The organism is Micromonospora globbae (assembly GCF_003610785.1).
Lineage (GTDB): Bacteria > Actinomycetota > Actinomycetes > Mycobacteriales > Micromonosporaceae > Micromonospora > Micromonospora globbae.
In genome coordinates this window covers 1-57,671 of the sequence record NZ_RAQQ01000010.1, presented here as the reverse complement: position 1 = coordinate 57,671, position 57,671 = coordinate 1, and the positions used below count along the sequence as shown (strand labels likewise).

Annotated in this window: 47 protein-coding genes (1 of these 47 running past the window's edge); 28 read left to right on the top strand and 19 right to left on the bottom strand. The window is 75.0% G+C overall.

Annotation, left to right across the window (positions count from 1 at the left end):
- On the top strand, positions 1-95 hold the 3' portion of the coding sequence (locus tag D7I43_RS15345; protein ID WP_120329186.1) for a S8 family serine peptidase. It extends 4,318 nt beyond the left edge of the window; 95 of the gene's 4,413 nt are visible here — the last part of the coding sequence; the start codon falls outside the window, past its left edge; it ends in the stop codon at positions 93-95.
- A 124-nt stretch (positions 96-219) separates the two neighbouring features.
- Here the strand turns inward: D7I43_RS15345 and D7I43_RS15340 are convergent, their stop codons facing one another.
- Entirely contained in the window at positions 220-861 is a 642-nt protein-coding gene (locus tag D7I43_RS15340; RefSeq protein WP_192902167.1) for a winged helix-turn-helix domain-containing protein, read from the bottom strand.
- 702 nt (positions 862-1,563) lie between these two features.
- On the opposite strand from D7I43_RS15340, the gene D7I43_RS15330 reads away from it, so the two are divergent.
- Positions 1,564-2,175, top strand: a complete 612-nt coding sequence (locus D7I43_RS15330) for a dihydrofolate reductase family protein (protein ID WP_120329185.1) — start codon at positions 1,564-1,566, stop codon at positions 2,173-2,175.
- 59 nt (positions 2,176-2,234) lie between these two features.
- Here the strand turns inward: D7I43_RS15330 and D7I43_RS15325 are convergent, their stop codons facing one another.
- Complete coding sequence (locus D7I43_RS15325; protein ID WP_120329184.1) at positions 2,235-4,100, bottom strand: serine hydrolase domain-containing protein; 1,866 nt, start codon at positions 4,098-4,100, stop codon at positions 2,235-2,237.
- A gap of 8 nt (positions 4,101-4,108) precedes the next feature.
- The gene (locus D7I43_RS15320; RefSeq protein WP_120329183.1) at positions 4,109-5,917 is read right to left on the bottom strand and encodes a glycoside hydrolase family 3 protein; all 1,809 of its coding nucleotides are present in this window, start codon (positions 5,915-5,917) and stop codon (positions 4,109-4,111) included.
- Between the two features lie 193 nt (positions 5,918-6,110).
- Between D7I43_RS15320 and aceB the strand changes: the two genes are divergently transcribed.
- The 4 genes from aceB to D7I43_RS15300 are packed head-to-tail and all read left to right on the top strand — an operon-like array spanning position 6,111 to position 11,890.
- The gene (gene aceB, locus D7I43_RS15315) at positions 6,111-7,694 is read left to right on the top strand and encodes a malate synthase A (RefSeq protein WP_120329182.1); all 1,584 of its coding nucleotides are present in this window, start codon (positions 6,111-6,113) and stop codon (positions 7,692-7,694) included.
- A 41-nt stretch (positions 7,695-7,735) separates the two neighbouring features.
- Positions 7,736-9,202, top strand: a complete 1,467-nt coding sequence (locus D7I43_RS15310) for an FAD-linked oxidase C-terminal domain-containing protein (RefSeq protein ID WP_120329181.1) — start codon at positions 7,736-7,738, stop codon at positions 9,200-9,202.
- On the top strand, positions 9,202-10,515 hold the full coding sequence (locus tag D7I43_RS15305) for an FAD-binding oxidoreductase (RefSeq protein WP_120329180.1): 1,314 nt from the start codon (positions 9,202-9,204) through the stop codon (positions 10,513-10,515). The genes D7I43_RS15310 and D7I43_RS15305 overlap by 1 nt, the downstream gene beginning before the upstream one ends.
- A 1-nt stretch (position 10,516) precedes the next feature.
- On the top strand, positions 10,517-11,890 hold the full coding sequence (locus D7I43_RS15300) for a (Fe-S)-binding protein (protein WP_192902166.1): 1,374 nt from the start codon (positions 10,517-10,519) through the stop codon (positions 11,888-11,890).
- Positions 11,891-11,951: 61 nt separating this feature from the next.
- Here D7I43_RS15300 and D7I43_RS15295 read toward each other — a convergent pair whose 3' ends face one another.
- The 3 genes from D7I43_RS15295 to D7I43_RS15285 form a co-directional block, all read right to left on the bottom strand.
- Positions 11,952-13,460, bottom strand: a complete 1,509-nt coding sequence (locus D7I43_RS15295; protein WP_120329179.1) for an Nramp family divalent metal transporter — start codon at positions 13,458-13,460, stop codon at positions 11,952-11,954.
- 133 nt (positions 13,461-13,593) lie between these two features.
- Positions 13,594-14,139 carry an AAA family ATPase gene (locus D7I43_RS15290; RefSeq protein WP_120329178.1) on the bottom strand — a complete coding sequence of 182 codons (546 nt, stop codon included), beginning with the start codon at positions 14,137-14,139 and terminating at the stop codon, positions 13,594-13,596.
- Between the two features lie 41 nt (positions 14,140-14,180).
- Positions 14,181-15,110 (bottom strand): diacylglycerol/lipid kinase family protein, encoded by a 930-nt coding sequence (locus D7I43_RS15285; RefSeq protein WP_120329177.1) that lies wholly within the window; start codon positions 15,108-15,110, stop codon positions 14,181-14,183.
- A 228-nt stretch (positions 15,111-15,338) separates the two neighbouring features.
- Between D7I43_RS15285 and D7I43_RS15280 the strand changes: the two genes are divergently transcribed.
- The 9 genes from D7I43_RS15280 to hpnH all read left to right on the top strand — a co-directional run bounded on the left by D7I43_RS15280 (position 15,339) and on the right by hpnH (position 26,939).
- A complete protein-coding gene (locus D7I43_RS15280) occupies positions 15,339-16,205 on the top strand; it encodes an NAD(P)-dependent oxidoreductase (RefSeq protein ID WP_120329176.1) in 867 nt (288 codons plus the stop codon).
- Between the two features lie 266 nt (positions 16,206-16,471).
- A complete protein-coding gene (locus D7I43_RS15275) occupies positions 16,472-18,286 on the top strand; it encodes a 1-deoxy-D-xylulose-5-phosphate synthase (RefSeq protein ID WP_120329175.1) in 1,815 nt (604 codons plus the stop codon).
- A 43-nt stretch (positions 18,287-18,329) separates the two neighbouring features.
- Complete coding sequence (gene hpnC / locus D7I43_RS15270) at positions 18,330-19,187, top strand: squalene synthase HpnC (RefSeq protein ID WP_120329174.1); 858 nt, start codon at positions 18,330-18,332, stop codon at positions 19,185-19,187.
- Positions 19,184-20,059, top strand: coding sequence for a presqualene diphosphate synthase HpnD (hpnD, locus tag D7I43_RS15265; RefSeq protein ID WP_120329173.1), 876 nt, complete (start codon positions 19,184-19,186; stop codon positions 20,057-20,059). The genes hpnC and hpnD overlap by 4 nt, the downstream gene beginning before the upstream one ends.
- On the top strand, positions 20,056-21,432 hold the full coding sequence (gene hpnE / locus D7I43_RS15260; RefSeq protein WP_240032970.1) for a hydroxysqualene dehydroxylase HpnE: 1,377 nt from the start codon (positions 20,056-20,058) through the stop codon (positions 21,430-21,432). Before hpnD ends, hpnE begins: the two co-directional genes overlap by 4 nt.
- On the top strand, positions 21,429-22,436 hold the full coding sequence (locus D7I43_RS15255; RefSeq protein ID WP_120329172.1) for a polyprenyl synthetase family protein: 1,008 nt from the start codon (positions 21,429-21,431) through the stop codon (positions 22,434-22,436). The genes hpnE and D7I43_RS15255 overlap by 4 nt, the downstream gene beginning before the upstream one ends.
- The gene (gene shc / locus D7I43_RS15250; protein ID WP_120329171.1) at positions 22,436-24,379 is read left to right on the top strand and encodes a squalene--hopene cyclase; all 1,944 of its coding nucleotides are present in this window, start codon (positions 22,436-22,438) and stop codon (positions 24,377-24,379) included. Before D7I43_RS15255 ends, shc begins: the two co-directional genes overlap by 1 nt.
- Positions 24,380-24,426: 47 nt before the next feature.
- Positions 24,427-25,938 (top strand): 4-hydroxy-3-methylbut-2-enyl diphosphate reductase, encoded by a 1,512-nt coding sequence (gene ispH, locus D7I43_RS34370; protein WP_120329327.1) that lies wholly within the window; start codon positions 24,427-24,429, stop codon positions 25,936-25,938.
- Positions 25,939-25,940: 2 nt separating this feature from the next.
- Positions 25,941-26,939 carry an adenosyl-hopene transferase HpnH gene (gene hpnH, locus D7I43_RS15240; protein ID WP_240032991.1) on the top strand — a complete coding sequence of 333 codons (999 nt, stop codon included), beginning with the start codon at positions 25,941-25,943 and terminating at the stop codon, positions 26,937-26,939.
- Positions 26,940-26,964: 25 nt separating this feature from the next.
- Here the strand turns inward: hpnH and D7I43_RS15235 are convergent, their stop codons facing one another.
- Both D7I43_RS15235 and D7I43_RS15230 read right to left on the bottom strand, forming a co-directional pair.
- On the bottom strand, positions 26,965-27,714 hold the full coding sequence (locus tag D7I43_RS15235; RefSeq protein ID WP_120329169.1) for an SDR family NAD(P)-dependent oxidoreductase: 750 nt from the start codon (positions 27,712-27,714) through the stop codon (positions 26,965-26,967).
- Positions 27,705-30,512, bottom strand: a complete 2,808-nt coding sequence (locus D7I43_RS15230; protein WP_120329168.1) for a wax ester/triacylglycerol synthase domain-containing protein — start codon at positions 30,510-30,512, stop codon at positions 27,705-27,707. Before D7I43_RS15230 ends, D7I43_RS15235 begins: the two co-directional genes overlap by 10 nt.
- A gap of 101 nt (positions 30,513-30,613) precedes the next feature.
- Between D7I43_RS15230 and D7I43_RS15225 the strand changes: the two genes are divergently transcribed.
- The 4 genes from D7I43_RS15225 (at position 30,614) to D7I43_RS15210 (ending at position 33,624) form a co-directional block, all read left to right on the top strand.
- Positions 30,614-31,474 carry a hypothetical protein gene (locus D7I43_RS15225; protein WP_120329167.1) on the top strand — a complete coding sequence of 287 codons (861 nt, stop codon included), beginning with the start codon at positions 30,614-30,616 and terminating at the stop codon, positions 31,472-31,474.
- 283 nt (positions 31,475-31,757) lie between these two features.
- A complete protein-coding gene (locus D7I43_RS15220) occupies positions 31,758-32,636 on the top strand; it encodes a DMT family transporter (RefSeq protein ID WP_120329166.1) in 879 nt (292 codons plus the stop codon).
- Between the two features lie 38 nt (positions 32,637-32,674).
- Positions 32,675-33,112 (top strand): alpha-ketoglutarate-dependent dioxygenase AlkB, encoded by a 438-nt coding sequence (locus D7I43_RS15215; RefSeq protein ID WP_120329165.1) that lies wholly within the window; start codon positions 32,675-32,677, stop codon positions 33,110-33,112.
- On the top strand, positions 33,109-33,624 hold the full coding sequence (locus D7I43_RS15210; protein ID WP_120329164.1) for a molybdenum cofactor biosysynthesis protein: 516 nt from the start codon (positions 33,109-33,111) through the stop codon (positions 33,622-33,624). Before D7I43_RS15215 ends, D7I43_RS15210 begins: the two co-directional genes overlap by 4 nt.
- Here the strand turns inward: D7I43_RS15210 and D7I43_RS15205 are convergent.
- Positions 33,612-34,964 (bottom strand): glycosyl hydrolase family 18 protein, encoded by a 1,353-nt coding sequence (locus D7I43_RS15205; protein WP_120329163.1) that lies wholly within the window; start codon positions 34,962-34,964, stop codon positions 33,612-33,614. The genes D7I43_RS15210 and D7I43_RS15205 overlap by 13 nt on opposite strands.
- Positions 34,965-35,097: 133 nt before the next feature.
- Between D7I43_RS15205 and D7I43_RS15200 the strand changes: the two genes are divergently transcribed.
- A complete protein-coding gene (locus tag D7I43_RS15200; protein WP_120329162.1) occupies positions 35,098-35,751 on the top strand; it encodes a DUF6624 domain-containing protein in 654 nt (217 codons plus the stop codon).
- A 192-nt stretch (positions 35,752-35,943) separates the two neighbouring features.
- Positions 35,944-36,246 carry a GNAT family N-acetyltransferase gene (locus D7I43_RS15195; RefSeq protein ID WP_120329326.1) on the top strand — a complete coding sequence of 101 codons (303 nt, stop codon included), beginning with the start codon at positions 35,944-35,946 and terminating at the stop codon, positions 36,244-36,246.
- Here the strand turns inward: D7I43_RS15195 and D7I43_RS33610 are convergent.
- The gene (locus D7I43_RS33610) at positions 36,239-36,883 is read right to left on the bottom strand and encodes an ABATE domain-containing protein (protein ID WP_158610100.1); all 645 of its coding nucleotides are present in this window, start codon (positions 36,881-36,883) and stop codon (positions 36,239-36,241) included. The genes D7I43_RS15195 and D7I43_RS33610 overlap by 8 nt on opposite strands.
- A gap of 86 nt (positions 36,884-36,969) precedes the next feature.
- On the opposite strand from D7I43_RS33610, the gene D7I43_RS15185 reads away from it, so the two are divergent.
- Positions 36,970-37,545: a hypothetical protein gene (locus D7I43_RS15185; RefSeq protein ID WP_147427252.1), complete on the top strand. Its 576-nt coding sequence runs from the start codon at positions 36,970-36,972 to the stop codon at positions 37,543-37,545.
- Between the two features lie 75 nt (positions 37,546-37,620).
- A complete protein-coding gene (locus tag D7I43_RS15180; protein ID WP_120329159.1) occupies positions 37,621-38,397 on the top strand; it encodes an aminoglycoside adenylyltransferase domain-containing protein in 777 nt (258 codons plus the stop codon).
- A 66-nt stretch (positions 38,398-38,463) separates the two neighbouring features.
- Here the strand turns inward: D7I43_RS15180 and D7I43_RS15175 are convergent, their stop codons facing one another.
- The gene (locus D7I43_RS15175; RefSeq protein WP_120329158.1) at positions 38,464-40,872 is read right to left on the bottom strand and encodes a beta-galactosidase; all 2,409 of its coding nucleotides are present in this window, start codon (positions 40,870-40,872) and stop codon (positions 38,464-38,466) included.
- Between the two features lie 119 nt (positions 40,873-40,991).
- On the opposite strand from D7I43_RS15175, the gene D7I43_RS15170 reads away from it, so the two are divergent.
- The 5 genes from D7I43_RS15170 to D7I43_RS15150 all read left to right on the top strand — a co-directional run bounded on the left by D7I43_RS15170 (position 40,992) and on the right by D7I43_RS15150 (position 47,586).
- Complete coding sequence (locus tag D7I43_RS15170) at positions 40,992-42,023, top strand: LacI family DNA-binding transcriptional regulator (protein WP_120329157.1); 1,032 nt, start codon at positions 40,992-40,994, stop codon at positions 42,021-42,023.
- Complete coding sequence (locus tag D7I43_RS15165; RefSeq protein WP_120329156.1) at positions 42,020-43,693, top strand: ABC transporter substrate-binding protein; 1,674 nt, start codon at positions 42,020-42,022, stop codon at positions 43,691-43,693. The genes D7I43_RS15170 and D7I43_RS15165 overlap by 4 nt, the downstream gene beginning before the upstream one ends.
- Positions 43,694-43,756: 63 nt before the next feature.
- A complete protein-coding gene (locus D7I43_RS15160; protein ID WP_120329155.1) occupies positions 43,757-44,752 on the top strand; it encodes an ABC transporter permease in 996 nt (331 codons plus the stop codon).
- Positions 44,753-44,783: 31 nt separating this feature from the next.
- A complete protein-coding gene (locus tag D7I43_RS15155; protein WP_120329154.1) occupies positions 44,784-45,713 on the top strand; it encodes an ABC transporter permease in 930 nt (309 codons plus the stop codon).
- Position 45,714: 1 nt separating this feature from the next.
- The gene (locus D7I43_RS15150) at positions 45,715-47,586 is read left to right on the top strand and encodes an ABC transporter ATP-binding protein (RefSeq protein WP_120329153.1); all 1,872 of its coding nucleotides are present in this window, start codon (positions 45,715-45,717) and stop codon (positions 47,584-47,586) included.
- Positions 47,587-47,715: 129 nt separating this feature from the next.
- On the opposite strand, the gene D7I43_RS15145 is transcribed toward D7I43_RS15150, so the two are convergent.
- From D7I43_RS15145 to D7I43_RS15110, 8 genes are all read right to left on the bottom strand, one after another.
- Positions 47,716-49,248: an alpha-amylase family glycosyl hydrolase gene (locus D7I43_RS15145; protein ID WP_120329152.1), complete on the bottom strand. Its 1,533-nt coding sequence runs from the start codon at positions 49,246-49,248 to the stop codon at positions 47,716-47,718.
- The gene (locus D7I43_RS15140; protein ID WP_120329151.1) at positions 49,245-51,065 is read right to left on the bottom strand and encodes a GH39 family glycosyl hydrolase; all 1,821 of its coding nucleotides are present in this window, start codon (positions 51,063-51,065) and stop codon (positions 49,245-49,247) included. Before D7I43_RS15140 ends, D7I43_RS15145 begins: the two co-directional genes overlap by 4 nt.
- 4 nt (positions 51,066-51,069) lie before the next feature.
- Positions 51,070-52,926: a GH39 family glycosyl hydrolase gene (locus D7I43_RS15135; RefSeq protein WP_120329150.1), complete on the bottom strand. Its 1,857-nt coding sequence runs from the start codon at positions 52,924-52,926 to the stop codon at positions 51,070-51,072.
- 190 nt (positions 52,927-53,116) lie between these two features.
- Complete coding sequence (gene dinB / locus D7I43_RS15130; protein WP_120329325.1) at positions 53,117-54,304, bottom strand: DNA polymerase IV; 1,188 nt, start codon at positions 54,302-54,304, stop codon at positions 53,117-53,119.
- Between the two features lie 70 nt (positions 54,305-54,374).
- On the bottom strand, positions 54,375-54,794 hold the full coding sequence (locus D7I43_RS15125; protein WP_120329149.1) for a hypothetical protein: 420 nt from the start codon (positions 54,792-54,794) through the stop codon (positions 54,375-54,377).
- Positions 54,795-54,833: 39 nt separating this feature from the next.
- Positions 54,834-55,355: a GNAT family N-acetyltransferase gene (locus D7I43_RS15120; RefSeq protein WP_120329148.1), complete on the bottom strand. Its 522-nt coding sequence runs from the start codon at positions 55,353-55,355 to the stop codon at positions 54,834-54,836.
- A 60-nt stretch (positions 55,356-55,415) separates the two neighbouring features.
- Positions 55,416-56,990, bottom strand: coding sequence for an FMN-binding glutamate synthase family protein (locus D7I43_RS15115; RefSeq protein WP_120329147.1), 1,575 nt, complete (start codon positions 56,988-56,990; stop codon positions 55,416-55,418).
- A 49-nt stretch (positions 56,991-57,039) separates the two neighbouring features.
- Positions 57,040-57,453, bottom strand: coding sequence for a VOC family protein (locus D7I43_RS15110; RefSeq protein ID WP_120329146.1), 414 nt, complete (start codon positions 57,451-57,453; stop codon positions 57,040-57,042).
- Between the last annotated feature and the right edge of the window lie 218 nt (positions 57,454-57,671).

The following is a 57,671-nucleotide window of genomic DNA, read 5'->3' as shown; positions in this document are numbered from 1 at the left end:
CCAAGGACGGCTGGAAGCCCCAGACCCGTCAGACGAGGATCAACACCACCACGCCCACGGTGGAGGACTTCGCGTTGTCCCCCATCAAGTGCTGACGCCTGAGCGCTGAGGCACGCAGTTCGGCCCGCCTGGTCGCACCAGGCGGGCCGAACCGCGTCCGGGGCGGCTTCCCGGGCGCCGCGGGCGGCGGTGCGGCCGGCCGCACCGCCGCCCGCGGGGTCAGACCGACGCGAGGCGGAAGCCGACCCCGCGTACCGCGTCGATGGTCGCCGAGGCGTCCAACGTGGCGAGCTTGCGTCGCACCCGGCGCACCACCGAGTGGATGTCGGAGCCGCGCCCGAGGTGCTTGTTGCCCCAGACCTTCAGGTGCAGCCGCTCGTAGGTCCACACCCGACCGGGTGCGCCCACGAGGCACAGGAGAAGGTCGTGCTCCAGGCGGGTCAGTCGGATCTCGCGGTCGAGCCAGCGCACCACGCGACGGTCCGAGTCGACGATCAGGGCGGGCGGGTCGGCCGGCGCCGCGCCGGCCCGCCCGCCGGCGGTCGCGGCGCGTTCGGCACTGCCGGTCAGGGCGCGTGCGGCGCCGGCGGTCACGGCGCGTTCGGCGCCGATCGTGACGGTGTGTTCGGCGCTGCCGGTCACGGCCCGTGCGGCGCCGACGGTGACGGCGTGAGCCGCCGGTTCCGTGGTCGTCGCCACGGCGGCCGGTGACGGCACCACGCCGAGGATCTCGCGCGCCTGTTCGACGCTCGAGACGATGAGGAACGCCTCCGTCCCTCCGAGCAGTTGGGCGAGCTGCCGGCGCGCGGCCGGCGAGGACGCGATGCCGATGACCATGGATGCGACCGGGATCCCCCTCATTCCCCACCTCTTCCGGTTCCCCACTGATACCGGGATGGTTTTGCTGTGACGCGGATCAATCTGGCGGCTGACCTTAGTCGGGCTTGATCTCGGTTCGGTCAACAATATTTGCACGTAGGCAGATATAAATGTTTCGGGCTTCGGCGTCCAGTGGATTCCTGGCACTTTCATGGTGACTTGACCGACTTGAGCGCCGTCGTGTTCCGGACGGGTGGCCAGATCATGTCACCGCTGCAGCCGCCGGAAACCTGCGGAAAAGCACGCCGTTCCGGCTTCCGTCCGGCTCGCCGTGACCTCCGGACGCCGACCCCGAGGGCGGCAACACGTTTCGTCGGACATGTGACGGGAGGAGTTCGTCACACGCGTGAAATGAATCCTGAATGAGTCGGATGAGCGGCCGCCTCAGGCCAATTTGCCGAACATTTTTCGAGGACGGTCGGCGCAGTTACCCTACGGGTCGGTAGGAAATTGAGCGCGGACTCTCGGTAGCGACGGAGACCGATATTTGTCCCACATTGGACGAGGTGTCCCGATGGCCCTTCGTCGGGCGGGACGGGGACCACGGCGCGGGCACCGGGCGACGCGGGCGCGGCGGGCGTCGGCGGAGCCTCTTCTCCTCTAGGCTCGGCCCGGGCCGGTGCGGGTCGCTCCGGCTCGTCGGTCGGGCCGCGACCGGATGACGGCGACAGGGGGAGAGGCTTCATGAAGAAGATCCGGGCGGGGCTGTTCATCTCGCTCGACGGTGTCGTCGAGGCTCCGGACCAGTGGCACTTCCCGTACTTCAACGACGAGATGGGCGCCGCCGTGGGCAGTCAGCTCGACGGCGCCGACACGCTGCTGCTCGGCCGCCGGACGTACGACAGCTTCGCGGGCGCGTGGCCGGATCGGGAGACGGCCGGCGACGAGGACGCGGGCTTCGCGAAGACGCTCGGCGACCTGCGGAAGATCGTCGTGTCGCACCAGCCGCTCCAGTTCACCTGGCGCAACTCCGAACAGCTGCGCGGCGACCTCGTGGAGGCGGTCACCGCGCTGAAGCACGAGCCCGGTGACGGGCTCATCGGCATGAGCGGGTCGGTGTCGATCGTCCGGCAGTTGCTGTCCGCCGGGCTGCTGGACGAGCTGCACCTGCTCGTGCACCCGATCGCCGTGCGGTCGGGCATGCGCCTGTTCGAGGAGGGCGGGCCGTCGATCCCGCTCCGCCTGCTGACCTCGCAGACCTTCTCGACGGGCGTGCTCAACCTCGTCTACGCCCCGACCACCCCGGCCGGCGACGCCGGCTACGAGGAGGCCCGGACGCACCTGCCGCAGACCTGAGGCCGCGCGCCGGACCGGCGGGCGGGCGCCCTGCCCGTCCGCCGGCCCGACGGAGCCGGTCAGGTGCGCGCGGGCGACCAGCCGTCGGCGCGAAGCCGGGCGGAATCGGCGCCCTCACCGCTGAACAGCAGTCCGTCGCGGTCGGCCACGACGATCCCGTCGACGTAGACACCGCGTCCCTGGCTCGACACGTCGGTGACGCTGCGCCACCGCAGATGGGTGGCCCCGTCCGGCAGGTCGGCCGTGACCTGCCACCACACCCGGCCGCCGTAGCCGGTGACCGTGCCGTCGCTGCGCCACCGCTGGCCGGCGTGGCGCAGCACCATCGGTACGGGCGCCCACGTCGCGCCGCCGTCGGTGGAGACCTCGACCCGTGCGCTGTCGTACCGCGGCTCGGTGTCGTACCAGAGCAGGAAGCTCGCCGTGCCGCCCCGCGCCGGCCGGCGCAGCGGCGCGGTGAGCGTGGCCGTGGCGGAGTCGCGCTGGTCGGCGCGCCACGCCTCGCGGGTGTGGGGCCGCACGGGCATCGCCTCGGCGAGGTCGCGTGCCACGGCGCGCCGCGCCACGTTGTTGCTGCCCCAGCCGCGGTCCGGGTGCACCCGGTTGCTGAGCAGGATCACGAAGGAGTGGGAGAGCGGGTCGACCACCAGGGACGTCCCCGTGAAGCCGGTGTGCCCGAACGCGACGGGGGAGGAGAGACCCATCATGTACCAGTGCTTGTTCAGCTCGAAGCCGAGGCCGCGGTCGCTCTCCGGGTAGGCCTGCTCCAGCGGCGCGTTGTAGTTGACCAGCATCGCCCGCACCGTCTCCGGCCGCAGGATGCGCCTGCCGCGGTACTCGCCGCCGTTGAGCAGCGACTGGCAGAGCACGGCCAGGTCGGCCGCCGTGGAGAAGACTCCCGCGTGGCCGGCGACGCCCCCGAGCGACCAGGCGTTCTCGTCGTGCACCTCGCCCCAGACCATGCCGCGCCCGGCGTACGGCTGGTACTCGGTGGCGGCGATGCGGGCGCGCCGCTCGGGGCCGGGGTTGTAGCCGGTGTCGGTCATGCCGAGCGGGCCGGTGACGCCGTCGCGGACCAGGTCGGCCAGGGACCGGCCGGTGATCCGCTCGACGAGCACGCCCAGCGCGATCAGGCCGAGGTCGGAGTAGACGTACCGGGTGCCCGGCGGGGCGGTGACCGGTGTGGCGAGCGCCGCCGCGAACCGTCGCTCCGGCGTCGGGTAGGCGCTCCACAGCGGTGTGAACGCCGGTAGGCCGGAGGTGTGGGTGAGCAGCATGCGTACGGTCACCGCCTCCTTGCCTCCGGCGGCGAACTCGGGGACGTAGCGGGCGACCGGGGCGTCCAGGTCCACCCGTCCCCGTTCGACCTGTTGCAGGACCACGATCGTGGTGAACAGCTTCGACACCGACGCCAGGTCGACGATCGTGTCCGGCCGCATCGGGATCTGCTGGTCGGCGGGGAGCTCCACGCCGACCAGTTCCGGCGGCGGCCCCACCTCGCGGTACCGCACGGCGGTGCCCACGGCGGCGTGCTGCACGACGACGCCGTCCTTGGCCGCCAGCACGACGGCGCCCGCGTACGTCGGGTGCCCGGGGTGGTCCGGCGTCGGTTCGAGGTACGCGGCGAGGTCCGCGGGCATGCGCGCCACCTGCTCGGGAAGCAGACCGACCTGGCGGGCGCTGCCGCGCCGGAGCGTGTCGTGCCGGAAGCGGATGTCGGCGGGGGTCACGTCCGGCGCGCCCCACCGGGTGGCCTGTGCGGCCGGCGCGGCGTCGAGGGACGGTCCGGCGGTGGGCGGCGTGGCGGCCGGGTCGGGCGGTGCGGCGGTGGCGCCGGCCGGCGCCGCGGCCACCGCGACGGCCACGGCCAGGCCGATCGTGAGCGCCCGCACTGGTCCGGGCACGGGGGTGTTCCGGTGCGGCATGGTGCCTCCTACCAGGTCAGGCCGTGGCCGTACGGGTACGGCACGCCGCCGTCGGCGGCTGGGATCGCCACGGGCAGGCGCCCGCGCGGCGAGAGCTCCCCGTGCAGCGCGCGCACCAGGGTGTCCATGGCCGCCCGGGTGTACGAGTAGGTGGCCAGGTACGTCCGCACCCCCGGCAGGTGGGCGATGTCGTACGGATCCCGCACCGCCACCACGACGACGGGCCGCCCGGTGGCCAGCAGCGCGGCCACGAGGCGCTGCTGGCTGCCCCGCGGATCGGTCACCGTGGTGTCCCACGCCTTGTTCACGAGCACGACGGTGAGGTCGTGCCCGGCCGCCTCGGCGGCCGTCGCGGCGATGACCGCGTCGGACGGCAGGGTGGCGGGCCGGGCGGTGGCGCGGGCGCCGCGGGCGGTGAACCCCTGCGTGACGGTCTCGATCGGGGCGAAGGCGGCGGTGTTCCAGCCGGTGACGAGCACCGACCGGTCGGCGGGCCGCAGGGGCAGCAGCCCGTCGTCGTTCCGGACCGCGGTGAGCGTGCCGTCGGTGACCCGCGTGACGGCCCGCAGGTGCTCCGGCGCGCCGACCGTCCGCACGGCCGCGTCCACGTCGACCAGTGGCGAGCGGGTCAGGCCCTGCCGGTACTTCAGGGTGAGGATGCGCCGGACCGACTCGTCGATGCGCCGCTCGGACAGCTCCCCGGTGGCCACGGCGCGCAGCACCGCGTCCCGCGCGAGGCGCAGGTCCGGCGGCATCAGGAGCTGGTCGGCGCCGGCCTTCAGTGCCAGCACGGGAACCCGCTCGTCGCCGTACCTCTGTCGTACGGCGGCCATGTTCAGCGCGTCGGTGACGATGACGCCCCGGAAGCCGAGTTCGCCCCGCAGCACGCCGGTGAGGATCCTCGGTGACAGGGTCGCCGGGTCGCCGGACGGGTCGAGGGCGGGCACGACGATGTGGGCCGTCATGATCGACTCGACGCCGGCGCGGATCGCCCGCCGGAACGGCGGCGCGTCGATCCGCTCCCACTCCTGCCGGGTGTGGTTGATGACCGGCAGGTCGGTGTGGCTGTCGTTGTCGGTGTCCCCGTGGCCGGGGAAGTGCTTCGCGACGGCTGTCACGCCGGCGCCGTCCTGGAAGCCGTCGACCTGGGCGGCGGTGAGGTCGGCCACGAGGGCGGGGTCGGAGCCGAACGACCGTACGCCGATCACCGGGTTGGCCGGGTCGACGTTGACGTCCGCGATCGGCGCGTACGGCTGGCGGATGCCGACGGCGCGCAGCTCACGGCCGGTGATCTCCGCGGCGGTGCGCGCGGCCCGGGGTGAGCGGCCCGCGCCCAGGGCCATCGCGCCGGGGAACTGGGCGGCGGGCGGGGGCATCCGCAGCACCACGCCCTGCTCCTGGTCGGTGGAGATCAGCAGGGGCACCCGGCCCTTGCGCCCGTCGCCCAGCGCCGCGCGTTGCAGTCCGTTGGAGAGGGTGGCGATCTGCCGGGGGCTGTCCAGGTTGTGCGACCAGGAGAAGTAGCAGACGCCACCGAGGTGGTACTCCTCGACCACCTCGGCGGGGGTCTCGACCCCGAACGCGGCCCGGTTGGCGGCGCGGTCGGCGGCGCTGGGCTCGGTGGCGTCGGCGCCGTAGACGTACGTGGCGAAGAGCTGCCCGACCTTCTGTTCGAGGCTCATGTGCCGCAGCGTCGAGGTGACCCAGCCGTGCTCGCCGGCGGGCGCGGGCGGCGCGGACGCCCGTACCGGCAGCGGCGCGAGGGTGGCACTCAGGACGGCGACCAGGACGGATGCGATGGCGAGACGGGCCTTCATAGACGACTGCCTCTCAGTCCGGATGGCTGAAACTTAGCTACACGTCTATGAATCGTCAAGAAGGTTTGCTACATCGCCCCCGCGCGGTCACCCGGCCGCGGCCCCTCGCGGATCACCGCCGGTGCCACTAGAGTCGACGGCAGCAATTCCCGTGGATCGATCCGGGTCACCCCACCACGGTGAGGAGCGCGGCATGCAGCTGCCCGAAGGCGTCGAGGTCGTCGGCCCCCGGCACGACCGCTACGAGGAGATCCTCACCCCGCCGGCGCTGGCGTTCGTGGCGGAGCTGCACCGCGCCTTCGACGCCCGCCGCCGCGACCTGCTCGCCGCCCGTGCCGCCCGCGTCGCCGCGCTGGCGGCCGGCGGATCGCTGGACTTCCTCCCGCACACCCGGCATGTCCGGGACGGCGACTGGCGGGTGGCGCCGCCCGCCCCCGGGCTCGTGGACCGGCGCGTGGAGATCACCGGGCCGACCGACGCCAAGATGACCGTCAACGCGCTCAACTCCGGCGCGAAGGTGTGGCTCGCCGACCTCGAGGACGCCAACACGCCCCGGTGGGAGAACGTCATCGGCGGCCAGCTCAACCTGCGCGACGCCGTCGACCGCACGCTCACCCACACCGCGCTCGACGGCCGGCGCTACACGCTGCACGACGGCGACCTGGCCACGATCGTGGTCCGGCCGCGCGGCTGGCACCTCACCGAGAAGCACATCCTCGTCGACGGCGAACGCACCTCGGGCAGCCTCGTCGACTTCGCCCTCTACCTCTTCCACTGCGCGCGGCGTCAGCTCGACCGCGGCCACGGCCCCTACTTCTACCTGCCGAAGATGGAGAGCCACCTCGAGGCGCGGCTCTGGAACGACGTGTTCCTGTCCGCCCAGGACCACCTCGGCCTACCGCGCGGCACGATCCGCGCCACGGTGCTCATCGAGACCTACCCGGCGGCGTTCGAGATGGACGAGATCCTCTACGAGCTGCGCGAGCACGCCGTCGGGCTCAACGCCGGCCGGTGGGACTACATGTTCAGCGTCATCAAGACGTTCCGCACCCGGGGGCGCGACTTCCTCCTGCCCGACCGCAACGCGGTGACGATGACCGCGCCGTTCATGCGCGCGTACACCGAACTGCTGGTGCGGACCTGCCACCGGCGGGGCGCGCACGCCATCGGCGGCATGGCCGCGTTCATCCCGAGCCGCCGCGACCCGCAGGTCAACGAGACGGCGCTCGCGAAGGTCCGCGAGGACAAGACCCGCGAGGCGGGCGACGGGTTCGACGGCTCCTGGGTGGCCCACCCCGACCTCGTGCCGGTCTGCCGCGAGGTCTTCGACGCCGTCCTCGGCGACCGGCCCCACCAGATCGACCGGACCCGGGAGGACGTGCACGTCACGGCCGCCCAGCTGCTCGACGTCCGGGCCACGCCGGGCCGGCGCACCGAGGCGGGGCTGCGCAACGCCGTGAGCGTCGGCATCCAGTACCTGACGAGCTGGCTGCGGGGCACGGGCGCGGTGGCCATCTTCCACCTCATGGAGGACGCCGCCACGGCCGAGATCTCCCGCTCCCAGGTGTGGCAGTGGCTGCACAACGGCGTCGCGCTCGACGACACCGGCGCGACGGTCGACCGGGCCCTGGTGGAGCGCCTCGCCGACGAGGAGCTGGCGAAGCTCCCCGGCGACCCGGCCGACCACGCCGCGGCGCGGGCGCTGTTCCTGGAGGTCGCCGTGGCGGACGACTTCGTCGACTTCCTCACCCTGCCCGCGTACGAACGGATGCCCTGACAGCCGACACCTGACACCTGCGGCCCGCACGGGAGGCGGCGATGACCACGACGGACGTCAGCACCCTCGCCGCGACCCTGCGGGCCGTGCTCGGTGACCACCAGGTGATCACCGACCGGCAGGAGCTGCGCACCTACGAGTGCGACGGGCTCGCCCAGTACCGGGTGGTCCCCGCCCTCGTGGCGCTGCCCCGCACCGCCGCCGAGTGCGCGGCGACGGTCCGGGCCTGCGTCGACGCCGGCGTGCCGTTCGTGGCCCGCGGCTCGGGCACCGGCCTGTCCGGCGGCGCGCTCCCGCACGCCGACGGGGTGCTGATCGTGACGTCCCAGATGCGGGCGATCCGCGAGATCGCCCCCGCCGACGAGCGGGCCGTGGTGGAGCCGGGAGTCATCAACCTCCACGTGAGCCGCGCCGCGGCCCCCTACGGCTACCACTACGCGCCGGACCCGTCGAGTCAGCAGGTCTGCTCGATCGGCGGCAACGTCGCCGAGAACTCCGGCGGCGCACACTGCCTGAAGTACGGCTTCACCACCAACCACGTCACCGGGCTGGAGGTGGTCACACCGGACGGTGACCTGGTGCGCCTCGGCGGCCGCGCGCCCGACGCACCCGGCTACGACCTGCTGGGCGCCTTCGTCGGCTCCGAGGGGACGCTCGGCATCACCACGGAGGTCACCGTGCGGCTCACCCGCTCACCGGAGTCGGTGCGGACGCTGCTGGCCGGCTTCACCGGCACCGACCAGGCCGGCGCGGCGACCTCGGCGATCATCGCGGCCGGCGTGGTCCCCGCGGCCATCGAGATGATGGACGCGCTCGCCATCGAGGCCGCCGAGGCGGCCGTGCGGTGCGGGTACCCGGCCGGCGCCGGCGCCGTGCTGATCGTCGAGCTGGACGGCCCCGCCGCCGAGGTCGACGCCCAGTTCGCCGACGTGGAGCGGCTCTGCCGCGACAACGGCGCCACCGAGATCCGCGTCGCCGCCGACGACGCCGAGCGGGCCCTCATCTGGAAGGGCCGCAAGTCCGCCTTCGCGGCGGTCGGCCGGATCAGCCCGGACTACATCGTCCAGGACGGGGTCATCCCGCGTACGGCGCTGCCCGAGGTGCTGCGCCGCATCGCGGAGATCTCGGCGCGCCACGGGGTGCGGGTCGCCAACGTGTTCCACGCCGGCGACGGCAACCTGCACCCGCTCGTCCTCTTCGACGACGCCGTGCCCGGCCAGGCCGAGCGGGCCGAGGAGGTCTCCGCCGCGATCCTCGACATCTGCCTGGCGCAGGGCGGTTCCATCACGGGCGAGCACGGCGTCGGCATGGACAAGGTGAGCTTCATGCCCCGCATGTACACCGACGACGACCTCGACACCATGCAGCTGCTGCGGTGCGCCTTCGACCCGCGCGGGCTCGCCAACCCGGGCAAGGTATTCCCGACGCCCCGGCTCTGCGGGGAGGTTCCCGGCCGGCGCAGAGGCGTCCACCCGGTGCAGGAGGCCGGCCTCGCGGAGGTGTTCTGATGGCCGGGGACGTCCTCGCCGCCCTCCGCGCGGCGGCCGGCGAGGCGACCGGCCCGGCCGACGACGGAGCCCGTCCGGCCGGTCCGGACGGACCCGACGCCGCGGTGGTCCGGCCCGCCGGGGACGAGGACGTGGTGGCGGGCGTCCGTCCCCGGTACGTGGCCGCGCCCGGCTCCATGGCGGAGGCCGCCGCGCTGGTGCGGGTCGCCGCGGCCCGGGGCCTCGCCGTGGTGGTGCGCGGTGCCGGCACCAGACAGGACTGGGCGAACCCGCCACGCCGTCTGGACCTGCTGCTGGACACCCGCCGGCTCGCCGGCGTCGTGGAGCACGCGGCCGGTGACCTCATCGTCGTCGTCCGGGCCGGCACCCCGGTGGCGGAACTCCAGGCGGCGCTGGCCACCGCCGGCCAGCACCTCGCGCTCGACACGCCGCTGCCGCCGGGCGCGGCGTCCACCGTGGGCGGCGTCGTGGCCACGAACACGAGCGGACCCCGCCGGATGCGGTACGGCACTGTCCGGGACCTGCTGATCGGGATCACCGTCGTCCGGCCCGACGGTGTGGTGGCCCGCGCCGGCGGCAAGGTCGTGAAGAACGTGGCCGGTTACGACCTCGGGAAGCTGTTCACCGGCGCGTACGGCACCCTGGGGCTGGTGGCCGAGTGCGCGTTCCGGCTGCACCCGCTGCCCGCCGCGCGGGCCTTCCTGACCCGCCGGGCCGGCGACGCCGCCGAGGCGGGGCGCCTCGCCGCCGCCGTCCTCGCCGCCCAGGTGGTGCCGAGCGCGCTGGAGGTCGACGCGGCGCCCGACGGCCGTACGGAGGTGGCCGTGCTGCTGGAGGGCACGCCCCGGGGGGTGAAGGAGCGGGCCGCGGCGACGCGTGCGCTGCTCGGCGGGGCCACCGTCGCCGACGAGCCGCCGCCCTGGTGGTCGTCCTACCCGTGGCGCCCCGGCGACGTCGGGCTCACGCTCACGGCCGCCCTGTCCGGCGTTCCCCGGCTGCTCGCGGCCGCCGCCGAGGCGCGGCGCCGGCACGGGGTGGCGCTGGCCGTCCGCGGCTCGGCCGGCGCCGGGGTCCTGCACGCCGGCCTGCCCAGCGCCACCCCGCCCGACGTGGTGGCCCGGACCGTGGCGGAGTTGCGGGTCGTCGCCGGGTCGGCCGGTGGGCACGCCGTGGTGCTCACCGCGCCGCCGCAGGTGCGGGAGCGGGTCGACCTGTGGGGCCCCGTCGACGGCCTGCACCTGATGCGCCGGGTCAAGGCGCAGTTCGACCCGGACGCCCGCTTCGCGCCCGGGCGCTTCGTGGGAGGGATCTGAGGTGAGCGGCATCCCCGACCAGCGTGGACGACCGGTGCCCCGCGACGTGCTGGGGCCGGTCGCCCCGGCGCCGGGCGAGCCGGCCTTCGACGACGACCACCCACCCCGGCGGGAGCTGGTCGACGACTGCGTCCACTGTGGTTTCTGCCTGCCCACCTGCCCCACGTACGTGCTGTGGGGAGAGGAGATGGACTCGCCGCGCGGCCGGATCCACCTCATGGAGCAGGGGCTCGACGGCGAGCCGCTGAGCCCGTCGATGGTCGCCCACGTCGACCGCTGTCTGGGCTGCATGGCGTGCGTCACCGCCTGCCCGTCCGGCGTGCGGTACGACCGGCTCATCGAGGACACCCGCCAGCAGGTGGAGCGGCGGCACCGCCGGCCCCGCCGCGAGCGGGCGCTGCGCGCCGCCGTCTTCGCGCTCTTCCCGTACCCGCGACGGCTGCGCCTGCTGCGCGGGCCGCTGCGGGCGTACCAGGCCACCGGCCTGCGCGCGCTGGTCCGCCGCACCGGGCTGCTGCCGCGCCTGGCGCCCACGCTCGCCGCGCTGGACGCGCTGGCGCCCCCGATCGGGCGCGCCGCCCGCGTCCCGCGCCGGGTGCCCGCGCGGGGAACCCGGCGCGCCCGGGTCGGCATGCTCACCGGCTGCGTGCAGCACGCCTTCTTCCCGCAGGTGAACGCGGCCACCGCCCGGGTCCTCGCCGCCGAGGGGTGCGAGGTGCTGATCCTCCCCGAGCGGCAGGGCTGCTGCGGGGCGCTGAGCGTCCACAACGGCCGGCGGGCCGAGGCGCGGCGGTTCGCCCGGGCCCTGCTCGACGTCTTCGACTCCGCGGGCGTCGACTTCTTCGTGGTCAACGCCGCGGGCTGCGGTTCGGCCCTCAAGGACTACGGGGAACTGCTCGCCGACGACCCCGCGTACGCCGACCGGGCCGCCGCGTTCGCGGCGTCGGTGCGCGATCTCTCCGAGCTGCTCGTGGAGCTGGGTCCGGTGGCGCCGCGCCACCCGCTGCCGGTGACCGTCGCCTACCACGACGCCTGCCACCTGGCGCACGCCCAGGGCGTGCGGGCGCAGCCGCGGGAACTGCTGGCCGCCGTCCCGGGCCTCGCCGTGCGGGAGATCGCCGACCCCGAGATCTGCTGCGGGTCGGCCGGGGTGTGGAACGTCCTGAACCCGGAGCCCGCCGGGCAGCTGGGCGAGCGCAAGGCCGCCCACGTGCTCGCCACCGGCGCCGACCTGCTGGTCACCGCGAACCCCGGCTGTCTGCTCCAGATCGCCTCGGCGGCGCGGCGGCTCGGCCGGCGGCTTCCCGTCGCCCACACCGTCGAGGTGCTGGACGCCTCGATCCACGGCCGGGGTGTCGACGAGCTGCTGCGCTGAACGGGGCCCCTGCCCACCGCAGGGGCCCCTTGCCACCGGTCGCGCCGGCCGCCGGCGGAGATCAGAAGGTGACCAGCGGATCGCCGAGGAAGTCGGCGATGAAGTTGACGAAGAAGAACCCGAAGAAGATGACGTTGACGATCAGCAGTACGTAGTGCCACGGGCGGGGACGCGCGGCACGCGGCAGGCGGCGGTTCAGGTAGATGAGCATGAACGGGAAGATCAGCGCGCCGAGGTTGGACATGTTCGCCGACCACTGCACCAGGCTCACCGGCAGCGCCAGGTGCAGGATGACCGCGATGATCAGGAGCAGCAGGAGCATGAACGGGTAGTAGAAGCGGCGCGGGTCGCCTTCGAGCAGGCGCCGCAGCCGGGGGCTGGTGGCGTGGGCGGCGTCGGTGGTCACCCGCACCATGCCCTCGAAGATCCCGAGCTGCGTGCTGAACAGGATGAGTACGCCGATGACCAGCATGCCGTAGAACATCGCCCGGCCGTACTCCGGTTCGAGGGCGGTGGCGACGAACGTGGGCACCGTCGCCGTGGTGGGCGACTCGCCGGACAACTCGACGGCCTGGGCCATGAGGATCGTCGGCAGCAGCATGCCCAGCATCGCGCCGACGAAGAAGATGCCCCACATGTCGGTGAGCAGCAGCCGGTACCACCGCTTCCAGCGGGCCGCGTTGGCCGGGTCGTCGGGGAAGGTGACCCCGCTGGCCAGCAGTTCCCGCCGGTCACCGCGCAGCCCGGAGATGTAGCCGGTGCGGTAGCCCATGCCGTAGCCCTTGTCCCGGTAGTGGCCCATCACGTACCAGTTCAGGCCGGAGGCCAGCGCCGTGAAGCCGGCGAGCCCGCCCAGTTGGGTGGCCGTGATGCCCTCCGGAGGGGCGGCCGGGGTGACGAACCCGCGGATCCCCTCCCACCACAGGCTGCCGGGCACGACGAGCAGCGTGATGGCCAGCAGCGCCAGCAGGATCGTCCCGACCATCACCCAGTTGGCCAGCTCCAGGGTGCGGCTGATGCGCCGGGCCGCGGCGGTCATCGCGAACACGAGCACGAGCAGGGCGATCGCCCACAGTCGCGGCTCCTCGGCGCCGGCCGGGGGCACCTCGCCGTGGACGAGGGCGTACAGGCCCTGGCCGGCCGAGGCCGCCCAGCCGCCGGCGATGAACGCGAAGATGACCAGGAACACGGCCACCGGCACCCAGAGCAGGTAACCGGGGGGCACGCGCCCCCAGCCGACGACCGGCGCCTCGCCGGTGGCCATCACGTACCGGGACGACTCGACGTTGTAGAACGTCTGGAGCACGGCCGAGACGAGGATGACCCATCCGACTCCGACGAAACCGAACTGACCCACCGCCTGCGGGCCGAGCAACCATTCGCCGCTGCCGATGGAGATGCCGAGGGCGATGAGGCTCGGGCCCAGCGCGTACTTGAACAACTGGGGGAGGCCGAGCCTGCGTACGCCGAACACCTCTTCCGGTTCGGGCAGGTCCGCGACGGCGAGCGGGGGACGGCTGGTCCCCAGTGGATAGGTGCGGACGTCCGGGGCCTCCGTTACTTCGGTCATGAAGAACCTCCTTGTGGGAAGGGCCCCCCTGACCGTCAATCGTCATGCGGCGTTAACACATTGGCAATAACCGTTTCAATTGGGGCGTGGAAATGTTGGCGCGGGGCGCCACGGGCGGCAGGCGCCGCCGCACTCACGCCACCGCGGCCGAATCCGTCCCGGCGAGGATCCGGTCCACCGTCTCGGCCACCGTGAGATCCGACGTGTCGATCCACAGGCCCAGCCTCGGGGTGGCCGCGCGCAGCGCGTGGTCGAGCGCGGCGACAGCCTGGTCCCCGGGCCGGTACGCCACCTTGCCCCGCGTCCGCCGGCGTTCGGCGTCCCGCGCCGCCACCACCTCGGCGCGGGGGGCCAGGACCACCACGGACAGCGGCCGGGTGCGGATGCGGTCGACGACCCACGGGAGGTCGTCACCCAGGACGATGTCCTGGAACACGACCTGGAAGCCCGCCTCGGCGTACCCGTCGGCGGCCGCCGCGGCGAGCGCGTACCGCAGCCGAAGCTGGCGTACGGCCTCGGCCGGCGGGTCGGCGGGACCCATCTCCACGCGGCCGTTGACGATCATGCGGCGGAACACGTCACCCCGGACGTGGACGGACCGCGGCAGGCGCTCCGCGAGCGCCTGCGCGACGGTCGACTTCCCGGCGGCCTGGATGCCGGTGATCAGCGTGATCGGCATGGCCGCAGGATAGGAAGCCGGACCGCCCGCGCGACCGGCACCTACCGGTCGACGGTGCCGACCGGCGCCATCACCCGCAGCGCGTTCGCCGCGAGGCCGACGCGGATCGGCGTACGGCCGCGCAGTTCGCCGTCGACCTCGACGGGCGCCGGCCGGTCCGTCTCCAGCCACAGCTCGCCGACGGCCACGAACGGCTGCTCGTGCAAGGTGCGGCGATGGCCGGTCGTCGCGTTGCGCACCGTGTCCCGCAGCAGTCCGCGGCGGCTGGGGCCGCCCACCGGGTACGCCACCAGCAGCCGGTCGTCGGCGTCCGCGTCCGCCGTGATCGGCCGTCCGGCGTGGAAGCCACCGTTCGCCACGTACAGCTGTCGGGTGACGTAGGTGTGCTCGGCGCCGGCGGTGCGGATCGTGGCGCGCAGCGGGCGGTGCCGGGTGAGCAGGGCCAGGGCGGTGAGCGGGTACGCGACCCGCCCGGTGAGGCGCTTCAGGCGCGGCGGCGTCGTGAGCATGACGTCGGCGGACAGCCCGACCCCGACGTGGTTGGTGAACGGCGTGTCGCCGGCGAGCCCCAGGTCGACGTCGACCACCGTGCCGGTGGCGAGGACGTCGACGGCCCGGTCGAGGCGCAGCGGGACGCCGACGGTCCGGGCGAAGTTGTTCGTGGTGCCCATCGGCAGCAGACCGAGCGCCATGTCGCGGTGGGCGAGCAGGCGCGCGGCGGCGCTGAGCGTGCCGTCGCCGCCGCCGGCGATGAGCAGGTCCGGCCCGAGATCGGCGGCCTCGGCGAGCGTGCGTTCTAGCCGGCCCACGTCCTCGACCGGGTGGTGGGCGACGAGGTCGAAGCCGGCGGACGCGAGCAGCGCGCAGGCCCGTTCGTAGAGGTGGCGGCCCCGGCGGGAGTGGGCGTTCACGACGAGCACCGCCCGGCGCTCCCGCCGGATGGCCTCGCCGAGCTCCTGTTTGGTCCGCATCAGACCCCGACCCTATCCCCAGTGGACCGAGGCCGGCGCGGAACGTGCGCGGGCGGGCGCCGCGACCGGTGGCCGCGCCGCGCGGGCCGGCCGGTGGAGGCCTCCCGCGCAGGCGCCACCCGGTCCGCACCCGCCCGGGTGCGCGGGGCCGAGCCGGCTCCGGCCGGCCTCCTCGTTCCGGCCCTCCGCGCCCGGTGCCGACCGTACGCTGCCGGGGGAGGGGTGCAGATGGCGCAGACGCAGCGGGTGGCCGTCCTCGGGCTCGGCGGCATGGGACGGCCGATGGCCGCCAACATCCTCCGGGCGGGCCTGCCCACGGTGGTCTGGAACCGCAGCCCCGGGCCGGCCCGGGATCTCGGCGAGCAGGGCGCGCGGGTCGCCGACAGCGCGGCCGACGCCGTACGGGAGGCGGACGTCGTGGTCACGATGGTGACCGACGCCGACGCCGTCCTCGCCGTGGCCGACAGCGGCATGCTCGACGCCATGCCCGACGGCGCGGTCTGGGCGCAGATGAGCACCATCGGGGCGGCCGGCACCGACCGGGTCGCCCGACTGGTGGCCGAGCGCCGGCCGGGCGTCGTCCTGGTGGACGCGCCGGTGGCCGGCAGCCGTGGCCCGGCCGAGCAGGGGAAACTCGTCGTCCTCGCCTCGGGCCCGGAGCAGGCCCGTGACCGGGTGGCGCCGGTCTTCGACGCGGTCGGGCAGCGTACCGTCTGGGTCGGGCCGGTGGGGGCGGGTTCCCGGATCAAGATGGCCAACAACCTGCTGCTGGCCTTCGTGAACGAGGGGATCGCCGAGTGCGTGGCGCTCGGCCGGGCGCTCGGGCTCCACCGGGCGACGGTGCTCGACGCGCTGCACGGCAGCACGCTGGTCTCCCCGTGGGCGGCGGAGAAGCTGGAGCGGATCGGCCGGGACGACCACTCGCCGCAGTACCCGCTGCGCCTCGCGCTCAAGGACGTGCGGCTGGCCCTGGGCGACGTGGACGCGGACCGCTTCCCGGTCGCGGGCCGTCTCGCCGCCGAGTGGCAGGGGGCGGTCGACCAGGGCCTCGGCGACGAGGACCTCACCGTGGTCGTCCGCGCCCTCGAACGCTGACCCGCCCGCCTGCCGCGCGCCCGCCTGGTCGAGCTATTCGAACCGATTTCAGGCGGTAGGTGAGATCAGTAGGGTTAAGGTGATTTTGCGCAGGTTCCAAGCGGCCCGTTGTCCCTGGCCCCGCCGCGGCACTCGCGGTACGGGCCACACCGCATCCGCAGCGTGCGGTGGACGAGCGTCGCAGCACGACCCACGCCGGCGGCCACCCCGCCGGCCGGTGAGCCAGACGGTGTCGCCGCGGAGTCGCGTGCCCGGACGGAGAGATGATGTCCCTGCTTGACGATGTCAACGAGCCCGCCGACCTCGACCGGCTCACCCGCGACCAGCTCGGGCTGCTCGCCAGCGAGATCCGGGAGTTCCTCGTGGAGGCGGTCTGCCGGCGGGGCGGGCACCTCGGACCCAACCTCGGCGTGGTCGAGCTGACCCTGGCGCTGCACCGGGTGTTCCGCTCCCCGCACGACCGGATCGTCTTCGACACCGGACACCAGGCGTACGTCCACAAGCTGCTCACCGGCCGCCGCGAGCGCTTCGGCGGGCTGCGCGGGCGCGGGGGCCTCTCCGGCTACCCGCGGCGGGCCGAGTCGCCGCACGACCTCGTGGAGAACTCGCACGCGTCGACCGCGCTGTCGTACGCCGAGGGGCTGGCCCGGGCGTACGCCCTCGACGGGGTGGGACGCACGGTGGTCGCGGTCATCGGCGACGGCGCCCTCACCGGCGGGCTCGCCTGGGAGGCGCTGAACAACCTCGCGACGTCCCCGGGCCGGGTGGTGGTCGTGCTCAACGACAACGGCCGCTCGTACGCGCCGACCGTCGGCGGCCTCGCGGCCCACCTCGGCCGGCGGCAGGGCGACGACGACGGACCCGGGCTCTTCGAGGCGCTCGGCCTGGACTACCTGGGCCCGGTCGACGGACACGACGTCGCGCAGGTCGAGGCCGCGCTGCACGCGGCCCGCACCGCCGACCGGTCGGTGGTGGTCCACTGCGTCACCCGCAAGGGGTACGGACACCCGCCCAGCGAGGCCGACGAGGCCGACCGGCTGCACGCCGTGGGGGTGGTCGACCCGCGCACCGGGCAGCCGACGAGCGCGCCCGGCCGGACCTGGACCGACGCGCTCTCCGACGAGCTGGTGGCCATCGGCGCCGACCATCCCGACCTGGTGGCGGTGTCCGCGGCGATGCTCGGCCCCACCGGCCTGGCGGCGTTCGGCGCCCGCTACCCGGACCGCACCGTCGACGTCGGCATCGCCGAGCAGCACGCCGTCACGTCGGCGGCCGGGCTCGCCCTCGGCGGGAAGCATCCCGTCGTGGCGGTGTACGCGACCTTCCTCAACCGGGCCGTCGACCAGGTCCTGCTCGACGTGGCCCTGCACCGGCTGCCGGTCACGCTCGTGCTCGACCGGGCCGGCATCACCGGCCCGGACGGGCCCAGCCACCACGGCATGTGGGACCTCGCGCTGCTCGGCGCCGTCCCGGGGCTGCGGGTGGCCGCACCGCGGGACGAGGCGACGCTGCGCGAGGAGCTGCGGGAGGCGGTGGCCGACCAGGACGGCCCCACGGTGCTGCGCTTCCCGAAGGCGCGGGTCGGTGACGAGATCCCGGCGCTCTACCGCACCGGCGGGATCGACGTGCTGCGCACGGCCGCGGCGGCGCCCGTCCTGCTGGTCGCCGTGGGCGCGATGGCGGCGCCCGCGCTGCACGCCGCCGACCTGCTCGCCGAGGCCGGCGTGGAGTGCACCGTCGTGGACCCCCGCTGGGTCCGCCCCGTCAACCCCGCGCTGACCGCGTTCGCCGCCGACCACGCCCTCGTCGTGACCGTCGAGGACGGCATCCGCGACGGCGGCGTCGGCAGCGCCGTCGCGCTGGCGCTCGCCGACGCGGCCGTCGGCGCGCCGGTGCGGGCGCTGGGCCTGCCGACCGCGTTCATCCCGCACGGGGAGCGGGCCGGCCTGCTCGCCGAGCACGGGCTCGACCCGCCCGGCATCTGCGCCGCGGTCCTGCACGAGGTCTCCACGCTGCCCGCCGACCTCGACCTGCGGATGCGGGCCCGGACGCAGACCCCGCTGAGCCCCCTGCCCGGATGAGCCACCACCGCCGACCCCATGCCCCAGAGGAAGGAGACCCGGGATGAGCCAACAGGTCGTCGTTCCCGCCGTGCACCGGCTCGCCCAGGCCCGGGCGGCGGAGAACTTCCCGGTCGCGCTGCGCGTGCTGCCCGCCCGGTATCGCCGCCACCTCATCGCCGTCTACGCGTACGCCCGCCACGTCGACGACCTCGGTGACGAGCCGCAGGCCCCCGGGGTCGACCGGACGGCCGAGCTGGACCGGATCGAGGCCGAGCTGCGCGCCCTGTACACCGGCCGCGCCGTGAGCCATCCGGTCGTACGGGCCCTCGCGCCCACCGTCACCGGCTGCGGGCTGCCCCTCGACGCGCTCGTCCGGCTCGTCGAGGCGAACCGGCTCGACCAGCGGGTCACCCGGTACGCGACGTTCGCGCAGCTGGTCGACTACTGCACCCTCTCGGCCAACCCGATCGGCGAGCTGGTGCTGCACGTCTTCGGCCAGGCCGGGCCGGCGCGGCGGCAGCTGTCCGACCGGATCTGCACGGCGTTGCAGCTCGTCGAGCACCTCCAGGACGTCGCCGAGGACCACCGGCGCGGCCGGGTGTACCTGCCGGCCGAGGACCTGGACCGGTTCGGCGTCACCGAGGAGGACCTGGGGCGCCCGGCCGCCACCGCGCCCCTGCGCGAGCTGATCGCGTTCGAGGCCGAACGCGCCCGGGCCTGGCTCGATGCCGGGGCGCCGCTGGTGTCCGCGCTGCACGGGTGGGCCCGCCTCGCGGTCGGCGGCTACCTCGCCGGCGGCCGGGCCACCCTCGACGCGCTCGCCGAGGCCGACCACGACCCGCTGCGCGCCGCCGTCCGCCCCCGCCGCCGACGGGTGCTGCGCCGGTACCTGGCCGCCACCGTGCGGAGCGCCGGATGACCGCCGCCGCCACCAGCACCGTCGAGGCCGCGTACCGCCGCTGCGAGGACATCACCCGCAGCCGGGCGGCGAACTTCGCGTACGGGATCCGGCTGCTGCCGCCCGCGAAGCGGCGCGCGCTGTCGGCCATCTACGCCACCGCCCGGCGGATCGACGACATCGGCGACGGCGGCCTCCCGCCCGACGAGAAGCTCGACCGGCTCGCCGAGACCCGCGCGGCGCTGCACCGGCTGCCGGCCGACGGGGACGGGGACCCGGTGCTCACGGCGCTCGGGCACGCGGCGGCCCGGATGCCGATCCCGCTGGCCGCCTTCGACGAGCTGATCGACGGGTGCGCGGCCGACGTGACCGGGCGCCGGTACGCCACCTTCGACGAGTTGGTCTGGTACTGCCGCTGCGTGGCGGGGTCCATCGGCCGGCTGTCCCTGGGCGTCTTCGGCACGGTCGAGCCGGCCCGCGCCGCCCCGCTGGCCGACGCCCTCGGCGTGGCCCTCCAGCTCACCAACATCCTGCGCGACCTCGTGGAGGACCGCGCCGACGGGCGGATCTACCTGCCCGCGGAGGATCTGGACCGGTTCGGCTGCACGCTGGAACGCCGCGGCGCTGGGTTCGCCGATCCGCCCGGACGGCTGAGCGAGCTGGTGCGGTTCGAGGCGGCCCGGGCCGCCCGCTGGTACGACACCGGACTGCGGCTGCTCCCGCTGCTGGACCGGCGCAGCGCCGCCTGCACCGCGGCGATGGCGGGCATCTACCGGCGGCTGCTCGCCCGGATCGCGTCCGACCCGCTGGCGGTCACCCGCAGCCGCGTGTCGCTGCCCGGGCGCGAGAAGGCCTGGGTGGCGGCCCGCGCACTGGTCGGGCGATCCGCGTGACCGGGCCGGTCGGTGCGTCGCCGGGCGGCGGCGGGGTGTGTGTCGTCGGCGGTGGGCTCGCCGGGATCGCCGCGGCGATCCGCCTGGCCGACCGGGGCCTGCCCGTGACGCTGCTGGAGAGCCGCGCCGAGCTCGGCGGGGCCACGTACTCGTTCCGGCGCGACGGCCTGACCGTCGACACCGGCCAGCACGTCTTCCTGCGCTGCTACCACGCCTACCGGGACCTGCTGGACCGGCTCGGCACCACCGCCGGCACGCAGGTGCAGCGGCGGTTCGAGGTGCCCGTGCTGCTGCCCGGGCGGGCCCCGCACGTGCTGACCCGCCGCCGGCTGCCCGCGCCCGCCCACCTGCTGCCCGCGCTGGCCGGCTACCGGCTCATCAGCCCCGCCGAACGGCTCGCCGCCGTCCGCGCGTGCGCCGCCCTGCGCCGCGTCGACCCGGACGCGCCCGCCACCGACGGGCAGTGCTTCGGTGACTGGCTGGCCGCGCACGGCCAGAGCCCACGGTCGGTGCGCCGACTCTGGGACCTGATCACCGTGGCCGCGCTGAACGTGCCCAGCACCCAGGCCTCCCTCGCGCTCGCCGCCCGGGTCTTCCGCACCGGCCTGCTGGAGGCCGCGGACGCCGGCGACATCGGCCGGCCGCTGGTGCCCCTGACCGAGCTGCACGCCGTCGCCGCGCGGCGCGTGCTGGACCGGCTGGGCGTCCGGGTACGCCCGCGCTCGCGCGTGCGGTGGATCCACCCCGAACCCGCCGGCTTCCGCGTCGGGGTGGACGGTGGCGAGCTCGCGGCCGACGGGGTCGTGCTCGCCGTGCCGCACCCGGTCGCGGCCGCACTCGTCCCGCCGGCCGCCGCGCCCGCGGCCGGCGACTGGGCGCGGCTCGGCGCCGCGCCGATCGTCAACGTGCACCTGCGTTACGCCCACCGGGTCACCCGGCTGACCATGGCGGCCGCCGTGGAGTCCCCGGCCCAGTGGATCTTCGACCGCTCGGGGCCGGACGCCGGCGACGAGCAGCACCTCGTGGTGTCGATCTCGGCCGCCGACGCCGAGATCGACCGTCCCGCCGCGGAGCTGGTGGCCACCCAGCGCCGGGCACTCGCCGACCTCTTTCCCGCCGCGCGGCACACCCCGGTACGCGACGCGTTCGTCACCCGGGAGCCGCGGGCCACGTTCCGGCAGAACCCCGGCACCCGGGCGTACCGGCCGGCGGCGGGCACCCGCCTGCCCGGGCTGGTCCTGGCCGGCGCATGGACCGACACCGGATGGCCGGACACGATGGAGGGCGCGGTGCGCAGCGGTCAGGTGGCCGCCGACACCCTCGCCCACCAGCTCGTGTCCCGGCCCCGACACCACACGGAGGCCGCACGATGACCGTTGTACGCAGCCGCAGCACCGACCAGATCCAGACGTACGTCGAGCCGGCCATCCGGGCGCTGCTGGACCGCCTGGACGCGGGCAACCGGCTGGTGGCCGGCTACCAGCTCGGCTACTGGGACGCCGACGGGTCACCCGCGGCCAGCCAGGGCAAGGGCCTGCGGCCGGCGCTGGCGCTGCTGTCGGCGCGGGCCGCGGGAGCCGCCCCGGAGGCGGGGGCACCGGCGGCCGCGGCGGTCGAGCTCGCGCACAACTTCTCGCTGCTGCACGACGACGTGATGGACGGCGACACCGAGCGCCGCCACCGGCCGACCGCGTGGACGGTGTTCGGCGTCGGCCCGGCGATCCTCGCCGGCGACGCGCTCATCGGGCTCGCGTACGAGGCGCTCGTCGAGGTGCCCGGTGGTGAGCCGGCGGCCCGCCGCCTCGCCGAGGACGTCCGCGCGCTGATCGCCGGGCAGATGGCGGACCTGAGCTTCGAGCGGCGCGACGACGTGACGCTCGACGAGTGCCTGGCAATGGCCGGGAACAAGACGGCGGCCCTGCTGGCCGCGTCCTGCGCGCTCGGCGCGCTGCTCTGCGGCGGCCCGCCGGGGCTGGTCGACGGGCTCTCCCGGTTCGGCTCCCACCTGGGGCTCGCGTTCCAGCTCGTCGACGACGTGCTGGGCATCTGGGGCGACCCCGGCCGCACGGGCAAGCCCGTCGGGTCGGACCTGCGCGCCCGCAAGCGCAGCATCCCCGTCGTCCGGGCGTTGACCAGCGGCGACCCCGCCGGCCTGGCCCTGGCCGACCTGTACCGCTCACCCGAGCCGCTGACCGACGAGGACGTGGCCCGGGCGAGCGAGCTGATCGAGGCGACCGGCGCCCGCGAGTGGACCCAGCAGCGGGCGTGGCAGGAGACCGAGCGGGCCCGGGCCGAGCTGGAGGCCCTGGACCTGCCGGAGGACGTACGCGGCGAACTCGCCGACGTGGCCGACTTCATCACGGGACGGGACCACTGATGACCGAGCTGCTGTCACCGAAGACCACCACCACCGTCGAGGCGGAGCGCCCCGGCGCCGACGTGCTCGACGAGGCGCGGGACGCGCTGCGGCGCGCCCGGGACCACCTGCTGGACCTCCAGGACGAGGCCGGCTGGTGGAAGGGCGACCTCGCCACGAACGTCACGATGGACGCCGAGGACCTGATGCTGCGGCAGTTCCTCGGCATCCGGACCGCCGAGCAGACCGCCGAGACGGCCCGCTGGATCCGCTCCCAGCAGCGTCCCGACGGCTCCTGGGCGATCTTCCACGGCGGCCCGGGGGACCTGTCGACCACCATCGAGGCGTACGTGGCGCTGCGCCTGGCCGGCGACACCGTCGAGGCGCCGCACATGGCGGCCGCGGCGGCGTTCGTCCGGGCGCACGGAGGCGTGGCGGCCAGCCGGGTGTTCACCCGGTTCTGGCTGGCCCTGTTCGGCCACTGGCCCTGGTCGCAGCTGCCCGCCGTGCCGCCCGAACTCGTGCTCCTGCCGTCCTGGGTGCCGTTCAACGTCTACGACTTCGCCTGCTGGGCGCGGCAGACCATCGTCCCGCTGTCCATCGTGCGGGCGCTGCGGCCGGTGCGGTCGCTCGGCTTCGGCGTCGACGAGCTGCGCACGAACGCGCGGCCACCCCGGCCGCCCCGGCTGGGCAGCCGGCCCGGCCTGCTCTACCGGCTGGACCGCCTCGCCAGCGGGTACGAGCGGATCGCCCGCGGCCCGGTACGCCGGCACGCGCTGCGCCGGGCCGCCGAGTGGATCGTCGCCCGCCAGGAGGCGGACGGGTCGTGGGGCGGGATCCAGCCGCCCTGGGTCTACTCGCTGATGGCGCTGCACCTGCTCGGCTACCCGCTGGACCACCCGGTCCTGCGGGCCGGACTGGACGGGCTGGAACGGTTCACGGTGCGGACGCAGACCCCGGACGGCCCGGCGCGCTGGCTGGAGGCGTGCCAGTCGCCGGTCTGGGACACCGCGCTGGCCGTCACCGCGCTCACCGACGCCGGGCTGCCGGCCGAGCACCCCGCCGTCGAGCGCGCCGGGCGGTGGCTGCTGAGCGAGGAGATCCGAGTCCGGGGCGACTGGGCCGTACGCCGGCCGGACACGCCGGCCGGCGGCTGGGCCTTCGAGTTCGACAACGACGGGTACGCCGACACCGACGACACCGCTGAGGTGATCATGGCGTTGCGGCGTACCGGCGTGCCCGCGGAGGCGGCGGTGCTGCGCGGCACCCGCTGGCTGCTCGGCATGCAGTCCCGCGACGGCGGCTGGGCGGCGTTCGACGCCGACAACACCCGCGCCATCCTCGGCGAGCTGCCGTTCTGCGACTTCGGCGAGGTCATCGACCCGCCCAGCGCCGACGTGACGGCGCACGTCGTGGAGGCACTGGCGGCGGAGAACTACGCCGGCACGACGCCGGTGCGGCGCGGCGTGCACTGGCTGCTGCGGGCCCAGGAGCCGGACGGCTCGTGGTTCGGCCGGTGGGGCGCCAACCACGTGTACGGCACCGGCGCCGTGGTGCCGGCGCTCGTGGCCGCGGGCGTGCCCCGCCGGCATCCCGCGATCCGCCGGGCCGTGGACTGGCTGTTCGCGCACCAGAACGCCGACGGCGGCTGGGGCGAGGACCTGCGCTCCTACCGAGACCCGTCCTGGATCGGCCGCGGCGAGTCGACCGCCTCGCAGACCGCGTGGGCCCTGCTCGCGCTGCACGCCGCCGGTCACGGCACCGGCGAGCGGGCGCTGCGGGCGGTGCGCTGGCTGGTCGACACCCAGCGCCCGGACGGCGGGTGGGACGAGCCCCAGTTCACAGGCACCGGCTTCCCCGGCGACTTCTACATCAACTACGGGCTGTACCGGCTGGTCTTCCCGATCAGCGCGCTCGGCCGGATCCTCGGCACGCGGGCGGACGAGGCCACGGTGACGCGGTGATCCGCCCCGCTGTCCCGGCCGACCCGGCGTGGACGCTGTACGCGCCCATGCGGCCGGAGCTGTCCGCGCTGCGCCGGGGGCTCGGCGATCCCGCACCGCACGGGCGGCTCACGCTGTGCCGCACCGGCATCGGGCCGCGTCGCGCCCGCTCGGCGGCGGCGCTCCGCCCGGCCGGCACGGGGCCGGTGGCGGTCGCCGGGATCGCCGGTGGGCTCGCCCCCGACCTCGCCACGGGCGACGTGGTGGTGGCGAGCGTGGTCCGTGCCGACCCGCTCGCGCCGGACGCCCCGGCGGGGGAGCTGCGGATGCCCGACGCCGACCTGCTCGCGGCGGCGCTGCGCAGGCGGGGGCTGCGGGTGCACGTCGGCCCGGTCGTCAGCACCGACCGGCTGGTCGACGGCGCGGCCCGGGACCGGCTGGCCGCGACCGGCGCGCTCGCCGCCGACCTGGAGTCGGCGTGGCTGCTGGCCGGCTGCGCCGGACGCCCCACGGCCTGCGTACGCGTGGTCGCCGACACGGCGGCCGGACCGCTGTACCGGCCGGCCACCCTGCGCCGGGTGCGCGCGGCGCTGCGGGTGCTGCCGGTGGTGGCCGCGGCGCTCACCGAGTGGGCCGCGGCGGCCGGCAGCGTGCACCGGTTGCTGCTGGCCTCGCCCCGGTCGTTCTGCGCCGGCGTGGAACGGGCGATCGCCGTGGTGGAGCAGGCGTTGCGCCGGCACGGCCCGCCGGTCTACGTGCGCAAGCAGATCGTGCACAACGCCCGGGTGGTGGCCGACCTGCGGGCCCAGGGCGCCGTCTTCGTCGACGAGCTCGACGAGGTGCCCGACGGGGCGCTCACCGTGTTCTCCGCGCACGGCGTGGCGCCGGCCGTGCGGAAGGAGGCCGCCGACCGGCGGCTGCCGGTGATCGACGCGACCTGCCCGCTGGTGACGAAGGTGCACGCCGAGGCCCGCCGGTTCGCCGGCCGTGGCGACACGGTGCTGCTCATCGGGCACCCGGGCCACGAGGAAACCGAGGGCACCCTGGGCGAGGCGCCCGACCGGATCCGCCTCGTGCCCGACCCGGCCACCGCCGAGACGGTGCAGGTGGACGACCCGGAGCGGGTGTCGTACCTGGTGCAGACCACGCTCGCCGTGGACGAGGCGGCGGGGATCCTCGACACGCTGCGCCGCCGGTTCCCGGCGCTGGCCGGTCCCGGCTCCGACGACATCTGCTACGCCACCACGAACCGGCAGCGGGCCATCACGGCCGTCGCGGCCCACGCCGACCTGGTGCTGGTCATCGGTTCCGCGAACTCCTCGAACTCCCGGCGGCTCGTGGAGGTCGCCGAACGGGCGGGCGCCCGGGCGCACCTCGTGGACGACGTGAGCGGCATCGACCTGCGCTGGCTCGCGGGCGCCGCGACGGTCGGCATCACGGCCGGCGCCTCGGCGCCGCCGGGACTGGTCGACGAGGTGGTGGCCGCACTGACCGCCCTCGGGGCGAAGGAGGTGAGCGAGCACACCGCAGCAGTGGAGGACGTGGTTTTCACCCTGCCGAAGGAGGTACGCCAGCCGTGAGTATGCCGTTGCGTCAGAGCCTACGTATCGCGCGATACCTGGCCGGACAGAAGATACGCGGGCGCAAGCAGTTCCCGTTGCTGCTGGAACTGGAGCCGCTGTTCGCCTGCAACCTGAAGTGCGCGGGCTGCGGCAAGATCCAGCAGCCGGCGAGCCTGCTCAAGCGCCGGATGCCGGTGGAGCAGGCGCTGGCCGCCGTGGAGGAGTGCGGCGCGCCGATGATCTCCATCGCCGGCGGCGAGCCGCTCATGCACCCGGAGATCGACAAGCTCGTGGCCGAACTGGTGCGCCGCAAGAAGTTCGTGTTCCTCTGCACCAACGCGATGCTGCTGCCCAAGAAGATCGACAAGTTCCGGCCGTCGCCGTACTTCGCGTTCACCGTCCACATCGACGGCCTGCGGGAACGGCACGACGCGGCGGTGTGCAAGGACGGCGTCTTCGACGTCGCCGTGGAGGCGGTCCGCGAGGCCAAGCGGCGCGGCTTCCGGGTCACCACGAACACCACGTTCTTCAACACCGACACCCCGCAGACGGTCATCGAGGTGCTCGACTACCTCAACGACGACCTGAAGGTCGACGAGATGATGCTCGCGCCGGCGTACGCGTACGAAAAGGCGCCGGACCAGGAGCACTTCCTGGGCGTCATGGAGACCCGGGAGCTGTTCCGCAAGGCGTTCTCCGGTGGTCGCCGGGCCCGCTGGCGGCTCAACCACTCGCCGCTGTTCCTGGACTTCCTGGAGGGGAAGGTCGACTTCCCGTGCACCGCGTGGGCCATCCCGTCGTACTCGCTGCTGGGCTGGCAGCGGCCCTGCTACCTGCTCTCCGACGGGTACGCCGCGAGCTACCGGGAACTGCTCGAGACGACCGACTGGGACAGCTACGGGCGGGGACGCGACGCGCGCTGCGCCAACTGCATGGCGCACTGCGGGTACGAGCCGACGGCCGTGCTGGCCACCATGTCGTCGCTGCGGGAGTCGCTGCGCGCGATCCGGGACACGTGAGCGGGCGCGGGGGAGGACCGGCGGCTCAGCCGAACCGGGTCGCGAGCCGGCGGTACAGCCCCGGCAGCAGCCCGCGTACGGCCACGGGCAGGCGCAGCCAGCCCGGCACGTACACCTCGGCCCGGTCCCGGACGATCGCGTCGACGAGCGCGTCGGCGACCCGCTCCGGCGGCACCGGACGGGGGCGCCGGCGTCGGTACGGCTGGCCCCGGCGGACGAAGAACGGGGTGTCCACCACGCCGGGCACCACCGTGCTCACCCCGACCCGGCGGCCGGCCAGCTCCATCCGCAGGCTCTGGGCGAAGGTGTCCAGGCCGGCCTTCGTGGCCGCGTAGACGGACTCGCCGTCCACGCCGAGCCGGCCGGCGATCGACCCCACGAACACGAGGTGCCCGCCGCGGTGGCACATCCCGGGCAGCAGCGCCCGGGTCAGCTCGATGGGCGCGCGCAGGTTGACCGCGAGCAGTTCGTCGGCGAGCGCGTCCGCCATCCCGCCGAACGGGCCGGCCCAGCCCACGCCGGCGTTGTTGACGAGGACGTCCACCCGCGTGTGCCGGGCCAGGGCCTGCTCGGCCAGCTCGCGTCCGGCGTGCGGCCGGCCCAGGTCGCTCACGATGGTGGTGGCGCCGGTCTGCGCGGCGAGGCGGGCCAGCCGGTCCGCGTCGCGGCCGGCGGCCACGACCTGACTCCCGGCGCCGGCGAGGCGCCGTACCACCGCCGCGCCGATCCCCGACGACGCTCCCGTCACCAGCACCACCGCGCCGGTCAGGCGCATCGGGGCACCCCGGGTGGAGGCGCACCCGGCACCGCCGCGTCGTCCGTCGCCGGCCCGTCCGCGGCACGGTCGGCCCCGTCCGGTCCGTCGCCACCCCGAGGCCCCCGGGCCCGGCTTCCCGCGCCGGCGGCCGCGCGAACGGCGCCTGCACTGCCCGCGGTGGCGGGCGTGCTCCCGGCGGTGGCGGGCGTGCTGCCGGCCCCGGGCGGCTGCCCACCCGCGGGGTGGGCGTCGATCTCGGCGAGCAGCGCGGCCAGGTTGGCCCGCACCTGCGCCACCACGGTGTCGCCGACGTCGGCGAGGGCCCCGGTGAGCAGCACCCCGATCCCGAAGCTGCCGCCGAGCCGCAGGATGCCGATGCCGATGTGCACCCCGTCGGCGAGGCCGACCACCGGTGCGGCGGCGCGCAGGGGCGCGCCGCTGAGCACCCGTGGCGGGAAGGTCGCCGGGACGTACGAGACGATCACGTTGAGCCGGCGGCTGGTGTAGACGCGCCGGGCCATCGCGGCGTGCAGCGGCGCCGGGAGGATGCCCATCGCCCGCATCACGAGGTTCGCGGCCTCGGGTTCACCGCTGCGGAGCGCGTCGCGCAGGGAGCGGCGCACCGCGGCCACCCGGTCCCGTGGCGGTCCCGCCCCCATGGGCAGGTCGAGGGTGACGGCCCCGGTCCAGTTGCCCTGGGTGGGCGCCCGCCGGCGCGCGTCGCGGGACACGGCGAACATCACCCGCAGCCGCTCCGGCACCGGAGCCGGGTGCGCGGCGCCCAGCGCCGCGGCGGTGAGCGCGAGCATCAGCTCGCTGGGGTGGGCCTGGCAGGACCGGGCCGCGCGGAGCACGTCCGCGGCCGGCAGGCTCGCCGTGAGCAGACGCCGACGGGACGAGTCGAGCCGGCGGTTGAGGGGCGTGCGCGGCGCGGTGCCCTGCGTGGCCAGCCGGGCCAGTCCGCGTACGGTCCGGCCGAGCTGGCGCGCCGTCTCCCGCGCCTGGTCGAGCCCGCCCCGCTCCGGGGCGGGCGCCCCCCGCCGGCCCAGCAGGGTGCGGCCACCGGCCGGCGCCTCCCGCCGGGGCGGCTCGGGCGCGTCGAGCAGCCGGCGCAGCACGGCGATCACGGACAGGCCGTCCCCGAGGCAGTGGTGCAGCTTCACCGCGAGCCGGGTACGCCCGTCCGGCAGCCCTCCGACGAGCAGCATCCGCCAGGGTGGACGGTCGGTGGGCAGCGGCTCGGACCAGAAGCGGTCCACGGCGGCGCCGCCGTCGTCACCCGGCGCGACGTGGATCTCGTCGACGTGGGCGGCCGGGTCCACGTACCGGTCGATCACCCAGCCGGGGCGGCGCCAGCGGCCCCGGTCGACCAGGCGGCGGCGCAGCGTGGTGATCGCCGGCAGCCGCCGCGCCAGCAGCGCCGTCACCTCCGCCCGGGTGACGGGCTGGCCGTCGGGGCGCGCACCCAGCTCCATGACCGTGCCGATCTGCTGCGGCTCGGTGGGAGTCTGGACGTGGAGGAAGAACGCGTCCTGCGCCCGGAGCGGCCAGCTCGCCGGGCGGCGTCGTGGCGCGCCCCCGGCCCGCCCCCGCGTCCGCGCGTCGCCCCTGGCCGAGGCATCGTCCCCCGCCGCGTCCCCCGCCGTGGCGCCCCCCGCCGCGGCGTCGCCCGGCGCGCCGACCCGCGAGGTGCGCGCGGCGGCGACCGCCGGCAGCCCCAGGTCGGGCAGCCGCCCGTCCGGGGGGACCTCGACGGTGCGCGCCGGCAGGGCGAGCCGGCTGCGCACGCCGGCGACGAGCGCCTGCGGGGTGTGGGCCGTCTCGGCGAGCCCGGCCGCCGCCATCAACGCCGCGTTCGCCGTGCCGTGCGCGGCGATCGGCCGGTACATCACGATCGGGGTGCCGGTGGCTAGGGCCTCGAGCGCGGTGGCCCCGCCCGCGTTGGTGACCAGCAGGCGGGCGGCCTGCAGCAGCGTCGGCATGTCGTCGACCCAGCCGCGCACGAGCAGCCGTCCCGGGGGCACGTCGAGCGCCGCCAGCCGGGCCGCGAGCCGGTCGTTGCGCCCGCAGACGGCCACCACCTGGATGGGGTCGCCGATGCCGACCAGGGCGCGGATGGCCTCCTCGACGGCCCCGAAGCCGTACGAGCCGCACGCGACCACCACGGCGGCGCGGTCCGGGTCGAGATCGCAGCGCCGGGCGGCCGCCACCCGGTCACCGGGACGGAACGAGTCCAGCACCGGGGGCGCGCAGACCCCCAGCGACGACCCCTCGGCGGCGACCGCCGCGACCGGCAGCGCGGCGGGGTGCACCACGACGTTGAGGTCCAGTTCCGGGTACACCCAGAACGGGTGCGGGGCGAAGTCGGAGATCCAGGCGCCGACCGGGACGCCGAGCCCGCGGTGCCGGCGCAGCCACGCCAGCCCGGCGCTGCCCAGGGGATACGTGGAGACGATCAGGTCGGGGTCGAACCCCTCGATGACCGGGCCGAGGCGCCGCCCCGCCCACGAGCCGGTGAACCACTTGGCCGTGGCGGCGAACCACCGGTGCCGCCACAGCGAGGCCCAGAAGAACTCGTACAGCCAGGGCGTCACCGCCACGTTGGTGACGTAGGTGCGGCGGAAGCCCCGACCGACCCCCGGCCCCATGACCTCGAGGGTGTCCACCCAGCCGACCCGGCTGCCCGGCCAGATCGCGTGGACGCGCTCCTCGAGCGCCCGACCGGTCGCGTCGTGCCCGCCGCCGATGTCGGCCGAGACGACCAGCACCCGCCGGGCGACCGGCTCGGCCGGCTCCGGGCCGGCCGGCGTGTTCACCGCGCACCCGCCGGGCTCGGCGTGCGATACCCGGGCTCAGACGGGTATGCGCAGGTGCTTCCGCCGGCCGCGTCCGGCACCGTCGACACCGGGATCGTGACATGGCCGTGGGCTTCGCGCTGGCGATCGCCGCCGCGCTGTGCAGCGCGACGGCTGCGATCGTGCAGTCGATCGGTGCGCGCCGGCTGGCCGCCACCCCGCACGTCGACCCCCGGCTGCTGCTGCGGCTGGTCCGCAACGGCCCGTACGCCACCGGCCTGGTGCTGGACGGGGCGTCCTCCCTGCTCACGTTCACGGCGCTGCGGATCCTGCCGATCTTCGCGGTGCAGGCGGTCGGGGCGGCCAACCTCGGCATGGTGGCGCTCATCGCCATGTGCGTCCTGCGCCTGCGGTTGACCGCCCGCGACTGGGGGGCGATCGGCGGTGTGATCGCCGGACTGGTGCTGCTGGTGCTCTCCGCGGTCGCCGCGCCGCCGAACGAGGTGACCGGAACGGCCGGCTGGTGGCTGCTCGCCGCGGTGGTCGTGCTCGCCGGCGGGGCGTACCTCGGCAGCCCGGCGATGTCCGGCCCCGCCGTGCCCGGCCTGCTGGCCGGGCTGTCGTTCGGGTCCGCGGCCCTCGGCGCGCGGCTGCTCGGCCGGGTGGAGACCGTCGGGGCGCTCGTCGCGAGCCCCGCGACCTACGCCGTGGTGCTCGCCGGCCTGACCGGCGTGCTGCTCTACGCGATGGCGCTGCAACGGGGCTCGGTGACGGTCACGTCCGCCTCGGCCATCGTGGGGCAGACGGTGGCGCCCGCCCTGACCGGGTGGCTGCTGCTCGGGGACCGGGTGCGGCCCGGCTTCACCCCGGTGGCGGTCCTCGGTTTCCTGCTCGCCGTCAGCGGCGCGGTCGCGCTCGCCCGGCACGCCCAGCCGCACGCCGGACGAGACGACTGCGGGCCGGAGGGCGGGCCGGGTCGCTGACATGTCGGGTTCTCCCAGGCGTACGCGGAGGAGGGGCGCCGACAGCCACCCCTTCGGAACAATCATCAGCTTAGTCACCGTTTGCGTACTCTCATGGTGATTGTGGCAGTCTCGGCGCGACCCGGACCCCCGCCGGACCCACCCGCCGTTTATCCGCACGGGGGTGGGGAACCCGCGCCGCGCCGCCACCGGCCGTGGCGACGGGAACACCCCACGGCCCCGGACGGCGGGACGCGGACGACCACGGCATGGAGGTGCAGGTGACCGGTCCGGTTGGAGTGCGGTGAGCGGGGCCGGGGAACTGGCCGTCGGCATCCCGATCGCACTGGCCGCCGCCGCGGCGTTCGGGGCGTCGGGGGTGCTCCAGTTCCGCTCCGGCCGGCAGGTGCCGGAGGAGCCGGCCGGGCGGCCCACGCTGCTCGCCCATCTGGTGCGCATCCCGAGTTGGCGCTGGTCGGTGGTGCTCGCGGTCCTGGCGTTCGCCCTCCAGGTGGCGGCGCTCAGCCTGATCCCGCTGATCCTCGTGCAGCCGCTGCTGGTCACGGGACTCGTGTGGTACGTCCTGCTCTTCGCGGCGTTCGCGCACGACCGCCCCGACCGCACCATCCTGCTGGAGTCCACCCTGTGCCTGTTCGGCCTGGCGGCCTTCCTCGTGATCGCCGACCCGGGGCGGGGCCAGGGGCGGGGGCTGGAGTCGTTCTGGTCGGCCCTGCTGCTCGGGATCGCCGTGGTCGTCGCGGTGGGACTCTGCCTGCTGGCGGCCCTGAAGCTCGACCGGCGCTGGCGACCCATGCCGTTGGCGCTGGCCGCGGGGGTCTGCTACGGCGTGACCGCCGGCCTCATCAGCAGCCTCGCGTTCCACCTCGACGAGAGCCCGTGGGAGGTGTTCACGCAGTGGCAGGCGTACGCCGTCCTCGTGCTCGGCCCGTTCGGGGTGCTGCTCAGCCAGAACGCCTACCAGGCCGGGCCGCTGGGCGCCCCGGCCCTGGCCGCGATCACGGTCACCGACCCCGTCGTGGCCATCCTGGTCGGCCTGATCTGGCTGGACGAGCAGATCCGCGGCGGCCCGCTGCCGGCCCTCGGCGAGGCGTTGTCGCTCGTGGTGGTGATCCTCGCCGTGGGCATGCTGGCCCGGCGCGCACCCCACGTGAAGGGGGGATAGCGCTCGCCCTGGCCGCGTACGACTTCGGCGAGGTGCGGATGCACGGCCGGATCGCCCGGCGCACCGTCCGGCACTTCGGCTACGACTACGATTACGGCTCCTCCCAGCTCAGCGAGACGGAGGCGCTGCCGGTGGAGCTGCACGAGGTCCGCGAGCGCTGCGCCCGCCTCGCCGGCGTGCCGGCCGCCGACCTGGCGCAGGCCCTCGTCACCCGCTACCCGCCCGGGTCGGTCATCGGCTGGCACCGCGACGCCCCGGCGTTCGGCCCGACCGTGGTCGGCCTCTCGCTGGGCTCCGCCTGCCTGTTGCGGTTCCAGCGCGGCAGGGCCGACCAGCGCCGGGTGTACGAGGTGGAACTGGCGCCCCGCTCGGCGTACGTGCTGGCCGGCGCCGCCCGGTCGAGCTGGCAGCACAGCATCCCGCCGGTGCCGGTGCTGCGCTACTCGATCACCTTCCGGCAGGTACGCGGCAGATGAGCGGCCCTGTCCCGCCCGACGGCCCGCGGATCGTGCAACTGCTGGCCTCGCCCGTCCACCGCTACGTCGGCCGGCCCGCCGACGGACCGGCCCCCGCCCCGCCCGGCGAGCTGGTCGAGGAGGTCCAGCTCCGGGCCGGGCTCGGGATCGTGGGCGACCGGTACTTCGGCAGGCCGGCGCACCGGGAGGCGAGCGTCACGCTGATCGCCCGGGAGTCCCTGCCGCCCGGTGCGGACCTTCGGCAGGTGCGGCGCAACGTGCTCACCGCCGGCATCGCCGTCGACGAGCTGGTCGGGAAGATCCTGGTGCTGGACTCGGGGGCCGGTCCGGTCCGGCTGCGCGTGAACCGGCCGGCGAATCCCTGCGCCTGGATGGACGTGGCGATCGGGCCGGGCGCGTGGCGGGCGCTGCGCCGCCGGGGCGGCGTACGCTGCGCGCCGCTCACCGACGGCCTCCTGCGCGTCGGTCCGGTGGACGTGACGATCGAGGAGCCGGACGCTCACCGGCCCTGAAGCGCCCGGACGTTGTCGCCGAACGTCCAGCCCCTGCTGCCGTCCCAGTTCAGCGACCAGGTCATCAGCCCCTTCAGGCCGCCGCCGTAGGTGTTCCAGGCCTGGGCGACCGCCGCGGGGGCGAGGTGACCGCCGCCGGCGCCCGGCTGGGCCGGCAGGCCGGGGACCTGCTTGTCGTACGGCACCCGGATCGTGGTGCCCTGCACGACGAGCCCGGTGTCGAGGCAGTCGGTCTGGCGGGTGAAGCCCTGCACGGTGCCGGCCGGGTACGAGTCGCCGGCGCAGCCGTACATGCTGCCGTTGTAGTACTGCATGTTCAGCCACCAGAGCCGGCCGTTGTCGACGTACCGCTTGATGATCGGCAGGTAGGCGCCCCAGATCGACCCGTAGGTGACGCTGCCCCCGGTGACGTACGCGGTCTCCGGCGCCATGGTCAGCCCGAAGCCCTGAGGCATCTGGGCGAGCACACCGTCGATGATGCGGATCAGGTTCGCCTGCGAGGTGGAGAGCTGGTTGATGTTGCCGCTGCCGGTCAGCCCGGTCTCGATGTCGATGTCGATCCCGTCGAAGTTGTATCGCTTGAGGATCGGCACGACCGTGGCGACGAACCGGTCGGCGACGGCCGCCGAACTGAGGTCGATGCCGGCGGTCGCGCCGCCGATCGACATCAGGATGGTCAGCCCGGCCGCCTTGGCCTGGCACATCTCGGCGGGTGTCGGCACCTTCACGGTGGCGTCCATGCCGTCCTCCCAGAGCACCGTGCCGTCGGCGCGGATCACCGGGAAGGCCGCGTTGACCACGTTGTAGCCGTGCGCGGGGATCCGGGGGTCGGTGATCGGGATCCAGCCCAGCGGCGGGTGGACGCCGTTCGCCGCGCCGTCCCAGTTCTCCCAGTAGCCCTGGAGCACCTTGCCCGCCGGCTTCGGCCGCAGGGCGCAGGTGGCCGACCCGGGCGGGGTGGCGGTCGGCGTCGGGGTGGCCGTGGGCGACGGGGTGCGGGTGGGCGACGGTGTCGGCGTGGGGGAGGAGGTCACGGTGGGCGACGGCGACGGGCCGGCCTCGCACGGGCCGAGGTCCGTCCACAGCGCCGGCGTCGAGGCCGGGTTCCATCCGGAGCCGGGCGGCGGGGTGTGGGTGACCAGCGCCTGGTACGTGCGGCTCGCCCAGGTCACCCGGCTGCCCGCGGGGTAGGTGACACCCTCGCGCCACTCGGGTGCCGAACAGGCCGCGACCGCGCTGGCGGTGGTCGTGGCGAACCCCTTGGCGGCCGGCAGCGCCGCGAGGGCGGCGACCAGCGCCGCGCCGGCCAGCAGCGCGGACGTCCCACGTCGAAGTCGCATGACATGCCTCCTCATCGATGCAGCGGAGGCTATCAGTTAACTTTGTTAAATGTAAATGCTCCGATTCCCCCTGCCGGTGCCTTGTGGCCCGCCGGCCCGGAAGACAGAATCGGGCGGCGAGGGGAGGTGGGCCATGCGCACGTCGCCACGACGGCTCGTCCCGCTCGCCACTCTCGCCCTGCTCGTCGGCTGCGCCGACACGCCCCGGCCGGTCGACTCCGCCGCCACGCCGGTCGCCTCGACCACGCCGGCCGCGCCGCCGCCCGTGCCGACACCGTCGGTGACCCGCTCACCCGCCCGGTACGACAAGGCCCTGCACGACGAACTCGTCGCGATGCTCCGGCGCGACCAGGCCGACCGCGAGGGCCGGCCGCAGGCCGAGAGCGACCAGGCGCGTACCGCCCGGCTGAAGGAGATCGTCGCCGCGCACGGCTGGCCGACCATCGACCTCGTCGGCGAGGACGGCGAGGACGCCGCCTGGGCGATCGCCCAGCACTCGGACTTCGACCTGGCCTTCCAGGAGCGGGCCGTCGAGCTGCTGCGCGCCGCGGTGGCCGCCGGCCAGGCGTCGCCGGGCAACCTCGCCTACCTGGAGGACCGGGTCGCGGTCGCCAAGGGGGAGCCCCAGGTGTACGGCACGCAGGTCCGCTGCGGGCCCGACGGACCGGTGCCCGCGACCCCGATCCGCGACGAGGCGGGCGTCGACGGCCGGCGGGCCGGGGCCGGCCTGCCCTCGTTCGCCGCCTACCTCGCCGAGATGGCGGCGATCTGCGCCGAGGGCGGCTAGCCGGGTCCCTCGGCCCGCGGCGGTGAGAGTCGACGCGGCCTGGCCGGGACCGCCCCGCGACGGATCGGCCTCGCCACGGCCTGGCCGGGACCGCCCCGCCACGGATCGGCCTCGCCGCGGCCGGCTGTGTCGCAGGATCCGCGCGCGCCGGTCGCCGGGGTGGGGTCGCCGGCGGCCTGCGACACTCTCGTCATGCAGTTCACCGTGACGGACGTGCCCGAGCGTGAGCGCTTCGAGGCGCGGGACGAGGACGGCGCGCTCGCCGGCATCGTCACCTACCAGCTGACCGGCACCATCATCGCGTACACGCACACCGAGGTCGATCCGGCGTTCGAGGGCAGGGGCGTCGGCTCGACGCTGGCGCGGGCGGTGATGGACGACGCGCGGGCCAGGGGCCGCACGGTGGTGCCGATCTGCCCGTTCCTCGCCGGGTGGCTGGGCAAGCACCCCGAGTACGACGACATCGTGGTGCGTACGACCCGCCGGGTCAAGTAGCCGTACGCCGGCCGGTCGGCCCGTCGGTGGCGGGCCGGCGCCGGTCGGCGTACGCGCGTACCTTGGCCCGGTTGCCGCAGACGGCCATGCGGCACCAGCGTCGGCGGCCGCGCGGGTCGAGGAAGAGCCATCCGCAGTCGTCGCCGGGGCAGGCGCGGACCTGTGTCCGGGCCGGGGTGCAGAGCAGTTCGGCGGCGGCCCGTGCCGCGGCGAGCAGCGGCAGGCGCAGCCCTCCGTCGTCGGGCAGGGCCCAGCGGGCGATTCCCGTGTCGTCCGTCGTCAGCGTCGCGGCCGCCGCCGCCTCCCGCGCCAGCCGCGCCACGGCACCGAACGCGGCCGTGTCGCCCGGGACGAGGAAGACCTCGTGCAGCGCCGCCCGCAGGGACCGCGTCTCCGTCAGCGCGCGTTCGGCGGCGGCCGGCTCCGCCCGGGCCGCCGCGCGGAGCCGGCGCACCGTGTCGGCGGGGAGCAGCCCGGCGTGCCCGCTCCAGACCGCGAGCCGGTCGTAGTCGCGCAGCCACTCCCGACGCGGGTCCGGTGTGTCCGCCCAGCCCGCCCACGTGTTGCACAGCTCCAGGCCGGGGTGGCCGGCGAGCAGGACCGGCATGGCGTAGCCGTCGACCTCGACCCAGTGCACGCCGACAGTATGCCTTGACCCGCCGCCTCCTAACCAGTCATCCTCACCACACCGGTTAGCCATCAACTACTGGTTAGGAGGCGGGGATGCGCAGAGTGGTGACGGCCGCCCTGGCGGCCGCGGCGGTGCTCGGTCCGGCGGCGGCGGTGCTCGGTCCGGCCGCGGCGCCCGCGGCGGCGAGCGCAGGGGCGGACGGGGGGATCGGCCCGGGCAGCTACCGGCCCGAGCCGTGGCGCGCCTGGGTGCAGGAGGAGTGGACGGCGCCCGCCGGCCGGTACTGTTCGTTCCCCCTCCAGGTCCGGGTCGTCTCGCAGGACGTCCGGGTCCGGGTGGTCGCCCGGTACGGTGACGGCGCGGTCCGCCGCGAGGAGTTCGCCGGGCCGCTCGTCGTCGACTTCGTCAACGGCGCCACCGGTCAGAGCGTCCGGCGCGACGCGGGGGGCTCCGGCGCCGCCGACTACCGGCCCGACGGCAGTTGGCGGCGGTACACGATCGTCGGGCCGGCGGGGTTCGGGTTCCGGCCGGAGGACCGCTACCCGCGCGGCTACTACCTCCTCGACGGGGTGCACGTCATCGCGTTCGACGCCGACGGGACCCGCCGGATGGCCGTCGAGGTCGGCCGGGAGGAGAACGTCTGCCGGTCGCTCGGCGACGCCTCCTGAACGGCTTCGCCCGCGCCTCCGGCAAAGGGGTGCCCGGTGTGGTTCGACACCGGTCGATCGGATCGGATTGGCGGCATGGACACCGACGTTCGGCGCTACCTCGACGACCTCGTCGCGGTGGCGCGCAGGGTGCTGGGCGACGACCTCGTCGGCGCGTACGCCGCCGGTTCGGTCGGGCTCGGCGCCTACCAGCCGGGGCGCAGCGACATCGACGTGGCGTTGCTCTGCGCCGAGCCGATTCCCGACGAGGCCAAGCGCGCCCTGGTGGCCGGCCTGCGCCACGAGGCCCTGCCCTGCCCGGCGCGCGGGCTGGAGCTGGTCGTCTACCGCCGTGCGGTGGCCGCGTCCGGCACGGCCGAGCCCGGCTTCGAGGTCGAGGTGAACACCGGGGCGCGGATGGCGTTCCGCGCCACGTACGACCCGGCGGACCGGCCGGTCGCGGACGGGCACTTCTGGTACGCGCTGGACCGCAGCATCCTGCACCAGTGCGGGCACGCGCTGCTCGGCCCGCCGGCCGCCGAGGTGTTCGCCGACGTCACCCCCGCCGACCTGCGCCGCCTCCTCGTCGCCGCGCTGAGCTGGTGGCTCGCCCTGCCGACACCGGCCGGTGACGAGCCGGCGCCCGGCGCCGAGGACGCGGTGCTCGGCGCCTGCCGGTCCCTGGTCCGGGTCCGGCACGGACGCTGGCTGGCCAAGACGGCGGCCGGGCGGCGGGTGCTGGCCGACGGCGACGAGGCGGCACCGGTGATCGAACGCGCCATCGCCGCGCGTCTCGGCGGCACGCCGCCCAGCGGGCCCGAGGCGCGCGCCTTCCAGCAGCGGGTCCTCGACGAGGTCGCCCGCGCCGCCTGAGGCGCCCCGCCGGGTGGCGAAGAGGGGGCCCCGGCCGCCACCGGCAGGGGCCCCTCCGCGCGGACGTCAGCCGACGGTGACCCGGAACGGCTCGTCGACCGGCCCGCCCGGCAGACGCACGGTGACCCGGTCGTCCGCCGCGTGCACCACCCCGCGGCTCGTGGTGACCGGCCGGTCGGTGGCGAGCACCACCTCGTCGTCGCCCTGCGTCGGGCGCAGCAGCACGCTGTCCCCGTCCCGGGAGACCAGCTCGCAGGTCGTCTCGACAAGCATGGCGGCGCCCACCCGCACGCCGTACGGGAGGATCAGCCCGGTGCGGGCGGGCACCCGCAGGCGGCGTCCGCCGAGCAGCGGGGCGCCGTGCCAGCCGAGCGCGACGGTGACCGCCGACGGCGCGACGTTGACCAGGTGCAGCAGCCGCTGCCCGGCCCCGTCCACGGTGGAGGTGAGCACCAGGCCGGGACCGTCGGCGTCGGGGGCGAGCCGCGGCCGGGCGCCGAGCCGCTCCGCGGCCGCCCGCCAGAACTCCAGGTCGCAGGGCACGTCGGCGGCGACCACGAGGGCCCGTCCCGCGCCCACGGACACCTCCACGGCGCACGGCTCGCCGGAGCCCACCTCGGTGAGCACCGGCTCGGCGGCGGCGCCCGCCAGCCGCTGCGCGTACCCGACCCGCGCCTCGGCCCGGCCGGCCGCCCAGCGGTGACCGACCACGGACGGGAAGCACTGCGGCCCGTCGTCGACGCGTCCGGTCACGGTGAGGCCGAGCGCGTCGGCGAGCAGCGTGCACCGGGTGCCGTCGTGGTCGCGCTCGGGCAGGACGCCGTGCAGCAGCAGGCGGCCCCCGCCGCGCAGGTGGTCGACGAGTCGTTGCTGCACGTCCCGGCCGAGCGTGGCCGCGCTGGCCAGCGCGATCACCGGCGGCGCGCCGGCCGGCAGCGGCGACTGGAGGTCGACGGCGGGGAACGAGTAGCCGGCGAGCAGCAGCGCGCGGGCCAGCACGTCGCGGGGGCCCATGCCGCGGAACCGTTCCAGGTCGGCGACCTGCGCGGCGCGGGACGCCGACGCGGGGTGGTGGTACTCGGTGAGGTAGTGGTCGGGCACGAATCCGAGCGCGAGCCCGTCGTTCTCCTCGTCGGAGTCGGCGAGCAGGTCGGCCACACCGCGTACGGCGTGCAGCGCCCGCCGGGCCGCCCCGAACGTCGGGTTGAGACGCCCCTCCGGGTCGACCGGCGCCGCGAACCCGTGCCGCTCGCCGGTGAACGCGATCCGGTCGTTGCCGTCGCCCACCGGCTCGGCGAGGGGCGGGTTGTAGCCGCCGGCGAAGAGGTAGAGGTTGAGCAGCCGGTTGCCCTGCGCCACGCAGAGCCGCGCCTTCAGCTCGATGGCCTCGGGCGGGTAGAGGATCGCGAGGTCCTGGCCGTAGTCGCCGTTGCCGGCCTCGAACTCCAGCGAGGTCAGCGGCTGGTGCGCGTCGTGCACCGCGGCGAGGAAGGCGTTGCCCACGTACAGGTCGGCGACGTTGGTGACGGTGAGGTCGCCGAGGTAGTAGTCCGAGCCGGAGGTGAGCTGCGGCTGCCCCCGGTACGCCTCGAAGAGCTGGCTGATGCCGATCGGGAACGTGCGCCCGCGCCCGCCCCCGGTGCCGTGCACGTTGACGAGGAACGGCACGCCGGTCACCCCGTGCCGTTGCGCGGAGTCCCGCAGCGCGGCCACGTACCGGCGGTACCGGTCGCGCATGTAGCGGCCCAGGTCGTCGTGGAGCGTCAGCGACCGCTCCTCGGCCGGTGTGCGCAGCGCCGCCGCCCAGGCCACCGGGTCGCCGGGATCGGCGCCGACCCGCTCGGCCGCGCCGTCCTTGCCGTACCGCTCGACGGCCCAGCGCCGCAGGTCCTCGCAGACGCCGTCGGTGAGGTCGGGGGAGTTGGTCACCCACGAGAGCATCCCGATCTCGTTGTCCAGCTGGACGGCGATCACCGGGCCGCCCCGGTCGGCCAGCCGCTCGGCGATCACCGGCATGACCTGCGCGTACCAGTCGTCGGCGGCGGCCAGGAACTCGGGCGCGAGGTAGTCGATCGTGCGCGTGGTGACGGGCCGTCCGTCCCACGTGGTCGGCAGCAGGTGCGGGTGCGACTCGTACACCCGGTAGGGGATGCCCTCGTTCTTGACCTCGGCCATGATGAACGGCCCGGGCCGGACCACGGCGTGCAGGCCGCGTTCGTGGGCCAGGTCCAGGAACCCGGCCAGGTCACGCTGCTCGTGCGTACGCCCCGTGAGGTCCACGGTGCCGTCCGGCAGCTCGTGCCAGAGCCACGGCACGTAGGTGGCGACGGTGTCGCCGCCGCACTCGCGGAGCCGGTCGAGCCGGTCCGCCCAGGCCGCCCGTGGCAGCCGGAAGTAGTGCACCTCGCCGGCGAGCAGCAGGCGGGGGCGACCGTCGACGACGATCCTGCGGTCGTGGAGACGAACTCGCGACATGCGGTCTGACTCTTCCTCTCGACGGATCTCCAGGCGGTCCCTCTTGTGCTCCGGCGGGCGCCTGCTTATCGTGCCTGAAACCGGTTTCTGTTAACCGCACGTTACGGATCGAGGGAGCCATGGGCAACAGTCGGGTCACGGTTCGGGAGATCGCGCGGCTGGCCGGCGTCTCGGTCGCCACGGTCTCCCGGGTCTCCAACGGCACCGGCCAGGTGTCGGAGGAGATGCGCCGACGCGTCCTCGATGCCATCGAGAAGTACGGCTACCGTCCGGACCACCTGGGCCGCGCGCTCGCCGCCCGCCGGCACGGCGCGCTCGGCCTGGTCTTCCCCGGCCTGTCCGGCCCCTACTTCACCGAGCTGATCCAGGGCTTCGAGTCGGAGGCCGTGCCGGCCCGGGCCAGCGTGCACATCCTCTGCACCCACCTGCGGGAGGACTCCGACGACCAGGTCCTCGAGATGGCCCGGCGGGTCGACGGCGTGGCCGTCGTCGGCGGCACCATCTCCGACCCGGCGCTGCTGCGGCTCGCCGAGATGGTCCCCGTGGTCGTCCTGGCCGGTCGGGGCCCGGAGACCGTGCCCTCGGTGAGCGTCGACAACGCGCCCGCCATGGCGCGGCTGACCCGGCACCTGCTCGTCGACCACGGCCTGCGGGACCTCGCCTTCGTCGGCAACCCCGACGGGTCGCCCGACGTCAGCGAGCGGTGGGCCGGCTTCCGGGACGCGTACCGGGAGCTGGACCTGGACCCGCCCGCCGAGCCGGTCCGGGTCGCGATGCAGCAGCCCGACGGCGTGCTCGCCGCCGAGCGGCTGCTCACCGGCGGCGCCGCCCCGCAGGCGGTGGTCTGCGCCAACGACGAGATCGCGCTCGGCGTCCTCGTCGGGGCCCTCGGCCGGGGCCTGCGCGTGCCGGAGGACCTCGTCATCACCGGCTTCGACGACGCGCCCATGGCCGCGCTCGTCGCGCCACCGCTCACCACCGTGCGACAGCCGATCCGGGACCTGGCCGCCGAGGCCGCCCGGTCGATCCTCACCGCCGTCGACGCCCCCGGCGCGGCGGCGCCCGACAGCATCGTCCTCCCCACCGAGTTCGTCGTGCGCCGCAGCTGCGGCTGCCCGGCGGAATCCCCCACTGGAGGTACCGGCAAGTGAAACGACCACGACTCGCCCGGATCGCCGCCGTAGCGGTGGCCGTCGCCCTGGCGGCCAGCGGCTGCACCGGCACCGAACAGGAGTCCGGCCCCGGCACCGAGGGCCGCATCGCCTACCTCGACTACGGCGACTTCGGCGGCGGCAGCAACCCGCAGGCCAACTACAACCCGTACCTCGACGCGAGCCGCCTCGGCGCCACCGAGTACGTCTTCGAGCAGCTCATCACGTACGACAACTACGGGTGCCAGGCGAAGCCCTGGCTCGCCACCGAGTGGAACTGGACCGACCCGCGGACGCTGGTGTGGAAGCTGCGGTCCGGGGTGAAGTGGAACGACGGCAAGCCGTTCTCCGCCGACGACGTCACCTTCACCTTCGACATGCTCAAGCAGCACAAGGCGCTCGACACCAAGGGCATCTGGCGCTACCTGAGCGCCGTGGAGGCGACCGACCCGCAGACCGTCACCATGCGGTTCACCCAGCCCGGCGCCGCGGCCTTCACGCTCTTCAGCGAGATCAAGATCGTGCCGAAGCACGTCTGGTCCACCGTGCCCGACCCGGTGACGTTCCCCAACGCCGAGAAGCCCGTCGGCACCGGCCCGTTCACCGTCAAGGCGTTCAACCCGCAGCAGCTGACGCTGGCCCGCAACCCCGACTACTGGCAGGCCGACAAGGTCATGGTGGACGAGCTGCGGTTCCACAAGGCCGACGGCGGGGGCCAGATCGACCAGCTCAAGCTCAGCCGCGGCGAGTACGACACGAACGCCATGTTCGTGCCGGACATCAAGAAGGCGTACGTCGACCGGGACCCGGAGCACAACAAGTACTGGTATCCCTCCGGCGGCTCGATCAGCGTCTACATGAACCTCACGAAGGCGCCGTTCAACGACACCGCCTTCCGCAAGGCCCTGCTGCCCGCGTTCAACCGGCAGGAGATCGTCGACAAGGCGCAGCTCGGCTACGTCAAGCCGGCCAGCCAGACCGGTCTCGTGGTGCCCGGGCAGGCCGACTGGCTGCCGAAGGACATCCCCAACCAGGGCGTCATCGCGTACGACCAGGCCAAGGCCGACGCCGACCTCACGGCCGCCGGCTACCCCCGCAACGGCGACGGCAAGCGGGTCGGCAAGGACGGCAAGCCGATCCAGTTCAGCTTCCGGGTGCCCGGCTCCTGGACCGACTGGGTGCAGGCGCAGCGGATCATCGTGGCGAACCTGACCGCGCTGGGCTTCACCGTCCGGGCCGAGACGCCCACCCCCGAGGCGTACGAGAACGACCGGGCGATCGGCAACTACGACATGCTGCTCGGCGTCCACGGCGGTAGCTGCAACATGTTCCGCAACTTCCAGGAGCCGCTGGCCAGCGACCAGTCCGCGCCGATCGGCAAGAAGGCGGTCAGCAACTTCGTCCGCTGGAACGACCCGCGCACCGACCAGCTCATCGACACCCTGCGCACGGCCACGGACGAGGCCGCGCAGAAGGCCGCCGTCGCCGACCTCACCAAGGTCATGATGGAGCAGGTGCCGATGATCCCGCTCTGGTACGGCGCGAAGTGGTTCCAGTACCGCACGACCAAGGCGGTCGGCTGGCCGAACGAGGAGAACCCGTACGCCGCGCCGAGCGACAACCTGCTGATCATCACCAACCTGAAGCCCGCCGGGGCCGGCGCCAAGTAGCCGACGGCCGGCCGGCGCGCCCGCGCGCGCCGGCCGGCACGCCCCGAGAAAGGGATGGCTCCCGTGGCCTACTTCGTCAGACGCTTCCTGTTCTTCCTCGGCACCCTGTGGGCCGCCGTCACGCTGAACTTCCTGATCCCGCGGCTGCAGCCCGGCGACCCGGCCGAGGCCATCGTGTCGCGGCTGGCCGGGCAGAGCGAGAGCATCGACCCGGCCCAGGTGCAGGCGATCCGCGTCATGCTCGGCACCCCGGACGGCAACCTCTTCGACCAGTACGTCCAGTACCTCGGGGCGGTGCTGCACGGCGACTTCGGCATCTCGTACACGTACTTCCCGTACAGCGTGACCCACATGATCGGGCAGGCGCTGCCGTGGACGGTGATCCTGGTCGGCGTCACGCAGATCATCTCGTTCGTCGTCGGCACCCTGCTCGGCACCTGGGCCGCGTACCGCCGCAACAGCCGCGTCGACTCGGTCATCACGCTGGGCTCGACGTTCCTCGGCACGCTGCCGTTCTTCTGGCTCGCCCTGCTGCTCGTCTACGTCTTCGCCATCACGCTGCGCTGGTTCCCTGAGCGCGGCGGCTACGGCGGCGGCAGCTCGCCCGGATGGAACTGGCTGTTCATCTCCGACGCCTTCCAGCACAGCGTGCTGCCGGCGGTGGCGCTGCTGATCACCGGGCCGATCGGCTGGATCATCGGCATGCGCAACAACATGGTGCAGAGCCTCGGCGAGGACCACACCCGCCTCGCGGTCGCCCGCGGACTGCCCCGGCGCCGCGTCGCCATCACCTACGGCGCGCGCATCGCGATCCTGCCCAACGTCACCGGCTTCGCCATCGCGCTCGGCGGCATCCTCGGCGGCACCGTCCTCGTCGAGACGGTCTTCAACTACCCCGGCATGGGCCGGCTGCTGCTGGAGTCGGTGTCCAGCCGGGACTACCCCCTGATGCAGGCCATCTTCCTGTTCACCACGATCGGCGTGCTCGTGGCGAACTTCCTGGCCGATCTGCTCTACGGGTTCCTCGACCCCCGGGTGCGAAAGGTGGAGTCGGTATGACCATCGGTCACGACGGGCGGGGTGAGGACGCGTGAGCACACCGGCCCCCGCCGTACCCGCGCCCGGCGCGGACACCGAGGGTGTGCAGGCCGCCGCCACCGCGGTGGCCCGCGGCACCCGGCTGCCCGGCTGGTTCGTCATCCTCTGGCGCAACCGCAAGTGCCGCATCGGCATCCTGATGCTCGCGGCGTTCGTCCTCGTCGCGGTGTTCGCGCCGCTGATCGCCCCGTACGACCCGCGCGACGACGCGTTCCCGACCTCGCTGGGCCCCACCGCCGACCACTGGCTGGGCACCACGGCGCAGGGCGAGGACGTCTTCTCCCAACTGGTCGTCGGCGCCCGCACCTCGCTGGTCGTCGGCCTCGCGGCCGGCGTCCTCTCCACCCTCATCGGCCTGGTCGTCGGCCTCACGGCGGGGTTCGTGGGCGGCTGGGTCGACGAGGTGCTGTCGTTCCTCATCAACCTCGGCCTCGTCGTGCCGGCGCTGCCGCTCATGGTGACGCTCGCCGCGTACGCCCCGGTCCGCGGGCTCTGGCTGATCATCATCGTCATCAGCGTGACCGGCTGGGCGTACGGCGCCCGGATCAAGCGCTCGCAGATCATCACCCTGCGCACCCGGGACTACATCACGGCCGCCCGGTTCGCCGGCGACCGCACGGCCCGGATCATCGCCCGCGAGATCGTGCCGAACATGACCTCGCTCATCGTGGTCGGGTTCATGGGCGCGGCGCTCGGCGCCATCGGCGGCGAGGCGGGCCTGGCGTTCCTCGGGCTCGGCGACCCGCTGACCGTCAGCTGGGGGACGATGCTCAACCAGGCGAGCCTCGGCGGCGCGATGCTCACCGGCCAGTGGGCCTGGCTCATCGCCCCCGGCCTGGCGCTCTCCCTGCTCATCACCTCCTTCACGCTCATCAACTTCGGCATCGACGCGCTGAGCAACCCCCACCTGCGGGAGGACTGACATGGCTCTGCTCGAGGTGGACCACCTCTCGGTCACCTACACCCCCCGCGACCAGCCGGCGAACCGGGCCGTGCACGACGTGTCGTTCCACATCTCCGAGGGCGAGTTCGTGGGACTGCTCGGCGAGTCCGGCTGCGGCAAGTCGACGCTCGGCAACGCGGTGCTGCGGCTGCTCTCACCGCCGGCGCGCATCACCGGCGGTCGGGTCACCTTCGACGGCGTCGACCTGACCACCGCCGACGAGGAGAAGCTGCGCGAGCTGCGCTGGGTGGACCTGTCCACCGTGTTCCAGAGCAGCATGAACTCGCTCAACCCGGTGATCCGGGTGCACGCCCAGTTCGCCGACACGTTCGCCGCGCACAAGGTGCCCGGCGACGTCACCGAACGCGCCACCGAACTGCTCGAACTGGTCGCCCTGGACCGGCGGGTGCTGCGGGCGTACCCGCACGAGCTGTCCGGCGGCATGAAACAGCGGGTGGCCCTCGCGCTCGCCCTCGCCCTGCGCCCCAAGCTCGTGCTGCTCGACGAACCCACCACGGGGCTGGACGTGGTGGTCCAGCGGGGCATCCTCACCCGCCTCGCCGAGCTGCGCCGCGAGCTGGGCTTCGCGGTGCTGTTCATCAGCCACGACCTGGGCACCGTGCTGGAGATGGCCGACCGCGTCATGGTCATGTACGGCGGCGAGATCGTCGAGGACCGCCGCGCCGCCGACATGCTCCGCGAGCCCCGGCACCCGTACAGCCGTGGTCTGCTCGGGTCGTACGCCGACCCGCGCCTGCCCGACGTCCGGGTCAGCTACATCCCCGGCCGGCCGCCGGACCTGTCCCGGCCGCACACCGGCTGCCTCTTCGCCGCCCGCTGCCCGCACGTGGAGGACGCCTGCCGGACGACGCACCCGGACCTGCTGCCCGACCGGCACGGGCTGGTCCGCTGCCTGGTCGCCCAGTCCGACCGGCTGCCGGTGGTGACGCTCGGCAGCGCCGACGCCGCCACCACCCTGGGCAGCCACTTCCCGGCCACGGGCACCCTCGACCGGCCGGCCGACGCGGCCGAGGCCGCCCCCGTGCTCACGGTCACGGGGGTGAGCAAGCGCTACACCACCCGGCGGGGGCTGCGGACCAGCAGCGTCGAGGCGGTCCGCGACGTGTCCTTCGCGTTGCGCCCCGGCGTCGTGACGGCCCTCGTCGGGCAGAGCGGCAGCGGCAAGTCCACCCTCGCCCGGATCGTCACGGCGGTGGAACGCCCGACCAGCGGCGAGGTCCGGTTCACCGGCGACGACGGCACCGACGTGCGGGTGGACCGGCTGCGGGGCGCGGCCCTGCGCGACTACCGCCGCCACGTGCAGATGGTGTTCCAGGACCCGTTCAGCGCGCTGAACCCGACCCGCACCGTCGCGTACGCGCTGTCCCGGCCGCTGGCCAACTTCGCCGGCCTGCGCGGGGCGGCCGCCCGCGAGCGCGCCGCGCAGCTGCTGGAGAGCGTCGGACTCGCCCCGGCCGGCCAGTTCCTCGACAAGCTGCCGCACCAGCTCTCCGGCGGTCAGCGGCAGCGGGTCGTGACCGCGCGGGCCCTCGCGCCCGACCCGCGGGTGCTCATCGCCGACGAACCGATCTCCATGCTGGACGTGTCGATCCGCGCCGAGATCCTCGAACTGCTCGGCGACCTGGTCCGCGACCGCCGGCTGGCGATGCTCTACATCACCCACGACCTGCTCAGCGCCCGGCTGCTGGCCGACGAGGTGCTGGTGCTCAACCAGGGCGTGCTGGTCGAGCGCGGCCCCACGCGGGAGGTGATCGGGGCGGCCCGCGACGAGTACACGAGGCTGCTGCTCGACTCGATCCCGAACCCGTTCGCGAAGGCGGCCGCCGGTTAGGTCACGCCGCCGACCGGGTGTCACGAAGGGGCCCCCGCGCCACCCGAGGCGTCCGCGGGGGCCCCTTCGCTCACGCGAGCCAGGCGGTGGCCGGCGCTCTCACGCGAGCCAGGTCTGTCGCGCGCGCTCTCACGCGAGCCACGCGGTGGCGCGCGCCGGCAGCTTCTCCTCCGTCGCCGGGGCGCTGGCCAGCAGCAGCCGCCGGCCGTACGGGCGCCAGTCCACCGGCGCGTCCCCGAAGTTGACCAGGCAGGTCGGGCCGTGCTGCCCCCGGCGGAAGGCCAGGCAGTCGGCGGGCGCGTCCCGCCAGGTCAGCTCCTCCGGCCGGCCCCGCCACCACGCGCCGCGCAGCGCCAGCGCGGCCCGGGTCACCGCCAGCGGGGAGGCCGGGTCGTCGCTCTGCCGGGCCACCGACCGCGCGCCCCAGCCGGCGGGTTGCGGCAGCCACGGGGTCGCGCCGTCCGGGCCGAAGCCGTACGGCGCCGGGCCGTCGGTCCACGGCAGCGGCACGCGGGCGCCGTCGCGGCCCCGGTCGGCGCCGCCGGAGCGCCGGAACACCGGGTCGCGGATCTCCTCGTCGGCGAGCGCCACCTCGGGCAGGCCGAGTTCGTCCCCCGCGTACAGGTAGACCGCGCCGGGCAACGCCAGCATCAGGAGCAGCACCGCCCGGGCGCCGTCGGGCCCCCACCGGTCGGCGGCGCGGCGCACGTCGTGGCTGCCGTGCACCCAGGTGGGCAGCCGCCCGTGCCGTCCCGTGGCGGCCAGCAGCGCGTCGACGCCCTCCCGCCACGGCTGTGCGCGCAGCGGCCAGTAGAGCGGGTCCATGGCGAACGCCTGCCCCAGCTCGTCGGGGCGCAGGTAGGGCGCGAGCACGTCCGGCCCGCCCCAGGTCTCCGCCACCCCGAGCCGGTCGCCCGGGTACGACGCCAGCACCCGCGCCCAGCGGCGGTAGATCTCGTGCACCTCGTCCCGGTCGCTGTACGGCGCCGGGTCGCCCGGCCGCCACCCGTCGGGCAGGTCCGGGTACGCGGGGTCCTTCGACAGCGAGCCGGCGGCGTCGAAGCGCACCCCGTCCACGCCCCGGTCCAGCCAGAACCGCAGCGTCGCGAGGGCGTCGGCGGCCACCTCCGGGTGCTCGTGCCGCAGGTCGGGCTGCTCGCGGTCGAACAGGTGCAGGTACCACTCGCCGTCGCCGAACGGCGTCCACGCCGGGCCGCCGAAGATGGACGGCCAGTTGGTCGGCGGGGTGGCGCCGTCGGGGCCGCGTCCGGGCCGGACGTGGAACCGGGCGCGCTCGGGCGCGCCGGGGCCGGCCGCGCGGGCGGCCACGAACCAGGGGTGCGCCGACGAGACGTGGTTGAGCACCAGGTCGACGACCACCCGCAGGCCCAGCCGGTGCGCGTCGGCGATCACGCCGTCGGCGTCGGCGAGGGTGCCCAGCCGGGGGTCGACGTCGCGGTGGTCGGTGACGTCGTAGCCGGCGTCGTGGTCGGGGCTGGGGTAGAACGGGGTGATCCACAGCGCGTCGACGCCGAGGGAGGCCAGGTAGGGCAGGCGCCCGCGCAGGCCGGGCAGGTCGCCCAGGCCGTCGCCGTCGCCGTCGGCGAACGAGCGGACGTACGCCTCGTAGGTGACGGCCTCGCGCCACCAGGGTGCGGTCATCGCGGGGTCAGCTCCAGCAGGGACAGCGACGGCATGGGCAGGGTCAGCGTCAGGGCCAGCCGGCCGTCGTCGGGTGTGACGGTCCGCGGGGACGCCGCGTCGGCGAGCGTGTCGGCGGCGCGCAGCGCGGCCCACTGCTCCCCGGTGGGCCAGCCGTCGACGCCGAGCCGGCGGGCCGTCGCGGCCAGGTTGGACGTCTCGTCGTCCAGCCGCCGGTGCCGCAGCGTGTACGCCCCGCCGGGCAGGCCGCCCAGCCGCAGCCGTACGTCCCGGCCGAGCCGGCGGCGCTGCGCGGGCCGGTCCAGCACCCCCTGGTCGAGCGTGCCGTTCCACACCACCACGGCCACCCGCCCCGTCTCCGGGTCGACCGACGGCCAGGCCCGCACGAGGGTGCCGGCGCCGTCCCCGGCCAGGCGGGCGGGCAGCCGGAGCGGGCCGAGCCGCTCCAGCATCCACAGTGCCCAGAACCGGGGCTTGGCCAGGTTGCCGACCGACAGCAGCCCGAACCCGCCGTGCAGCAGCGCGGGTGGACGGCCCAGCTCCTCGAAGTGGTCGCTCGCCACCCAGCAGGCCAGCGCGTCGACCCGGCCGGCCGCCTCCTGCATGCCGGTGGCCACGAACGCGGCCGAGAGCACCGAGTCGTTGACCGGGGCGAAGTGGGTGGGGGAGGGGCCCCACTCGGTCCAGAGCAGCGGGGTGCCGGCGCGCCCGTGCCGGGCCAACGCGGGGCGCAGGTCCAGCGGCGGGCTGCCGTACACGTGGGTGGAGAGGAAGTCCAGCGGCGCGCCCGAGGCGTCGACGTGGTCGAGGAACGGCTCGATCCACCTGGTGGCCGCGGTCGCCGGCCCGCCGACGGGCAGTTCGGGGCAGGCCGCGCGGACCGCGCGGGCGGTCACGTCGTACATCCGCAGGTACTCCTCGCGGGTGCCGGTCCAGAAGCACTCCAGGTCCGGCTCGTTCCACACCTCGACGGCCCAGCGCCGCAGCTCCGCGTCCCCGACCCGGGCCCGCAGGTGCCGGATCAGGTCACCGACCAGCGCCGCCCACCGGTCCCAGTCCTTCGGCGGGCTGGACACCCCGGCGGCGGTGACCTCACGGGACGGGTCGCGGGCCAGCGCCCGGGGCACGAACGACAGCTCCAGCACCGGCCGCAGGCCGGTGGGGGCGAGCGCGTCCAGCACGGCGTCGACGCCCGCGAAGTCGTGCACCGGTTGGCCGTCCACCTCCCGGTAGACCCCCAGGTCGTCGCCGAGGATGCCGTGTGCGCGCACCCGCCGTACGCCCAGCTCGCGGTGCACCCGCCCCAACGCGGCCGCCAGCCCGGCGCCCATCGGTTCGCCGCCGACGCGGTCGGTGCTGAGCAGCAGGCTGAGGTGTTCGGAGCCGACGGTGTCCCGCCACGGCCGGTGCACCAGCCCGGCCGGGCGGGACACGTCCACGTCGACCTCGACGCGCGCGTCACCGTCGGCCCGTGCGGCCACCGGCACGGACGCCGTCCCCAGCGGGCCGTCCCCGGGCCGGTCCGGGTCGTGCACCGGGCGCACGGCGTACCGCACGGTCCGTCCGGGCTCGACGGTGGTGTCGGCGTACGGCGGGCCGGGCACCGCGAGCAGGTCCCCGCCCCGGTGGTCGACCACCTGGAACGGGCCGTCGCCGTCGGCGCGGTGCACCAGGTAGCCGGCGGCGCCCGGCACGGGGTCCCAGTCGACGTCGACCTGGCCCCGCCCGGGGCGTACCCGGACACCCCCGGCCGTCCCGGCGGGGGCGTCCGCCGGGGCGCCGGAGGCCGTCGCGCGGGGTGCGGGCGTGGCGGTCACGGCCTCAGCTCCCGGCGACCTCGACGAGGACGGCGCCCGGCTGCGGCAGGTGCAGCTCCACCACGGCGGCCCCGCCCTCGGTGCCGGTCTCGACCTTCTCCGCCGTCAGCGAGTCGACGGCGCGCAGCGCGTCCCACTGTTCGCCCACCGGCCAGTCGCCGATGCCGAGCCGCTCGGCGAGGGTGGTGATGTCGCCGTGCTCGCGGTCGAGGCGGGTCACGGTGACGGTCCGGCCGGCCGGGCCGTCCACGGCGAGGCGGATCCGCCGGGCGAGCGCCGGGTCACCGTCCCGCTTGGACTGGTCGAGGGTGTGCGCCCAGACCAGGACGGCCAGGGTGCCGTCGGCGCGCCGGCTCGCCCAGGTCTGGACGAGGCCGCCGGCGCCGTCGCCGGACGCGCGCACGGGCAGCTCGGTCTCGCCGAGCTGGCTGAGCATCCGCAGCGCGTGGTAGCGCGGCTTGGCGATCCCGCCGACGGTGATCAGGCCGAAGCCGCCGTGCAGCAGCCGCGGCGGGCGGCCCAGCTCCTCGAAGTGGTCGCTCGCCACCCAGTACGACAGGGCGTCGACCCGCCCGGCGGCCGAGCGCATGCCGCTCAGCAGGAAGGTCGCGGCGGACGTGCCGTCGTTGACGGGGTGGAAGTGGGTCGGGGTGACGCCCCACTCGGTCCAGAGGATCCGCGCGTCCGGGAAGCCGAGCCGGGCGAGGGTGGGACGCAGGTCCAGCGGCGGACTGCCGTACGTGTGGGTGGAGACGAAGTCCACCGGCGCGCCGGAGCGGCGGGCGTGGGACAGCAGCGCGTCGACCCAGCCGGCGGCGGCCGACGACGGCCCGCCGACCGGGATCCGGGGATCGACGTCCTTCACGGCGCGGGCGGTGACGTCGTAGAGCCGCATCCACTCGTCGCGGGTGCCCGACCAGAACACCTCGAGGTTGGCCTCGTTCCACACCTCGAAGTCCCAGGTCAGGACCTCCTCGCCGTACCGCTCCAGCAGGTGGGCGACGAGGGCGCGGACGAGGGCCGCCCAGCGGTCCCAGTCCTTGGGCGGCGAGATGACGCCCCGGTACTCGAAGACCGTCCGCTGCGGGTCGCTGGCCAGGTCGCGGGGCATGAAACCGATCTCGACGACCGGCCGTAGCCCGGTCGAGAGCAGCAGGTCGTAGACCCGGTCGACGCCGGTGAAGTCGAGGACGGGCTCGCCGTCCACCTCCCGGTAGACGCCCAGGTCGTCGTGGAGGATCGAGTGGGCCCGGACGGTGTCGACGCCGATCTCGTCGCGGACCCGGCGCAGCGCCGCGAGCAGTTCCACGCCGATCTCCCGGCCACCGGACGTGTCGGTGCAGAGCAGTTGGGACAGGCGCTCGCTGCCGATCATCGGCTGCCACGGACGGGCCAGGGGCGCGCCGGCGGCGGCCGCGTCGACGGTCAGGTCGACGGTGGGGACGGTGGCGGCGGCGGGCAGCGAGGCGCAGGTGACGGTGGCGCCGAGCGGCCCGGTCACGGTGACCTCGGGGACGGCCGCCACGGCGTACGCGTAGGGCTGCCCCGGCTCGCCGGTGGTGTCGACGTACCACGTGTCCGGCACGGCGAGGACGTCACCGCCGAGGTGGTCCACGGGGACCAGCTCGCCGTCGACGGCGCCGTCGCGCACCGGCGCGCGGTGCACGAGGTAGCCGACGGCACCGGGCACCGGCGCCCAGGAGAGGTGGACGTGGCCGACCCCGGGGACCGCGGTCAGCCCGTCCGGCGGCGCGAGGACGGGCGTGCCGTCCGTCGTGCCGTCCTCGTCGCTGCGCAGCGCGATCCGCGCCTCCCAGTCGGTCCGGGCGTCGGCCGGGTGGTGGTCGCTGGTGCTCGTCACCGGGGGCACCTCCTGGTGTGTCGGGTCATCCGGTCCGAGCACTGTAACCGGTTTCTGTCGCGGTCGCGCCCCCCGGTCCGCGACTTTTTCGACCGCCCTGATCGGCTCCGGTCACCCCGTACGCCGACGCCGGCCGCCGCCCCGGCAGCGATGATCCCTTCCGGACCGGCGCCCGTCGGGCGGCCGCACGTCAGTCCGGCAGGCGGGGCATCTCCGGCCCGGTGTCGCGGCCGAGCAGCACCGCCCGGGTGAGCGCGCTCGTGCCGAACCGGTCCCGCACGGCGTCCACGGCGGCGTCGAGGCGGGCGCCGGGATCGGGGGTGAACGGCAGCGTCAGCTGCACGTGGCTGTCGTCCAGGTTGGTCACGGCGACGCCGACGAGCGTGACGCCGCGCCGCCCGATCTCGGGCAGCGCGGCACGCAGCAGCGCCCGGGCGGTGTCGCGGACGAGCCGCGTGTCGTCGGTGGCCTTGCCGAGCGTGTGCGAGCGGGTCGCCCGGGTGTAGTCGGCGAAGCGCAGCCGCAGCACCACCGTCCGGCCGCTGCGTCCGGCCGCGCGCATCCGCCGCGTCACCCGGTCCACGAGGCCCGCGAGGATCGCGTCGAGGTCGGCCGGCGCGTGCGGCCCGCGGCCGAGCGCGTGCTGCGCCCCCATCGATCCCCGCCGGCGGCCCACCTGCACCGGGCGGGGATCGCGGTTGTGCGCGAGCGCGTGCAGGTGGCGGCCCGCGCCCGCGCCGAGCAGCGACACCAGGGCCGCCTCGCCGAGGCGGGCCACCTCGCCGACGGTGCGGATGCGCCGCTCCCGCAGCTTCGCCGCGGTGACCGGCCCGACGCCCCACAGCCGCTCCACCGGCAACGGGTGCAGGAACGCCAGTTCCGCCTCCGGCGGGACGACCAGCAGACCGTCCGGTTTCGCCACGCCGCTGGCGACCTTCGCGAGGAACTTCGTCCGCGCCACCCCCACGGTGATGGGCAGGCCGACCCGCTCGCGCACGGTGCGGCGCAGTCGCGCCGCGATGTCCTCCGGTGGCCCGGCAAGCCGGCGCAGGCCACCCACGTCGAGGAACGCCTCGTCGACCGAGAGCCCCTCGACCAGTGGCGTGGTCTCCCGGAAGATGTCGAACACGGCGCGGCTGGCCGCCGTGTACGCCGACATCCGCGGCGGCACCACGACCGCGTCCGGGCAGAGCCGGCGCGCCTGGCGCCCACCCATCGCGCTGCGTACGCCCCGGGCCTTCGCCTCGTAGCTGGCGGCGAGCACGACACCGCCACCGACGATCACGGGTCGGCCGCGCAGCCGAGGGTCGTCCCGTTGCTCGACCGAGGCGTAGAACGCGTCCAGGTCGGCGTGCAGGATGGTGGCCCCGGTCGACACGAACACATGTTCGCACGGCCGCCGCGATCGTGGCACTGACCTGCCGGAACGTCCGGCGGAGCGCGACCGGTCAGGCGACCCGCGGCGTGGGCGCGACGCGTGGCGCGGGCTCCCTGCGCGGCGCGGACTCCACGCGCGGCGCGGGCACGACGGGCGGCGCGTCGCGGTGCGCCGGCCCGCCGGCCGGGTCGCCGCCCGCCGCGACGGCGGGGCGTCGCACGACGCCGACCCGGGGGTCGGTGCGGTCGGGTGGGGTGGCGTCCGGCGGCGTGGCGGTCGGGTCGGCGGCCGTGACCGCGGCGAGCAGCGCCAGCAGTCGCGGCACGTCGCCCCGCGCCATCCGGAACGAGCCCCGGCAGACCGCGCCGCTCCACAGGGACAGGACCAGGGCCTCCCGGTCCGCGTGGTAGCTGACCCGCATCGTCCGGTCCCCGCCCCGGGTGTCGGCGAACAGGTCACCGAAGCCGGGGATCGGCAGCACCTCGCCCATGGCAACCAGAATGCAACACTCCGGTCACGATCGGCTAGGTCACAGTTGCCGGAACGGCTCCGCGTACGCGAACTCGCCCCGGATCGCCGGCGACCACGCGCTGAGCGGGCGGGCCATGAAGTAGCGCGGTCCCCACTCGGGGACGGGCGGGGTGACACCGTGGTCGACGGCGGGGCGGAAGCCGAACCGCGGGTAGTACTCGGGGTGGCCGAGCAGCACCACGAGCGCCTCGTCGCGGGCGTCGGCCGCGCCGAGCACCGCGTGCATGAGCGCCGAGCCCACCCCGCGGCGCTGCCACTGCGGCAGCACGCCGAGCGGGCCGAGCCCCAGCGCGACCGGCTCGCCCGCCACCCACCCCCGCGTGCACACCACGTGCCCCACCACCTGGCCGGCGGGGTCCGTGGCCACCAGCGACAGGGCGGGCAGCCAGGCCGGGTCGGCGCGCAGCGCGTCGACGAGGGTGGCCTCGACCGGTACGGCGGCGTCCGGCCGGGCGAAGGCGGCGGTGTGCACCGCGCGGACGGCGTCGACGTCGGCGGGGGTCTCGCGTCTGATCAGCACCGGCCCACGATAGGGGCGTCCCCGGATCCGGCGCCGACGATTTTTCCTCCGGCGTCCGGCTCAGGTCCGGGCGGTCGGCGAGGGTGGGGCGCTGCCGCCCTGCGGCGCCTCGCCGGTCATCAGGCGGACGATCTCGGCGCGGTCCGCGGCCGACGGCAGTCCCCATCCCGGACGGTAGCCGTACACCTCGTGCAGCGGGGTGGAGCCGGTACGGCCGTCGAGGATCTCCACGGCGTCGGTGTCGATGAGGCCGGGGTGCTCGACGCCGCACGCCTCGGCCACCTTCACGAGGTCGCGGCGCAGCGTCCGGACGTAGTTGGCCGCCCGTACCGACTTCCGCGCCGGGTCGAGGCCGCGGGCCAGCCACGCGTTCTGGGTGGCCACACCGGTGGGGCAGGTGTCGGTGTGGCACTTCTGCGCCTGGATGCACCCGACGGCGAGCATGGCCTCCCGGCCGACGTTCACCATGTCGCAGCCGAGCGCGAACGCGACCACGGCGTTGTCGGGCAGGCCGAGCTTGCCGGCGCCCACGAAGACCACCCGCTCGTGCAGACCCCGCTCGGCGAAGATCCGGTAGACCCGGGTGAAGCCCTGCTGGAAGGGGAGCGAGACCGAGTCGGTGAAGATCAGCGGGGCGGCGCCCGTGCCACCCTCGCCGCCGTCGACGGTCACGAAGTCCACGCCTCGCCCGGTGTCCCGCATGAGGTCGGCGAGTTCCTGCCAGAAGGTGAGGTCGCCGACCGCGGACTTGATGCCGACCGGCAGCCCGGTCTCGGCGGCGAGCAGTTCCACCCAGTCCAGCAGGCTGTCGCAGTCGGAGAACTCCGCGTGCCGCGACGGGCTGACGCAGTCCCGCCCCGCCGGGATGCCCCGGGTGGCGGCGATCTCCGCCGAGACCTTCGCGCCGGGCAGCAGGCCACCGAGGCTCGGCTTGGCGCCCTGGCTCAGCTTGATCTCCAGCGCCCGCACGGGCGCCGAGGCCACCAGCTCCTTGAGGCGGGCCAGGCTGAACCGGCCCCGCCCGTCCCGGCAGCCGAAGTACGCGGTGCCGATCTGGAACACCAGCTCACCGCCGTTGCGGTGGTACGGCGACAGTCCACCTTCCCCCGTGTTCTGGAGGCACCCGGCCAGCGCGGCGCCGCGGTTCAACGCCTCGACGGCGTTGCCGGACAGCGACCCGAAGCTCATGCCGGAGATGTTCACGACCGACTCGGGCCGGAAGGCGTGCGTCCGGCCGCGGGCGGCGCCCAGCACCTTGGCGCAGGGCAGCCGCACGTCGTGCCCGGCCTCGGGGGCCGACGGCGGGACGGCACGCCCGAAGGTGCGGTGCTTGATGATCGGGTACCCGGGGGTGTACTCGATGTCGTTGTCCGTGCCGAAGCCGAAGTAGTTGTTCTGCTGCTTCGCCGACGCGTACACCCAGCGGCGCTGGTCCCGGGTGAACGGGCGCTCCTCGTTGTTGCCGGCCACGATGTACTGGCGCAGCTCGGGCCCGATGGCCTCCAGCAGGTACCGCGCGCGGCCCACGACCGGGAAGGTGCGCAACAGCGCGTGGTCGCGCTGGACCAGGTCCCGCGCGGCGAGGGCCGCGACGGCGGCGGCCGCCGCGGGCAGGACTCGACGTGCCCATCTCATGCCCGGACTCTTTCCGGGATCACCGGCGGGCAAACGGCGTGGCGGCGGATCAGCCCTGGGGCGGGGTGATGTCGACCATCCACGGGATGCCGAAGCGGTCGGTGCACATGCCGAACTCGTCGCCCCACATCTGCTTCTCCAGCGGCATGGTCACGACACCGCCCTCGCTGAGCCGCTCCCAGTAGCGGCGCAGCTCGTCGGCGTCGTCCCCGCTGACGCTGACGCTGATGGTGGTGCCGGGCGTGTGCTCCATGCCGGGCGGCAGGTCGGACGCCATCAGCGTGAAGCCCCGGTCGGTCTCCAGCATGGCGTGCATGATCTGGTCGGCCGTGCCCGGCTCCGCGGCGCCGAACTCGCCGAACGTGCTCATCCGCAGCGAACCGCCGAAGACCTGCTGGTAGAACTCCATCGCCTCCCGGGCGTTGCCGGGGAAGTTCAGGTACGGGTTGAGTCGCGAAGCCACAGCACCCTCCTTGGTCGTGACCTGCGTCATCGTGGCAGACGAGGTGGCGGTGGACAACGAGGCGCGAGGGCGTTTCCCCTGTTCGGGGCGGCGGGGGGGTGTCCCTATGGGTTTCGTCAAGCAGCGACGGGGGCCGTCGGGCGTGGTTGGTAGGGGGTCTTGTGGCGGAGCATGGCGAATAGGACGTCGCAGCGGCGTCGGGCAAGGCAGATGAGGGC

Excerpts from the sequence above, each read along its gene's own strand:
- D7I43_RS15340 (WP_192902167.1), bottom strand. The coding sequence starts at position 861 with ATGAGGGGGATCCCGGTCGCATCCATGGTCATCGGCATCGCGTCCTCG.
- D7I43_RS15330 (WP_120329185.1), top strand. The coding sequence starts at position 1,564 with ATGAAGAAGATCCGGGCGGGGCTGTTCATCTCGCTCGACGGTGTCGTC.
- D7I43_RS15325 (WP_120329184.1), bottom strand. The coding sequence starts at position 4,100 with ATGCCGCACCGGAACACCCCCGTGCCCGGACCAGTGCGGGCGCTCACG.
- D7I43_RS15320 (WP_120329183.1), bottom strand. The coding sequence starts at position 5,917 with ATGAAGGCCCGTCTCGCCATCGCATCCGTCCTGGTCGCCGTCCTGAGT.
- aceB (WP_120329182.1), top strand. The coding sequence starts at position 6,111 with ATGCAGCTGCCCGAAGGCGTCGAGGTCGTCGGCCCCCGGCACGACCGC.
- D7I43_RS15310 (WP_120329181.1), top strand. The coding sequence starts at position 7,736 with ATGACCACGACGGACGTCAGCACCCTCGCCGCGACCCTGCGGGCCGTG.
- D7I43_RS15305 (WP_120329180.1), top strand. The coding sequence starts at position 9,202 with ATGGCCGGGGACGTCCTCGCCGCCCTCCGCGCGGCGGCCGGCGAGGCG.
- D7I43_RS15295 (WP_120329179.1), bottom strand. The coding sequence starts at position 13,460 with ATGACCGAAGTAACGGAGGCCCCGGACGTCCGCACCTATCCACTGGGG.
- D7I43_RS15290 (WP_120329178.1), bottom strand. The coding sequence starts at position 14,139 with ATGCCGATCACGCTGATCACCGGCATCCAGGCCGCCGGGAAGTCGACC.
- D7I43_RS15285 (WP_120329177.1), bottom strand. The coding sequence starts at position 15,110 with ATGCGGACCAAACAGGAGCTCGGCGAGGCCATCCGGCGGGAGCGCCGG.
- D7I43_RS15280 (WP_120329176.1), top strand. The coding sequence starts at position 15,339 with ATGGCGCAGACGCAGCGGGTGGCCGTCCTCGGGCTCGGCGGCATGGGA.
- D7I43_RS15275 (WP_120329175.1), top strand. The coding sequence starts at position 16,472 with ATGTCCCTGCTTGACGATGTCAACGAGCCCGCCGACCTCGACCGGCTC.
- hpnC (WP_120329174.1), top strand. The coding sequence starts at position 18,330 with ATGAGCCAACAGGTCGTCGTTCCCGCCGTGCACCGGCTCGCCCAGGCC.
- hpnD (WP_120329173.1), top strand. The coding sequence starts at position 19,184 with ATGACCGCCGCCGCCACCAGCACCGTCGAGGCCGCGTACCGCCGCTGC.
- D7I43_RS15255 (WP_120329172.1), top strand. The coding sequence starts at position 21,429 with ATGACCGTTGTACGCAGCCGCAGCACCGACCAGATCCAGACGTACGTC.
- shc (WP_120329171.1), top strand. The coding sequence starts at position 22,436 with ATGACCGAGCTGCTGTCACCGAAGACCACCACCACCGTCGAGGCGGAG.
- ispH (WP_120329327.1), top strand. The coding sequence starts at position 24,427 with ATGCGGCCGGAGCTGTCCGCGCTGCGCCGGGGGCTCGGCGATCCCGCA.
- hpnH (WP_240032991.1), top strand. The coding sequence starts at position 25,941 with ATGCCGTTGCGTCAGAGCCTACGTATCGCGCGATACCTGGCCGGACAG.
- D7I43_RS15235 (WP_120329169.1), bottom strand. The coding sequence starts at position 27,714 with ATGCGCCTGACCGGCGCGGTGGTGCTGGTGACGGGAGCGTCGTCGGGG.
- D7I43_RS15225 (WP_120329167.1), top strand. The coding sequence starts at position 30,614 with ATGGCCGTGGGCTTCGCGCTGGCGATCGCCGCCGCGCTGTGCAGCGCG.
- D7I43_RS15215 (WP_120329165.1), top strand. The coding sequence starts at position 32,675 with ATGCACGGCCGGATCGCCCGGCGCACCGTCCGGCACTTCGGCTACGAC.
- D7I43_RS15210 (WP_120329164.1), top strand. The coding sequence starts at position 33,109 with ATGAGCGGCCCTGTCCCGCCCGACGGCCCGCGGATCGTGCAACTGCTG.
- D7I43_RS15205 (WP_120329163.1), bottom strand. The coding sequence starts at position 34,964 with ATGCGACTTCGACGTGGGACGTCCGCGCTGCTGGCCGGCGCGGCGCTG.
- D7I43_RS15200 (WP_120329162.1), top strand. The coding sequence starts at position 35,098 with ATGCGCACGTCGCCACGACGGCTCGTCCCGCTCGCCACTCTCGCCCTG.
- D7I43_RS15195 (WP_120329326.1), top strand. The coding sequence starts at position 35,944 with ATGCAGTTCACCGTGACGGACGTGCCCGAGCGTGAGCGCTTCGAGGCG.
- D7I43_RS15185 (WP_147427252.1), top strand. The coding sequence starts at position 36,970 with ATGCGCAGAGTGGTGACGGCCGCCCTGGCGGCCGCGGCGGTGCTCGGT.
- D7I43_RS15180 (WP_120329159.1), top strand. The coding sequence starts at position 37,621 with ATGGACACCGACGTTCGGCGCTACCTCGACGACCTCGTCGCGGTGGCG.
- D7I43_RS15175 (WP_120329158.1), bottom strand. The coding sequence starts at position 40,872 with ATGTCGCGAGTTCGTCTCCACGACCGCAGGATCGTCGTCGACGGTCGC.
- D7I43_RS15170 (WP_120329157.1), top strand. The coding sequence starts at position 40,992 with ATGGGCAACAGTCGGGTCACGGTTCGGGAGATCGCGCGGCTGGCCGGC.
- D7I43_RS15150 (WP_120329153.1), top strand. The coding sequence starts at position 45,715 with ATGGCTCTGCTCGAGGTGGACCACCTCTCGGTCACCTACACCCCCCGC.
- D7I43_RS15145 (WP_120329152.1), bottom strand. The coding sequence starts at position 49,248 with ATGACCGCACCCTGGTGGCGCGAGGCCGTCACCTACGAGGCGTACGTC.
- D7I43_RS15125 (WP_120329149.1), bottom strand. The coding sequence starts at position 54,794 with ATGGGCGAGGTGCTGCCGATCCCCGGCTTCGGTGACCTGTTCGCCGAC.
- D7I43_RS15115 (WP_120329147.1), bottom strand. The coding sequence starts at position 56,990 with ATGAGATGGGCACGTCGAGTCCTGCCCGCGGCGGCCGCCGCCGTCGCG.